The organism is Lamprocystis purpurea DSM 4197 (assembly GCF_000379525.1).
In the GTDB taxonomy this organism is placed as follows: Bacteria; Pseudomonadota; Gammaproteobacteria; order Chromatiales; family Chromatiaceae; genus Thiodictyon; species Thiodictyon purpureum.
In genome coordinates this window covers 1-57,671 of record NZ_KB902498.1, presented here as the reverse complement: position 1 = coordinate 57,671, position 57,671 = coordinate 1, and the positions used below count along the sequence as shown (strand labels likewise).

The following is a 57,671-nucleotide window of genomic DNA, read 5'->3' as shown; positions in this document are numbered from 1 at the left end:
TCACCCGCTAACTACCGTACGGCGGAAATGTTCAGGGAAAACTTTCCACCACCCCGGCGCTCCGACCCACTAAACTACTAACCTTTGTGCCGGACCCGCCCGGACCGGCCGCGCCACCCGTCGACCGATCCACCGACCAAATACAGCGAGCAAGACCATGAGTGACCAGACAACAATGGTCCCGCGCCGACCGGTGATCCTGATCATCCTGGACGGCTTCGGACTCAATCCAAGCAAGGCCAATAACGCCATCGCCATCGCCGACACACCGAAGTTCGACGACTATTTCGCCCACTATCCCCACTGTGCCTTGCAGGCATCGGGTCTGGCGGTCGGTCTGCCGGACGGGCAGATGGGCAACTCGGAGGTGGGGCACATGTCCCTGGGCTCCGGCTGTGTGGTCAAACAGGATTTGGTGCTGATCGACGCCGCCATCGCCGACGGCAGCTTCTACGAGAACCCGGTGCTGACCGCCGCCGCGCGCGCCGCCGCGACCCAGGGCCGGCCGGTGCACCTGATGGGGCTGGTCTCGGACGGTGGCGTGCACAGTCATGTGAACCAGCTCGTCGCCCTCATCGAACTGTGTCGGCGCGAAGGCGCGCGGCCCATGGTCCATGTGTTCACCGACGGACGCGACACCCCGCCGCGCTCGGCCAAAGCCTTCCTCCCGCCGGTGGAAGAAGCCCTGGCGGCGGCCGGCGGGCAGATCGCCACCGTTATCGGGCGCTATTACGCCATGGATCGGGATCAGCGCTGGGAGCGCACCGAGATCGCCTGGCGCGGTCTGGTCGACGGCGAGGGTCGACATGCCGCCACCGCCGCCGCCGGCATCGACCTGGCCTATGCCGGGGGCGAGGACGACGAGTTCATCCGCCCCACCATCATCGCCGGTGCCGAATTGATCAAGGACGGCGATCATGTCATCCATTTCAATTTCCGCAAGGACCGCCCGCGGCAGATGGTCGAGGCTTTCTTCCAGCCGGACTTCAAGCCCTTCCATCGCCACGGCGTCACCGGTGTGCAGGTCACCTGCATCATGGAGTACGACGACACCTACGGCCTGCCCTTCGCCTTCGACCACGACATCCCGCACGTCACGCTGGGCCAGATATTGAGTGACGCCGGGATCCCGCAGTTCCACTGTGCCGAAACCGAGAAATTCGCCCACGTGACCTTTTTCTTCAACGGCGGGCGCGGCGACCCCTTCCCCGGCGAGGAGCGGGTGCTGATCCCCTCGCCCAAGGTCGCCACCTATGACCTGCAGCCCGAGATGAGCGCAAGTGCGGTGGCCGACGCCGTCATCACGGCACTCGACAGCCGCGCCTTCCCCTTCATCGTGGTCAACTTCGCCAATGGCGACATGGTCGGCCACACCGCCGTGCGCGAGTCGGTCATCGAGGCGGTCCGCACACTCGACCGCGAGGCCGGTCGCGTCATGGACGCCGCCAAGGCGCAGGGTTACTCGATCATCCTCACCGCCGACCACGGCAACTGCGATGAAATGATCGACCCGGCCAGCGGCGAGCCGCACACCCAGCACACCGTCTACCCGGTGCCCTGTCTGGTCGCCGACGAAATCCAGTGGCGGCTGTCCACCGGCGGCGGCCTGGCGGATATTGCGCCGACGGTCCTGCAGCTCATGGGGCTGCCGAAACCCAAGCAGATGCAGGGGCGCTCGCTGCTGCTGGGGCCGGCGACGGTGTAGGATGCGGTGAGGCGCGAACTGCACCAAGCGTCGGCAGTGGTCGGCAGTGCGGTTCGTTCCTCGCCGCACCTTACAAGGTGATCTCCGGATCAGACGCTATCAAGAATCAACCGCGGTAGGAGCCCGCTTGCGGGCGACGTGACCTGCCGGAATCGCGTCATTGTGCCCCCACCCGTCGCCCGCAAGCGGGCTCCTACGGGTCGGTTCTTTCGCGGACATCACCCGAGAGATCCGGTGGTCGGGAGGATGATCAAGGCCATCGAGAAGAACATCTTTTTTCAACACGCCCAGCCTCAAGGTCTCCCTGGATTTGTGTCTGACCTTCCTTCGTGGTTAGCTTGGCGGCTGCTTGAACCCGTGCGGAAGAACCGATGCGCCACTATTTGGATTTGCTGCAGGACGTGATCGACCACGGCAGCGACAAGCCCGACCGGACCGGGGTTGGCACGCGCTCGGTGTTCGGCCGCCAGGTGCGTTTCGATCTCAGTCAGGGCTTCCCGCTGCTCACGACCAAACGCATTCATCTCAAGAGCGTCATTCACGAACTCCTGTGGTTCCTGTCCGGCTCCACCGACAACCGTGACCTCCAGGCCCGCGGGGTCAGTATCTGGGACGAGTGGGCGGCGCCCTCCGGCGACCTGGGGCCGATCTACGGCGCCCAGTGGCGCAGTTGGGCCTGCCCGGACGGGCGTACCATCGATCAACTCGGCGAACTGATCGCGACCATCCGCACCCGCCCGGATTCGCGCCGCCTGGTGGTCTCGGCCTGGAATCCGGCCGACCTGCCGGACGAGACCCAGCCCCCTCAGGCCAATGCGGCGGCCGGGCGCATGGCGCTCGCCCCTTGTCATTGTCTGTTTCAGTTCTATGTCGCGGATGGACGGCTGTCCTGCCAACTCTATCAGCGCAGTGCCGATCTCTTTCTCGGCGTTCCCTTCAATATCGCGGCTTATGCGCTGCTCACTCACCTGGTGGCACAGCAGTGCGATCTGGGAGTCGGCGACTTCGTGCACAGCTTCGGTGATCTTCACCTCTACCGGAACCACCTGACCGATGACATCGTGTTCGCCCAACTCGCCCGCGCGCCCCGCGCGCTGCCGCGGCTGCAGCTCGCGCGGCGCCCGCCCAGTCTGTTCGACTACACCTTCGAGGACATCCAGATCCTGGACTATGACCCCCATCCGGCCATCCGCGCGCCCATCGCGGTCTGAACGCGGCACCGCGGGAGGCACGCGATGATTGACCTGCTGCTTCAGTACGGCCTGTTCCTGGCTAAGACGCTGACGGTCGTGGTGGCCATTGCGCTGCTGATGATGGCCGCCGTGCGCGCCCGCCGGGGGATGGGCGGCAGCGACGACGGCGACCGTCTGGAGATTCTGGACCTGAACGAGCGCTATAAGAGCCTGGAGCAGGCGCTCAAGGAGTCCTGCCTGTCCAAGAAGGCGTACCGCGCCTATGTCAAGGCCGAGCGCAAACGCCGCAAGGCCCGCGACAAAGCCCAGACCGAGGAGCGCCAACGGCTGTTCGTGATCGACTTCAATGGCGACCTGCGGGCCACCGAGGTCGCCGCCCTGCGGGTGCTGGTCACCACCATCCTGCTCGACCGGCGAGACGGCGATCAGGTGCTGGTGCGGATCGAAAACGCCGGCGGGACAGTCCACGAGCACGGGCTGGCCGCCTCACAGCTCGCCCGGCTGCGCGCCAAAGGCATTCACCTGACGGTCGCGGTGGACAAGGTCGCGGCCAGCGGGGGCTATCTGATGGCGTGCGTGGCGGACCGCATTGTCGCCGCCCCCTTCGCGGTCATCGGCTCCATCGGTGTCCTGGCGGAACTGCCCAACTTCCATCGGTTGCTGGAGCGCCACGGGGTGGACTTCGAGCTGCATACCGCCGGTGAGTACAAACGCACCCTGACCCTGTTCGGTGAGAACACCGACGCGGCGCGGGAGAAGCTCAAAGGGCAGTTGGAAGACACCCACGGCCTGTTCAAGGATTTCATCCGCGAATACCGCCCGGCCCTGGACCTGGAGCGGGTCGCCACCGGCGAGTATTGGCACGGCAGCCAGGCGGTCGCCTTGGGTCTGATCGACGCCATCCAGACCAGTGACGACCTGCTGCTCACCGCGAGCGAGACCACTGACCTGCTGCAACTCAAATACAGCGCGCACAAGAAGCCGATCGAACGGCTGCTGGCGAGTCTGCAAAGTGCGGTGGCGGGGCGACTGGCGGCCTGGGTGGGGCGCTGACGATAGCATTCGGACGTGATAACCGGACGTAGGGGCGGGTTTAAAACCCGCCCCTACACCAAGGGTCTGTCTGGATATCAGGTACAAAGGCTATAAAAAGGGCCTTGGTCATCGTTCCGGCGACTGGAGGTCGAGGCTTTACCGTGAAAGTCGCGCAGCGACCCCGTGGGAGCGGCGTCCCGCCGCGATGGGGCCGGGCAGCGTTCGCAGTCGCCGCGGGACCGCATCGCGGCGGGACGCCGCTCCCACGGGGAACTTTCATCTTCCGGGGTGGCTGCTGTTCCTTCCATGGCCGTTAGCCGGTCCAGCGCGCAGGCACCACTGCTTTTATTTGAGATCTCGGGAATCGCCACCGGCTAAAGCCTCGGCCTCCAGTTGCGGACAGGCCGACGCCGGCCGAAACGATGATCAAGGCCCGAATCATTGCTGTCGGAGGTCATCCAATGTCCGAGCTTCTTGTCGAGCTTTCCCAGCGCGCCACCGATCTCTCCCCCGAGGAGCGTGCGCAGTTTGCCGAACGACTGTTGGAGTCCCTTGAAGGGGATTCTCTGCCTGAAATCGAGGCTGCTTGGGCGGCGGAAGTCCAGGCGCGAATCGCCGCCATCGAGCGCGGTGAGGCGCGGACCATTGCCGCGGAGGACGTATTTGCCGAAGCCGGACGTCTGTGTCAGTGAGATCGGCCCGCTTTCTCGCCGAGGCGCGTCGGGAGTTTCTCGCCCAAGTCGTCTATTACGAGGAAATCGAGCAAGGACTGGGTAAACGGTTTCGTTCCTCGGTTGAAGCAGCGGTCGCACTCGCCGTCAGGTTTCCACTGGCGGGTTCGTCCTGGAAGTTCGGTACCCGCCGGGTCTTTCCGCAGCGGTTTCCGTTTTCTGTCGTGTACAGAGTGGAACCTGAGAACATCACGATCGTTGCGGTCGCTCATTTCCGCCGGAAGCCCGCTTATTGGCGCGGTCGCCGAGATGAGGGTTAGCTGCTTATCGACTGGAGGAGGGGATCGGCCTGAATACGGTTAGCAAAAATCCCGCGACCGGATCACCAGCCCGCCGAGCAGGGCTGAATGATCCACCAGCCGCCGGGCGATCAGGTGCGTGACTCCGGCCTCACGCTGAATCTCGCCATAGACCCCCAGCAGCCGTGCGCCTAGGAGCACCGCGCGCTGACGCTCGGCGACGTGCTTCCAGACCACCAGATTGACCTGACCGGTCTCGTCCTCCAGGGTCACGAAGGTCACGTCATGGGCCGAACCCGGACGCTGGCGGTTGATCACCAAACCGGCGGTCGCGACCCGCGCGCCCGGCGGCACCACCGCCACCGCGTCCGCGGTCAGCAGGTGCCGCTCGGCTAACTGCGGACGCAGCAGGGCCAGGGGATGACGGCGCAGACTCAGCCCCAGGCTCCCGTAATCGGCGACGATCTCCGCCCCCTCGGTGGGCGGGGCGAGCACGGCGAGATCGACGGGGTCCGCGGGCGGCGGCGGGAGGGCCAAGGCCGCCTGGACCGCCGCACCGCGATCGGTGCCCAGTGCGGCACTCAGACCGGAGACCGACCAGGCCGCCCGGTGGCGATGCCCCGCCAGCGGCTGCAGTGCATCCGCCTGGGCCAGCGCCTTCAGATCCCCCCGATCGAGCGCGGCGCGGGTGATCAGGTCGGTGAGATCCAACCAGGGCGCGACATCCCGCGCCTGGATCAGCCGCCCGGCGCCCGCCCGCGACAGACCCTTGACCAACCGCAAGCCCAAGCGCAGGGCCGGCTGTTCAGATCCGACCCCGCCCCGCTCGCCATTGGCGAACGCGGCGCCTTGGCCCGCTGATCCGCCACCGGCAGGCTCCAGCGTACAGTCCCAGGCACTCGCGGTGACCGCGACCGGCCGCACCTCCACCCCCTGCCGACGCGCCTCCCGAATCAACTGGGCCGGCGCATAAAAGCCCATCGGCTGACTGTTGATCAGGGCCGCGAAGAAGGCGGCCGGCGCATGGTGCTTGAGCCAGGCGGAGACATAGACCAACAGCGCGAAACTGGCCGCGTGCGACTCGGGGAAACCGTACTCACCAAAACCCAGAATCTGCTGATAAATCTGCTCGGCGAAGGCGCGCTCATAGCCGCGCTCCAACATGCCGCCGATCAGCCGCCCCTTGAGCGACTCCAGCCCGCCGCGGCGACGCCAGGCGGCCATGGAACGGCGCACCTGATCGGCCTCGCCGGGCGAGAAGCCCGCCGCCACCGTCGCGACCTTGATCACCTGCTCCTGAAAGATCGGCACCCCCAGGGTGCGTCCCAGCACCTCCTTGACCGCCGCCGACGGATAGCTCACCGGCTCCAATCCTTGTCGACGACGCAGATAGGGATGCACCATGTCACCCTGGATGGGACCCGGCCGGACGATGGCGACCTCGATCACCAGATCATAAAAACAGGCCGGCTTGAGCCGCGGCAGCATGGCCATCTGCGCCCGTGACTCGATCTGGAAGACCCCGGTAGTCTCGCCGCGCTGGATCATTTGGTAGACCGCCGGGTCTTCCGGCGGGATGTCGGCCAGCGTCAGCCGGCTCCCGCGACAGCCATTGATCAGGTCCAGGGCGCGGCGGATGGCGGAGAGCATCCCCAGCGCCAGGCAGTCCACCTTGAGCAGCCCCAGTGTATCGAGGTCATCCTTGTCCCACTGAATCACGGTGCGCCCGTCCATGGCCGCGTTCTCCACCGGCACCAGCCGGGACAGTTCACCGCGGGAGATCACGAAACCGCCGACATGCTGGGACAGATGGCGCGGACAGCCCAGGATCTCATGCACCAGGCGCATGACCTTCAATACCAGCGGGTTGTAGGGATCGAGCCCGACCTCCAGCAGGCGCTCCGGAAGCACCGCCTGCCCGTCCCACCAGTTGAGGTTGCGGGCCAGGCGGTCCACCTGATCCGGGTCCATCCCCAGCGCCTTGCCGACATCGCGCACCGCGCTCTTGGGCCGGTAGCTGATCACCGTCGCGGCCAGGGCGGCGCGCTCCCGACCGTACTTGGCATAAATGTACTGGATCACCTCTTCGCGGCGCTGGTGCTCGAAGTCCACGTCGATGTCCGGCGGCTCGCCGCGCTCCCGCGAGATGAAGCGCTCGAACAACATCTCCATGCGCGCCGGGTCCACTTCCGTGATCCCCAAACAAAAGCAGACTGCCGAGTTGGCGGCGGACCCGCGGCCCTGACACAGGATGCCGCGGGAGCGGGCGAAGCGCACGATATCGTGAACGGTGAGGAAATAGGGTTCGTACTTCAGTTCGGCGATCAGGGCCAGTTCGTGCTCGATCTGGCCGCGCACCCGCGGCGGCATCCCGTCCGGCCAGCGCACCACAGCGCCCGCCTCCGTCAGCCGGCGCAAATGAGCCGCCGCCGTGGTACCGACCGGCACCAGCTCATCCGGGTATTCATAGCGCAGCTCATCCAACGAAAAGCGGCAGGCCGCGGCCAGCACCAGCGTCTGCACCAACAGATCGGGCGGATAAAAGCGCGCCAGTTCGGCCCGATCGCGCAGATGGTGCTCCCGATTCTGGGCCAGCGCGGCACCCAGTTGATCGACCCGCACCCCGAGCCGAATAGCCGTGAGTGTATCCAGCAGCGGACGCCGATTCGCGACATGCATGGCCGCCGCCCCGCAGGCGGTGAGCGGCAGCCCCAAATCCGCACCCAGCCCGCGCAGCCGTGCCAGCCAGGCCAGATCGCCGCCGCGCCGGTGCGCCACCACGCCGATCCACAGCCGTCCGGCACCCAACCGCCGCAGCCAGTCGCCCTGCTCCCGCAGCTGCGCCGCGCTGTCCTGCGCGCCCGGCAGCCAGATCAGCAGACAGCCCGGCAACCCATCGGCCAAGTCCTCCGCCGTCACGCGCGCCTCCCCCTTAGGTGCGCGCCGCCGCGCCCGCGTGATCAGGTGCGCGAGATTGCCGTAACCCGCCCGATCCATCGCCAGGGCCGCCAGGCGCGGACCGGCCTCCACCGTCAACTCGGCACCGATGATCAGGTGCAGCCCCAGGGTACGCGCCTCCCCATGCGCCCGCACCACCCCGGCCAGCGAGCAGAGGTCGGTCAGGGCGAGCGCCGCATAGCCCAGTTCATGGGCGCGCCGGACCAGTTCCTCCGGGTGCGAAGCCCCTTGGAGAAAGCTGAAATTGGAACGGCATAGCAGTTCGGCATAGGCCGGAATCGAGGCATGGAGCACGGTTATCGGCACCTGGCGGGAGACTGTATAAATATACAGTATCTGCCGGATTGCGGCTCGCTGCCTCATCGCAAAAATGAAATTCTCCCGTGGGAGCGGCTTCCGGCCGCGACGGGATGCCGCGGTGAATGCTGCTATCCCGCGAGGCCCCGTCGCAGCCGGAGGCCCAGCAGAGGCCGATGGTGGATGCGCTGCGCTTATCCACCCTACGAAACCGGCTCCGTTGTAGGGTGGATAAGGCGCGCCGCTCGGTGTCAGGGACTTGGCACGGCGGTCGCGGGCGCCGCATCCACCAGAGGTCGCGCGGTGCCGCCCAAATTTGGAATTGCAGCCGGAGGCCGCTCCCACGGGTCGCCGGGGGATTTTCACGGTAACATCTGCGCCTTGCGAGGCTGACGGATGATCAGGACCCAAGGCCGCTCAAGACTCCACCGACACAGGCAACTCCACATGACGGCGAATCAAACAACGGCAGCGCCCATGACCCGACCCGGTCGAACCCGGTTGGGGCCTGAGCGTGACGCGGGGCAACCATGAGCGCCGCCACGGGCGACCGGGCCGACGACCCGCGATCCCAGCCGGAATCCTCCCCGCCAAGCGGCGATACGCAGTGGTCGGTACAGCAAGCGAACGTCATCGAACAGCGGGTGTTGCGGCGCTCGATCTGGGGCGTGGTCGCGGTCGGGCTCGGGAGCGTCGCCTACGGTCTGTTTCTGGAATCCGAAGTCGTCATCCTCAACGGGATCTTCTCCGTGCTCAGCCTGGTCGCCGGGGGCTTGAGCCTGCTGGCCGCCAAGTTGATCGTCAAACCGGCGGACAAGCGCTTTCCCTATGGCTATTCCCATGTGGAACCGCTGGTTCAGTCGGTCAAAGGATTCCTCGTCCTGGTGATCTGCATCTATTCGTTCATCAACGGCATCAATGGCATCCGCGAGGGCGGCACCACGGTCGATGCGGCGGGTGTCATCTGGTTCAGCTTGGTCAGCGCCGTGCTCTGTCTGGGCTTCTGGATCTACCTGTCGATTCTGGCACGGCGCCTCGACTCCCAACTCGTCGCCACCGACGCCAAGGAATGGGGCATGGACTTTGCGTTCAGCATGGTGATTTTGATCGGCTTTGCGATCCTGCCCGCGCTCGCGGAACCCTACCGCACCGCCTGGGCGAGCTATGCCGACCCGGCCCTGGTCGCGACCATGTCGCTGCTGCTGCTACCCGTGCCGCTGGGGATCCTCAATCGCAATCTGCGCGAGGTCCTGCTGATGGTGGACGTGAACGATGCGCTGATCGGGCGCCTCGATGCCATTATGAAAACGCTCAGCGCCGAGCACGCGATCGAGAAGTATGTCCATCATGTGGTCAAGACCGGCAGAACCTATTTCATCGAGATCGACATCGTCGTCGGACCGGAATTCGCCCTGCAAACCATCGCACAGCAGGATCAACTGCGGGAACTGATCTGGACCGCCATGGACGTCTCGGTCGATGAAGCCTGGCTGTCGATCTGCCTGACGGGCGATCCACGGTGGGTCTAAACCGCGCCCAGTGTGGTATGCGATGTTTTTGGATGGGATCGGGGCTTTGATCATCGTTTCCGCCATGCCCGTGCGTCGCGCAACGGAGGCTTCAGCCGGTGGCGTACGAACTGCGATGGGAGGGCCACGGCGAACTGCATCCGGCTGATCGTGCCCTGAACCGCCATCCGGCGGTCGCTCGCGCAACCTTGATCTGTTCTTCTTCTGTTCTTCTTCTGTTCTTCTTCGTGTCCTTGGTGTCTTTGTGTGAGCAATTGCCGGATTCAGTTACCATGCCTGATCGACCATGCGTGGCGCTCCCAGCCCGATCGGGAGCGCACCGATCCGGTCCAAGCAGTGACCGACACGCGCGCAACCGGCTCCACCCAATCCCAGCAACACGACGGAGTTGAGATTCCCATGCACGCAAACCTGATCAATGCAGCCCTGCTCTGCCTGCTCCTGACCGGCAGCGCCTGGGGCGAGTCATCCGCCTTGCCGCTGTCGGCTGCGGATGCCGCCAGGCAGGGTTCCCCAGCAGCCGAAGAAGCAGGCGCGGCAGAGCGTCGGATCGAAACCATCGGCATCATCGGCGGCGTGAGCTGGGTCTCATCGCTCGAATACTACCGGCTGATGAATGAGCAGGTGCGGGATCGCCTGGGCGGACGTCAGCGTCCCGGTCTTCGACACGACCGCCATCCATGCCGAGGCGGCAGTGGACTATGCGTTGACCAGCCCCTAACTATTGCGGACCACCGGATCAGGTGAAACAGACTTTACAATCACTCGGCGCAATACGCTACGCTATTGCGCCGACGCGCATTTTATAATAGGTGATACCGATGCTTGAAGACATACGAGTCGAGTGTCCCTACTGCGGCGAGGACTTCGATACCGCCGTGGACTGTTCCGCCGGCAGCCAGCGCTACATCGAGGACTGCGCCGTCTGCTGCCGGCCCATCGAATTCCAAGCCGAAGTCGACGACGCGGGGAATCTGATCAGCGTGACAGCCCACCGCGACGACGATTGATCGCCAGCCGATCGACCGCATCAACGTCTGCGACCTCCACCATCCAGAAACCAAACGCCTTGCCGGACGGTTCTCGCCTTGACCGGCGAGCCCGTCCGGTGCAACCCTTATAACGGAGCACAAGATGCTGTTCAGACAACTGTTCGAGCCCGTTTCCAGCACCTACACCTACCTGCTCGGCTGCGAAGAGACCGGCGAGGCGATCCTGATCGACCCGGTTCTGCCCACCTGGCAGCGCGATCTGGCCGAGGTCGCGACGCTCGGACTGAAGCTCGTCGTGACACTCGATACGCACGTCCACGCCGATCACATCACCTCGGCACTCAGGCTCAAACACGAAGCCGGCAGCCGGATCGCCCATCCCGCCGTCGATGGACTCGCCTGCGTCGACCTGCCAATCGCCGAAGGCACGCCGCTGCTGGTCGGCAGTCTTCGCATCGACCCGCTCTTCACGCCGGGCCACACCGACGGTCATCACGCCTACCGTATCGGCAACCAGGTCCTGACCGGCGATGCACTGCTGATCGACGCCTGCGGTCGCACCGATTTCCAAAGCGGCGACCCGACGGCTTTGTATCGCAGCGTGGCCGGCAAACTCTTCGCGCTGCCCGACGAAACGCTGGTTTACCCTGGTCACGACTACGAGGGACGCTGGGTATCGAGCATCGCGCAGGAGAAAACACGCAACCCGCGGCTCGGCGGCAACCGCTCACTCGAATCCTTTGTCGCGTTGATGAACGGACTGAATCTCGCCTACCCGAAGTTCATCGATTATGCCGTGCCCGGCAACCGGGAATGCGGCGTCTGTCCTGCCGGCGTTCCCGACAACCTCAGCCAATATTGCGACCAGATCGGGGAGAGCCGACAGGGTTGAGAATCACTCGCCTGATTCAAAGATCGGCATAGGCCCGCTCGTCCGCCGCTGAATACCACTCACTGAACGTACGGTCTGGTAATCAGCATTGCCGCCGGAAATGTAGTCCGACAGCTTCTTGCCGGTGAAACTCCCGTTGCGCATTCCGTACGACATGATGGCATAGGCGGTGCCGGGATCTAAAGCGCCGGAGGGATACAGGTGCAGGCTCGCGTCTCCGATCAGATTCAGCGCCCAGCTGGTCGGTTCAGTCGGCCTGCGGGCCGAGACCTATGCCTCGGCGCAGGCCTATCTCGACCGCTGCGAACCGGAGCGCCCTGGCGTTGGACATGCGCATGGCGCGCATTGCAGCCGGCTGCTGGAGAAGCTGGAGGTCCGCTGTATGGTCGAGCTGACCCACCTCGTCGGCACGCGGCGCGATTGAGGGGCTCAGCGGCGGATCGGGCGCCACTTCGCCCGGGGCTCGCCCGCACCGACGGACCTTACCGGGGCAGCGGCGCACCAGGTGGCGCGCGGCGAGAGCCGCTGAACGAATACCAATGCAGATTTCGGTCACCGACGCCAAAGCGCAATTGACCGAGCTGGTACGCGGTGCCGAGCTTGGCGACGAGGTGATATTGACCCGCTGCGGTCATGCCAGGGTTCGTCTGGTTCCCATCGCGGCAATGCCGGACAGCAAGGCCCAGCGGACGCTGCTGGAAACGCTCCGGGCGTCCGCATGTGCCTCCGCCGGGCCGAACGCCGCGCGTAGCCAGGATGTTCTCTACGGCGACGATGGCCTCCCCGGATGATCGTGGTCGATACTTCGGCTCGAATGGCTATTCTGCCAAACGAGCCGGAAGCGGATGCCTGTATCGCGGTGCTCACAACCGCCGATCGGCCGGAACCGATATCGAAAGCGTGCTGTGAGTCGATCATGAGAGCCAATCGCCGGCCTGCCCCGCCGGCAACGGCCGTGCGAAGTGATAGCCCTGACCGTAAGGGCAACCCATGGACAACAGCAGTGCCGCCTGGGCCTCGGTCTCGACGCCCTCCGCAACCACCTGCAATCCCATGGATTGGGCCAGCGCCAGGATGGTCCGCACCAGGACTTGCGACTCTTGGCGCGCCTCGATCCCGGTGACGAAGGAGCGGTCGATCTTGAGCACGTCGAAGGGCAACTCATTCAAGTAGCTCAACGACGAATAGCCGGTTCCGAAGTCGTCCATGCACAGCGGTATGCGCCGCTCGCGCAGGGCGGGCAGTACATCGCAGGCCGCGCCGATGTTGGCGATCACTGCCGTTTCGGTCAGTTCCAGTCGCAACTCCCCCGGAGACAGGCCGCCACGCAGGATCACGGCATCCAAATGCCCGATCAGTGCGTCGTCCAGCAACTGATTTCCGGACAGGTTGACGCTCACATAAAAGCCCGGACGCCAGCGGCCCGCCAGCTTCCATTCCTGAATCTGCACGGCCGTGCGCCACAGGACCCAGGCGCCGATCTGGACAATGAGCCCGGTCTCCTCCGCCACCGGGATGAAGTCCGCCGGCGATAGCCATCCCTGCCGCGGTTGATGCCAGCGGATCAGTGCCTCCATCCCCACCGCCCGCTGATCGGCGAGGGCGACAATCGGCTGGTAGAAGACCTGGAACTCGTCGCCGCTTAGCGCCTCCACCAGGTCCTGCTCCAAGCGGAAGCGCTTGAGCGCGGGCGCCCGCATGACGGGCTGAAAGTCGACGGAACGGTTACCACCACCGACCTTGGCCAGGTTCAGGGCGCTGTCAGCATCGCGCAGGATGTCGAGGATCCTACAGTCCGCGGCAGCATCGCGGACCACACCCATGCTGGCGCGCACATGCACCGAGCCGCCCTTCAGCGCGATGGGCTTGCGCAGACGGTCGACGATCCGCATGGCGACCGCTTGCGCATCGCTCGCAGCATCATCGCGGTGCAACAGGATGGCGAACACGTCCGCACCCAAGTGGATCACCCTGGCCGTGGGCGGAACGATATCCCCCAGCAATCGCGCCACCGCGATCAAGAGGCCATCACCGGCGGCATAGCCCAAGTTATCGTTTATAGCCTTGAAGCGGTCCAGATCGATCAATACCAAGCCGCGGCAGCCCGCGGCGGCGGCCCCGGTGTTCATCCAGGCGGTGAGGTAGGCGCGATTGGGCAGCCCGGTCAGGCGGTCATGGGTTGCATCGTGGAGCAGGCGCGCCTGGTCCTTGGCACGCTCAGCGTTGAACCGCACAAACAGCGAGATCAGCCAACAGGCCGAGTCGACCAAATTGGCTGGTATGTAGACAAAGCTACCCAGTGTGCCCAAGCCCGCCCCGTTGAAGACAACAGTGGCCATCTGCGCGCCGCCCCCGATGAACATCACCACCATTCCAACGGCGAACCAGCGTACCCAAGGCTCATTGGTCCGCAGCCCGAGGACCAGCAGCACGGTCCCCGGAATCGCCATCAACATTACGATCAGGGCGCCAATCCGGTAGGCCGGGGGGTACCACCCGGAGGTGAGGAAGGCGCCCGTACCGAGCGTCATGCCGCCGATGATAATTAGGCGCAGCGTCCCCTTGGGGCGCAAGAAGGCAATAGTGGTCGCGGCAATGCTGGCCATGACCGCGGCCGCCGTGGCGCCCTGCATGACGGCAAAGTTGTCCCCCTGGGGCCAGCCGGGGATCCAGGCGGGTCCAATGCCCAGGGCCTGGAGCTGATACACCATGAGGGCGATGATGTAGACGCAATAGGCGTTCGCGAGCATGCCCGGATGGGCGCGCCGCAGACCCAACCCGATGATGAGCAGCACCGCGAACGCGCCGGTATAGGCGCCAAGCAAGACCCACAGCCGCCTACTGTCGCGGTCGAAGGTCTCAACCGCGGCGACGCGCAGCCAGGGGCGCAGCGTCTTGCCGTCCTGGATCACGACCGTCACTTCTTGAGCGGGGGCATCCAGCGGCAAGCGCAGGTTTGCCAGTGGGCTTAGCAGCGAGCGTTCGCCGAATGGCAAGGACCGACCCGTGACGGCGCCCCAGGGACAACCGCGCCCATCGCGGGCGATCATCACCAGGCGATTGACGACTGAGTCTTTGGAGTACACCACCGGCCGGGCCGGCGAGACCGGGACACGGAATGCCATGGATGGGAGACTCGGGTCCAAGGTCGGCACCGCGGCGGCAGGGCACTTGGCCTTGGCGGCAGACAACTCCCCTTCCAGATCGGCGAGCCAGCGGGCGGCAGCAGTGGATGCCTTGATACCCTGCGCGGCCTCCAAGACCAGGACGGGGCCGGGCGGGGTCGCGGTGTCGGCTGCCCAGGCCGCGGGCACCCAAACCAACCACAGGAGTGCGCCGGCCAAGTAGCGGCCAAGCCACCGGACAACCCCGGCAATGGGATCGGCCTCGTCGCTGCTGACGCTTGTCCGCTCGAACATGGCCTTGCCTCTCATCCCACGCAGCACGTGGTAGCAGCCTCCAAAAGGATCGTACCTGTCGATAATAATGAGAAATTAGGAGAGGTACGACGATTTCTACGTAGGACCACTCAGCTCGGTGCCGGAGCAGAAACAAGTACAGACTGCGGTGCCAGAACCAGATCTCGTCACCGTTGGTGAGGAAGACGAAGGGGTCGATGCCGTACTTGAGCTTCACGCGGTCCGCGTAACCCGCCGATTGGCACTCACCCTCCAGCGCCTCGCGCAAGTTGCGCTTGACCTCGTCGATGGCAATGGGGCACCCATCCGGAAGGACCAGGGCGTTATCGATGAACGCGTCCTTGACCGCTGCTCCGTCATCCGCCCGCACGGCCCTGTCTCCGGAAAGGAAGAATTCATCCACCACGCGGCGCGACGAGCGGGTTCAGCCAGCCTTGGCAAGCTGGCGGTCAACGCGTTGCGCGCGGGTGATGGACTCCAGTTCGGGGCTCATGGTCCTCTTGACCGTCAAATCGGCACTTGGCGGAATAGTTTTCGCGCCTGTCCTGGTGGCGTTTTTCTTACGGTCAGATCATGCCACAGGTTGCGGCTCTTGCGTGGCCGATATCCGCAACATGGGTAGCCGGGCAGTGTCGACTCGCATGTGCCCGCGAGGGAACTACGCCGGAGTGTGATCCTTGAGCCAATCCTTCAGCGCTTCGTTCATGCGCGTCTGCCAGCCGCGCCCGGTGGCGCGGAAGGCGGCGAGTACCTCCGGGCTATAGCGGATCGCCACCTGCTCCTTGGTCGGTCGGCGGTTTGGCCCCCGAGTCTTGACCTGACCCACCACGACACCATCCTGCTTGAGTACGGCGCCCTCCCAATCGGCGGCCGTGGTGCGGGGGCTGTCGGCGTCGTGGGAAATGTCGGCGTCAGTCATGGCGCGGACGCGTGGCCAGTCGGTGCGGTCGAGCGGGGATGCTGTTCCAGTAGATGCGTTCTTCATGTTTCGTCATAGGTCAGCATAATCAAATTGTAGATGCGCGCTTTCGGCAAGTCGAGCAAGATGTCGATGCGCTTGGCAGGGTGCGAAATTGGAGCTTGCGGAGGCGGGTTACGATGTGGAGCTTTGTAATCAGAGATCTACTGGCTGCCCACCGGCCTCGGGGCGCGAAGCGCCCAACAGATGCGTGACATGCCGGAGAGATTGGGCAAGTATTCGCCGCAGCAGCCAATCCGCCGCCGCAAGGCGGCGAGTGGGACCGCCGACAGCCTGTCGGCCCCGGCGCGAAGCGCCGGGTGCTTTGTCATTTTTACAGTAACTTATCAGGCTTTTATCGGTTCCGAACGCCGCCTGACGGCGGCGGGCCGGCAGGCTGCCGGCGCTCCCAGTCGCGGCTTCGCCGCGGTATTGGCGAAGACTTTCACAGTCTCCGGAGCGGAGTCACGAGGGGCCGAGGGACGGGGCGCGACCTACGATGCAGCGTTTCGTCACCAGAAGTCAATCCGAGCATTCTGGGGACATAAAAAAGGGGCCATTCGGCCCCTTCCTCCGGCGCGGCCGGCCACGATTGGCCGGACCTGTCCGATCGGCGAATTACTCGCCGAGCTCGACCGCCTTCATGCTCAGCCGAATCCGCCCTTGCTTGTCGACTTCCAGGACCTTGACCCGGACCTGATCACCTTCCTTGAGCTTGTCGCTGACCGACTGCACGCGCTCCTCGCAGATCTGGGAGATGTGCACCAGGCCGTCGCGGCCGGGGAGGATGGTGACGAAGGCGCCGAAGTCCATGATGCGGGCGACCTTGCCCTCGTAGACCTTGCCCACTTCGACATCGGCGGTGATGAGCCGGATGCGCCGCTTGGCTTCTTCACCGGCGGCCTTCTCGACCGAGAAGATTTTGACGATGCCGTCGTCGGTGATGTCGATGGTGGCGCCGGTCTCTTCGGTGATGGCGCGGATGACCGAGCCGCCCTTGCCGATGACGTCGCGAATCTTCTCCGGGTGGATCTTGAGTTCGATGATGCGCGGGGCATGCTCGGACATCTCGGCGCGGTGCACGTCGATGACCTTGTTCATCTCGCCCAGGATGTGGAGCCGGCCGACCTTCGCCTGGGCCAGGGCGATTTCCATGATCTCCTTGGTGATCCCTTCGATCTTGATGTCCATCTGCAGGGCGTTGATGCCCTCGACGGTACCGGCGACCTTGAAGTCCATGTCGCCCAGATGGTCTTCGTCACCCATGATGTCGGTGAGGACGGCGAACTTCTCGCCTTCCTTGATCAGGCCCATGGCCACGCCAGCCACCGCGCCCTTGATCGGCACACCGGCATCCATCAGCGACAGGCTGGTGCCGCAGACGCTGGCCATGGAGCTGGAGCCGTTGGATTCGGTGATCTCGGAGACGACGCGCACCGAATAGGGGAAGGCCTCGATGCCGGGCATGACGGCCAGCACACCGCGCTTGGCGAGCCGTCCGTGACCGATCTCGCGGCGCTTGGGGCTGCCGACGCGGCCGATCTCGCCGACGCAGAAGGGCGGGAAGTTGTAGTGGAGCATGAAGTGCTCGCGCCGCTCGCCGTCCAGTGCGTCGATGATCTGGCTGTCGCGCTCGGTGCCCAGGGTGGTGATGACCAGCGCCTGGGTCTCGCCGCGGGTGAAGAGCGCGGAGCCGTGGGTGCGCGGCAGGACGCCGGTGCGGATGGTGATGGGGCGCACCGTCTTGGTGTCGCGCCCGTCGATGCGCGGCCGACCCTCGATGATGTGACCGCGCACGATCGCGCTCTCGAGCCGCTCGATGGCGCCCTGGATCTGCTGGGCGTTCCAGACGCACCCTTCGAGCGCTGTAACCCGATCGTGAATGTCCGCCCGGATCTCGTCCAGGACGGCATAGCGAGCCATCTTCTCCTTGATGGTATAGCCCTCGGCGATCTGGCCGGCGCCGGCGTGAGCCACTGCCTCGGCCAGTTGCGGGTCAGGGAGCACGGGCTTGAAGGGGATTTGCGCCTTGTGGACCTGAGCCGCCAGCTCGCGGATGGCGGTAATGACGACCTGCATCTGGTCATGGCCGAACAGGACGGCGCCCAGCATCACTTCTTCGGACAGGCCGCGCGCCTCGGACTCGACCATCAACACGGCCTTGTCGGTGCCGGCCACGATCAGGTCCAAGTCGCTGTCCGGACCCAGGCCGATGACGGCGGGGTTCAGGATGTACTCGCCGTTCTTGTAGCCGACCCGCGCCGCGCCGATGGGGCCGTTGAACGGCACGCCGGCCACGGCCAGGGCCGCGGAGGTGCCGATCAGCGCCGGCACCTCGGGGTTCACGGCCGGGTTCAGCGACTTGACCGTCGCGATGATCTGGACTTCGTTGGTGAAACCATCGGCGAACAGGGGCCGGATCGGCCGGTCGATCAGCCGCGAGGTCAGGATCTCGCCTTCGCTCGGACGGCCCTCGCGACGGAAGAAGCCGCCGGGGATGCGGCCGGCGGCATAGGTCTTTTCCTGATAGTCGACGGTCAACGGCAGGAAATCGCGCTCCGGACTGGGCTTCTTGCTCACCACCACGGTGACCAGCACCACGGTGTCGCCCATACTGACGAGCACCGCGCCATCGGCCTGGCGAGCGATCTCGCCGGTCTCCAGGGTGACGGTCTGATCGCCGAATTGAAACTGCTTACGAATGGGGGTGGGAATCACGGGTCAGTCCTCTGGTCTCGGCCTCGGGTTTGCAAAGAGTCGCCTGCGCCACAGGCTCCAGGTGCGTAGGGGACCGCGGGTGGCCTGCGGGCAGGCGCCCGAGGCCTGGGAGTTTGGCCCCGGCGGCCGACAACCAGCCGCCGCGGGGCGGGCGGACTCAGGGCCATGGCCGTGGGTCCGCCAGTGCAGCGTCTAGCGACGCAGACCGAGTCGCGCAATCAGCTCGCGATAGCGATCGAGATCCTTGCCCTTCAGGTAGTCGAGCAGCTTGCGTCTGGAATTGACCATGCGCACCAGACCGCGACGCGAGTGGTGGTCGTGCTTGTGGATGCTGAAGTGTCCGGTCAGTTGCTGGATGCGTGCCGTCAACAGGGCAACCTGCACCTCAGGGGAACCGGTATCGTTCTCCCCCCGGGCGTAGGCGGTGACGATCTCTTTCTTCTCTGCGGCATTCATAGTCATTGAGGGTCTCCTTAAAATAATGGGGACATGAAAAGTCCTGTACCGACGGCACCTGCCGCCGCTGATCACCCCGACAATGACATCAGGGGATCGGACCGATTGATAGACCGCGAAATTCTACCGGCTCGCTGGACCGGCTCCAAACCATGGTGCGTTTGAAGACATGCGTTGCCGCGCCGACCGCCGAGGATCGGCAAGTCGACACGCGTTGGACCTCGCGTCGGCCGCTCAGACCAACCGCTTGGGCTGCACCTTACCGTCATCCTGGATCTCGCCGACACCCAGAAAGTGCTCGGAGACATCGTACAGCCGCACCAACCCCTCGGTCGGCGCCCGCGGAACCAGTACCGCCTGACCCTGCTGGAGGTAAAAAGCCGCATCGGCCGACAGGCGCAACGCGGGCCAGTGACCCAGGGCGGAGTCGAGCGGCAGCAGCAGCGCGTCGAGTTGCGGCGCCGCGCCCTCCTGGTCCGCCAGGTCACGCACCTGATCCAGGGTGACGAAGGGCACCAGGGTGTCCAGGTAGGGACCGACCCCAGTGCGGCGCAACTGACTCACATGCCCCCCGCAGCCGAGTTCCCGACCGATATCTTCGGCCAGGGTGCGGACATAGGTGCCCTTGGAACAGTGCACTTCGAGTTCGATCTCAGGCAGTTCGCAGCTCAGCAGATCCATTGAGAAGATCTGGATCCGGCGCGGTGTGCGTTCGACTTCCAGTCCCTGACGCGCCAGCTTGTAGAGTCGCTGGCCGGCATGCTTGACCGCCGAATACATGGGCGGCAACTGATCGATCGGCCCCAGAAAACCGGCCAGCACGTCGCGCACACGTGCCGCATCCACCCCCACCACGGGTTTGGTCTCGACCACCTCACCCTCCGCATCGGCGGTAGTGGTGGTGACCCCGAGCAGCACCTTGACCCGGTAGCGCTTGTCGGCGTCCAGCAGGAAGGCCGAAAACTTAGTGGCAGCCCCCAGGCACACCGGCAGCAGGCCGGTGGCGAGCGGGTCCAGACTGCCGGTATGGCCGGCCTTGGCGGCACGATACAGGCGCTTGATCCGTTGCAAGGCGTCGTTGGAGGTGAGCCCCAGGGGCTTATCCAACAACAGAATCCCGGTGACGTTACGCCCCGGGCTGCGGCGTCTCCCTGACATCATTGGGGTTGCTCCTGGGCGTCGGTGCTCGACGCGGGTGAGGACGCATCAGCCGCGTCGGCGCCGTCAACGCTGTTGGCGGTTTCGGCCGGCGCGTCGTCGGTCGGCGCGCCACTGCCCTGCACCGCCACGTCGATCAGGTGCGACAAGTGTTCACCGGCGAGGATGGACGCGTCATAGACGAAATGGAGTTGAGGCATGATCCGCAGCCGCACCCGTTGCGCCAGCGCATGACGCACGAACCCGGACAGGCGGCCGTTCAGCAGCCGCGCCTGCTCCTCCGCGTCTTCCTCCCCTCCGAAGCAGGTAAAGAAAACCTTGGCGTGCGACAGGTCGCGGACCACCCGCACCTCCTGCACCGTGATGTTCCCCAACCGCGGGTCCCGAACCTCATCGCGCAGCACCTGATAGAGCTCGCGCTTGAGTTCGGAACCGATCCGCTCGGTACGATCGAATTCCTTCATGCCTGATCCGCTGCCGCCACGCTCATATGATCCGCGCCCGCTCGGTGCGCTCGAACACCTCGATGTGGTCACCGACCTGAACATCGTTGTAGTTCTTCACCCCGATGCCGCAATCGGTGCCGGCCCTGACTTCGGCCACGTCGTCCTTGAAGCGGCGCAGCGACTCCAGCGTCCCCTCATAGATCACCACGTTGTTGCGCAAAACGCGAATGGGGTTATTGCGCTTGATCAGCCCGTCCACCACCATGCAGCCGGCGATGGCGCCGAACTTGGAGGAACGGAAGACATCGCGCACTTCCACCATCCCGATGATCTCCTCGGTCACGATGGGCTTGAGCAGGCCGGAGATGGCCTTCTTCACGTCATCGATCAGCTCGTAGATGATGCTGTAGTAACGCAGATCGATGCCCTTCTCCTCCACCACCCGGCGCGCCGCCGCGTCGGCCCGGACATTGAAGCCCAGGATGATGGCATTGGAGGTCACCGCCAGATTGGCGTCGGACTCGGTGATGCCGCCTACCCCGGTGGCCACCAGGATCACCTTCACCTCGTCGTTGGTGAGCTTGAGCAAGCTCTCGCGCAGGGCTTCCAGACTGCCCTGGACGTCGGCCTTGACGATCAGGTTGACCGACTTGAGCTCCCCGTCCTTGAGCTGGGAGAAAATCTGATCCAGGCTCACGCCGCGGTTCTCGTCCAGCTTGGAGCGGCGCACCCGCGTGGAGCGCAATTCCGCCACTTCGCGGGCCCGGCGCTCGTCAGCCACCGCCAGCACGTCATCCCCGGCGTTGGGGGTGGCGGAGAGGCCCAGGACCTGCACCGGGATCGACGGACCAGCCGCCTCGATCGGGTTCCCCGCCTCATCAAACATGGCGCGCACCCGGCCGTACTCCCCGCCGCTGACGATCATGTCGCCGCGGCGCAGGGTTCCGGACTGCACCAGAATGGTGGCCACCGGACCCCGGCCCTTGTCCAGACTGGATTCCACGATGGTCCCGCGGGCCGGCCCGTCCACCGGCGCCTTGAGCTCCAGCACCTCGGCCTGCAGCAGAATGGCGTCCAGCAGGTCGTCGATCCCAACGCCGGTCTTGGCCGAAACCTTGACCAGCATGGTGTCGCCGCCCCATTCCTCGGTCAGCACGTCGTGCTGGGACAGCTCCTGCATCACCCGATCCGGATTGGCATCGGGTTTGTCCATCTTGTTGACGGCAACCACGATCGGCACCTTGGAGGCCCGCGCATGGTGAATCGCCTCGATGGTCTGGGGCATCACGCCATCGTCCGCCGCGACCACCAGGACCACGATGTCGGTGACCTTGGCACCGCGGGCACGCATCGCCGAGAAGGCGGCATGGCCGGGGGTGTCCAGGAAGGAGATGACCCCCCGATTGGTCTCCACATGGTAGGCGCCGATGTGCTGCGTGATGCCGCCGGCCTCGCCGGAGGCCACCCGGGTCCGCCGGATATAGTCCAGCAGCGACGTCTTGCCATGGTCGACGTGACCCATGATGGTCACGACCGGCGCGCGCGGCTGGGCCTCGGCCTGGCCGGACTGCTCGTCGGCCTCTTCGATCAGGGTGTCCTCGGCGGTACGCTCATCGGCTATAACCGCTTTATGACCCATGTCCTCGACCAGCAGGGTCGCCGTATCACGGTCCAGGGCCTGGTTGATCGTGACCATCATGCCCTGTTTGAAGAGCTCTTTGATCAGATCGCCGACCTTGATCGACATCCGGTTGGCCAATTCACCGACTGAGATGGTCTCGGGCAGCTCCACCTCGCGCACCACCGGCGCGGTCGGCCGCTGGAACAGGTGCTTGTCCTGAAGCTGCGGCTTGGCGCCCTTGCGCTTGCGACGCGGACGCCCGCCGCCAGCCTCGCCATCGACTTCCTCGTATTCGGCGCGGGGTGCCTCCTGATCACGGGCCCGCAGCGTATCTTTGCGTCCGGCCTTCTTGACCGATTTTTCCTTCTCCGACAGTTCGGGGACTTTCTTGGCCGCAGCCGCCACCGCAGGCCGCTTGGCTGGTTTGGCGGCCTCGGGGCGGCGGCGCGCGACCGCGGCCTCGGGCCGCTCGTCTTCCTGACGCTCGCCGACCACCGACGGCGCGGCCGCCGGCACGGTTTCCTCGGGCGCCGCTGCGGCGGCGGCCGCCGCGGCGGCAGCGGCAACAACCGAACGTTCGACCGCCGCCCGCGACTCTTCTTCAGCCAGACGCCGGGCCTCGACCTCGGCCGCCCGGCGCGCCTCGTCAGCCTCGCGACGGCGCTCCTCGTCTTCCCGCGCCCGCCGCTCCTGGTCCTCCAGGTCGGCCAACCGCCGCGCTTCCTGTTCCGCCCGCAAGGCTTCGAGCTCGGTACGGCGGCGACCACCGTCATGGGGGATACTACGCAACGTCTGCCGATCGCGGGGCGGCGGCCGCGGGGAATCGGCCGGCCGCCGCAGCGGCGGTGTCGGCCGGGTTGGCGCGGCGGCAACCGGGGGCGGGGATGGCGCCGCCGGGGCGGGCGGGGTCGTCGGGGCCGTCGGGGTGAGCTGCGCCTCGGCGACCGGGGTGACCTCAGCCTCGGTTTCGACCTCGGTTTCGACCTCGGTTTCGGCTTCGACTTCCGCCAGCCGCTCGACCACTGTCGCCGCAATGGCCGCGGCTACGGGCTCGACGACCATCTCGACCGAAACCTCCTCAGGCACCTCGGCCGGCGTCGGCTCATCGCCGCGCTTGACGTAAGTCCGCTTGCGGCGCACCTCCACGCTCACCGTCTTGGCACGCACGGTTGGGGTCGGCCGCGAACCGCCGGCACCGCCGCTACCACCGCCGGGAGCACGCGGGGTCACCGCCGGCTGGCGCAACTCGCTCATCGACTTGCGCTTGAGTGTGACCTGACTGGGGTCAGCCCCACCTTCGCCCCCCCCCTTGCCATGACTGCGCCGCAGATAGCCCAGGAGTTGCAGCTTTTCCTGCTCGGTCAGGGTGGAATCCGCGCCGCTGGCACGGATACCGGCCTCGCTGAGCTGGGTCAGGAGGCGTTCGACCGGAATGCCGACCGTAGAGGCGAGTTGTTTGACTGTGACTTCACTCATGAACGAACCTCCTGGCGGGATTCCTCACCCGCATCGGCAAACCAGGGCTCACGCGCTTTCATGATCAAGCGCGCCGCCCGCTCTTCGTCCATGCCCTCGACTTCCATCAACTCATCGACCGACTGTTCGGCGAGATCCTCCATGGTCGTCACCCCGCGCGCCGCCAGCGCGAAGGCAAGGCTCTCGTCGACCCCTTCCATGCCGAGCAGGTCCGCCGCGGGTTCAGTTCCCAACACCTCCTCCGACGCGATGGCGCGGGTGAGCAACACGTCCTTGGCGCGTTGCCGCAGCTCGGTGATCGTGGCCTCATCCAGATCGTCGATCGCCTGCATCTCCGCAAGCGGCACATAGGCCACCTCATCAACGCTGGTAAAGCCCTCATCCACCAGGATGGCCGCGAGGTTCTCATCCACGCCGAGTTGATCCATGAAACTCTGGACCGAACGGCGCGCCTCCTGCTCGCTCTTGGCGGCAGCCTCCTCTTCATTCATGACATTGAGTTCCCAGCCGGTGAGTTGGCTGGCGAGCCGCACATTTTGCCCGCCGCGCCCGATGGCCTGGGAGAGATTCTCCTCCTTGACCGCCACGTCCATGCTGCGCGACTCCTCATCGATGACGATGGAGACCACATCCGCCGGAGACATAGCGTTGATCACGTATTGAGCCGGGTTATCGTCGTAGAGGATGATGTCGACACGCTCGCCGTTGAGTTCGTTGGAAACCGCCTGCACCCGCGAACCGCGCATACCGACGCAGGCGCCCACCGGGTCGATCCGCGCATCTTTGGTGCGCACCGCGATCTTGGCGCGCGCGCCGGGGTCACGGGCAGCGCCCAGGATTTGGATCAGCCCCTCGCCAACCTCCGGCACCTCGAGTTTGAACAACTCGATGAGCAGTTCCGGGGCAGTGCGGCTGACGAACAATTGTGGCCCCTTGGCCTCGGCGCGCACGTCGAACAGATAACCGCGCAGGCGGTCGCCGGTGCGTACCGATTCGCGGGGGATGACGTGCTCACGGGGGACCAGTGCCTCGGCGTTGTTACCCAGGTCGAGCAGGATGGTGCCCCGATCCGCCTTCTTCACGATGCCGGTCACCAGTTCGCCCTTGCGGCTCGTGTAGGCATCGACGATCTTGGTACGCTCTGCTTCCCGCACCTTTTGAACGATGACCTGTTTGGCGGTCTGCGCGGCAATGCGCCCGAACAGCTCCGAGTCGATCTCCTCTTCCATGAAGTCTCCGGCCTGGAGCCCGGGCTCCAGCATCTCGGCAGCGGACAGGGTGATCTGGCGTTCGGGGGCCTCCAGGACGCCCGCCGCCGGGTCCTCGATCACCTCCCAGCGACGGAAGGTCCGGTAGTCGCCGGTCTTGCGGTCGATCACCACCCGCGCCTCGATCTCGCCACCGTGCTTCTTGCGGGTCGCCGAGGCAAGCGCCGCCTCGATGGCCTCGAAGATCACATCCTCGGGCACATCTTTTTCGTTGGATACGGCCTCAACGACCAGCAGGATCTCTTTACTCATACGTTCTTTTACTCAGCACTGTGCGACCGGCGACCAGCGTTACCGGTGCGCGGCGTCTCCGAAATCAGGTACCAAACGAGCGGACTCCAGGACTGCCAACGGAATTTCCCAGACCCGGCCCTCGGCCTCCAGCCGGATGATCACGGGCGGGGCGCCCGCGGCCTCATCCAGGGCCCCCAACCCAAGCAGCACACCCTCCAACTTGCGCCGACCTTCGATCTTCTCGGCCAGCCGGACCTTGATCCGGTGACCGGCGAATCGCGTGAAGTGCTCCGGAAACACCAGGGGCCGATCCAGGCCGGGCGAGGACACCTCCAGATCGTAATGACCCGGCAAGGGGTCCTCCACGTCCAGGACGCCGCTCAACTGGTGGCTCACGGCAGCACAGTCGTCCACTGTGACGCCCTGTGCCTGGTCGATGTAGACCCGCAGCGTCCCGGCCCCGCCGCCGTGCTGAAAAAACTCGACGGCAACCAGTTCATACCCCATGGACTCCACCACGCGGAGTGCCAACTGCGTCAGGGTGCTGTCAACCGGCTGCATTGCAAAAAACCTTGAAGGAAAACGCGTCCCAAAAATGAAAAATGGGCCAATGGCCCACTTCTGATGTCGACCGGCCCCACGGACCACCGTGGACGGGGCGACCCACCTCGCGAAGTACAAAAAAACCCCGGAAGACGGGGTTCATGACGGAAAATTCGGGGGCAATGCCCGTTCGAGGAAAACTCTGACCGTCAAGCACGCTAGCCTTCGGATTCTAGGTCTTCTGCGTCCTGCGCGCAAGACGCTTGATCCGGTATTGGAGAACTTCCGGAATTGGCGCGGTGGTGCGACCATGGGCGCATGCCAACCACCAGTCACCACGGCACCGCGGACGAGCAGGCGCTACAGCACACCGTCAGGGAGCGGACCCATCACCTGCTGACCACGGCCGGGGCTTGGCTGCGCATCGCGATTCCTGAGCCGCAGATTCGTTTCGACCTGCGGGGACGGGCTGCCGGCCAGGCCCGCCTCGCGCTGCGTGGCCCCTGCATCATCCGTTTCAACCCGGTCCTGCTGCGCGCCAACCGCGCGTCATTTCTGGCCGACACGGTTCCTCATGAGGTGGCGCATCTCGCGGCCTTCGCCCGCTACGGCATGCGCATCCGTCCGCACGGACCGGAGTGGCAAGCGATCATGCGCTACTTCGGAGTCGAACCGGAACGCTGCCATCGCTACGACCTGTCCGCCACCAGCGGACGCACCCTGCGCGAGTTCGATTACCACTGCGACTGCCGGGAACATCGGCTGAGCAGTATTCGTCACAACCGCATCTTAGCGGGCGGGACCTATATTTGCCGCCACTGCGCGACCCCGCTGCGGCCGGGTCCGCGGCCTGGCCTGGCCGGCATCTGTTGAGTGACAGACCTTCGTGTAGGGGCGGGTTTGAAACCCGCCCCTACGCCGGTTATCACGTCCGAAAGCTATAAACACGAACACAACCGTTTCGTTGTCGTTGTCGTTGTCGTAATCGGAGGTTGCGATGCTAACCAAGCGCGGACAGCGAACCCCCAAGAGGCGAGAGAATCCGGGGCGCTACGATATCCTCGATTACGACAACGACAACAACCGAGACGCCGACGGCGTTCCCTACATGAACTTGTTTAGCCTATTAGTGAACGGTTCCCTAGCCCAACGCAACCCGACTCCGGGCCAGCCCTTTCGGAGTGACCTGCTGGTCAACGCGGCGCGTAGGGCGTGGGCCCATAGCCGGGTGGATATCCCGGATAGCCATAGGGCGGTGCCGGCGGGCCCCAGTAACCCCAAGGTGTCGGCACCGCCATCGGCGGCGCCTGAGGTCCGCGCGTGGGAACCGCGGACGGGCGCGGACGAGACGCCACGGCCGGTTCCGGGACAGGCCCGGACGGTGCTTGCACGGCAGGCGCGGGAACAAGCACCGGCGCGGCGGTCGCCGGGGGCGCCGCGGAGACGACCCCGGAAACCGAGGGGACCGGCACGGCGGCAGGCATGACCTGAGGCTCCGCGATCTGAGGCTCCGCAACCTCGGGCTCCGCGATCTGGGGCGCCGCGATCTGGGGCTCCGCGACCTGAGGTTCCACGATCTGGGGCTCTACGACCTGAGGTAAGACCTGAGACCCTGACGCTTGGAGCTTATCCGCGGCAGACGCTGATTCCGCTTCCGGCCGATGCGGTAAGGGCACATCGACCGCTGTCATTGCATTGATGTCGGCATCGGCCGGCACCTGCGGCTCCGGAATAGAACGGCCGCTCATCAAGGTATTGGCGAAGGCCGCCGATTCCGCCGCCGCCACCGGTGCCGGTGCCGGTGCCGGTGCCGCGACCGGCGCTTGCACCACGGTCGGCGACGGGACCGGCAGGGCGCCGGACGCGGAGCCCGCGGTCGGCGCCGCGGGCTCGACCGCGCGGTCACCGGCGACCTGGGGCGCGGTCGGCACCACCGCCGACGGGGCCGTCGCTTCCGGGGTCGCCGGTGTCGTGCGCGGATGCAGGGCCCCGACCGCGGTCTCAGGACGCTTGATCGACCCCAGGTAGAGCACGCCGAACACCAGCACCAACAACCACAGCATCAGCCTGGCCCACCAGCCAAGACCCACAACCGCGGCAGACTTCGTCATAATTCGGTGCCTATAAGAAGAAATGATAACAACATTGAAGACGGGAGAGCGTTTACGGGACGCGGCACGGGCGCGGTCTCAGGGCGCGCCGGAACCGGCCGCCAGGGCCGCCAGGATCGGCCCCGACTGCCCGGCACAGAATCCAAGATGCGCTTCGATCGCGGTCATGGTGATTGCTCCCTCGCCTTTTCCAGCGGCCCAGTTAACCACGAACGCGAGACTCGCGTAACACAGACCCAGTTCGCGGGCCAGGGCGGCCTCCGGCAGACCGGTCATACCCACCAGATCACAGCCGTCGCGTTCCATCCGCGCGATCTCGGCCGCCGTCTCCAGCCGCGGCCCCTGGGTCACGCCGTAGGTCGCAGGCGCGGCCGCGACTACCCCGGCGGCCGCGCAAGCGCGCAACAGGTCCATGCGTAACTCCGGGCAGTAGGGCTCGGTGAAATCCACGTGAGCCACCGCACCCGCGTCGCCATCATGAAAACTCTGGTCACGGCCATGGGTGTAGTCGATCAGTTGATCGGGAACCGCAAAGACCCGCGGACCGAAGCGCGCGGTGATGCCGCCGACGGCCGCCAGACCGAGCACGCGCTGCGCACCGCAAGCGTGCAGCGCCCACAGGTTGGCCCGATAGTTGACTCGATGCGGCGGCAACCGATGACCTTCACCGTGCCGGGGCAGGAACAAGATCGGATGACCGGCAAGGCAGCCGTGCACGAGGGGCGCCGAGGGGGCGCCGAAAGGGGTGTCGAGCGGTTTCGCCTCGATAACCTGAAAACCGGGCAGGCGCTGAAAACCCGAACCCCCGATGATCGCGAGCAGACCCATCGCATCCTCTGAAGAGTCACCTGAACATGAAGGTGTGAGTCTACCTCAGAGACCGCGGAAGCCAAAAAAAAACCGGCGCCGCCACGCGCGTGGGGGCGTCGGTACGGTTGAACTGGCGCTGCCGTCGGTCGAACTGCGCGTGGGCAGTCCGGGCGGTCTAGATCCGCGTCTCCTGGAACATCCCGATCTCGACCAGCTTGGGAAAGAGCACCCGCTCCTCACGCTCGATACGCTGCCCAACCATATCGAAAACCTCATGGGTCTCGGTCAGGAAGTCTTCGCTGAACGTGAAGTCGCAGTTCTTCAGCCAGTGCTTGTGGTAGTCGTCGAAGGTCTTACGCAACGGCCGCTCACCGCTGATGAACCCCCAAGCGATCGACTTGACCTTGGGATCCTCATGGATCAGCAGACTGGGGTAGAGCCCGCGATCTTCTTCGGCCAGGTGTCTGCGCACCTTTTCGCCGAGATCACAGAGCAACTCAAACGCGGTCTTGGCATTCGGGCGGATCCGCAGTTGATCCTTAGTCAGGATCGAACGGAGATCATCGATCATCTGCCGGAGTTCAGCATGCGTGCTGCGATAACCGTCTAGTGTATACATGAGCCATCCTCCTCGTTATTACCTCGCGAGCGTAAGGGGAAGGCAAAAAGCTTCCGCGACACCCACGACTCGGCACGTTTTCGATGCGGTGCCGATCGTAAGGTCGGTGCACGCGCGAACGTGTTGACTAAGAGATACCGCAAAATCGCCCTGGAGTCAAAAAGTCCCTATTTATATCAGAGTTTTATCGAATACCAATCAACAGTCCCCGATGGCCACGGCGAAGACGCCAGGAACGTTTCGAAAGTAGCTCTTATAGTCCAAACCGTAGCCGAAGAGGTAGCGGTCGGGGACCTGGACACCCACGAAATCGGCCTCGCAGACATGGGGCCGCCGTTTCTCCACCAGAACCGCCGCGTGTACCCCTGCCGCTCCGTCTTCGCGGCAGGCCCGCACGATGGCGTCCAGGGTCACGCCCTCGTCCAGGATATCGTCCACGATCAGTACCTGTTCCCCGCGGATGGCTTCCGTCGGGCGGTAGTGCCAGACCAACTCGCCGCCGCTGGTCGTTCCCTGGTAGCGACCGACATGGACATGACCCAGCCGCAACTGAAAGTTGAGTCGGGGCAGCAGCAGGCCGGTGGCGATGACCCCCCCGCTCATGACACAGAGCACCAGCGGGTCGGTCCCGGCCAAGCGCTCGCTGATGGCCTCGGCCATGCGGTCGATCGCCTGCTCCATCGCGTCCTGGGTGACCAGGCACTCGGCACGGTCGGCGACCGCCGTGTAAGTCTCGGGGGAAAGCTTCATAGGGTGATTCACGTCGGTGATGGGTGGCGGGTGGGATCGTCGAGCGCCAGGTCGAGGGTCGCCAGGTCTTCCAACAGGGCGACCTGGCGCACACCCGCCTGCCAGCGCGGCGCTTCGTGCAGTCGCGCGGGTTCGGGGTCACCGCGTCCGTGCATCCTCAACAGGCGTAACTGGCCGGCAGGATCATGGTTTTCACGAAAGGCCTGGACGATCGCGACCGCGGCCGGACGATTGTTGCAGATCAGCAGCATGTCACAGCCGGCGCGCGCGGCCGCCTGAGCGCGCTCCACATAGCCGCCGCCGGCATCGGCCGCGGCCATATTGAGGTCATCGCTGAAGATGACGCCCGCAAAACCGAGACGTCCGCGCAACAGGTCGCGCAACCAGACCGCGGAGAATCCGGCGGGCTCCGCCGCAACACGGGGATAGATGACGTGAGCCGGCATCACCGCCTCCAACCCGTGTTCGATCAGTCGTGCGAAGGGGATCAGGTCAGCGGCCAGGAGGTCAGCCAGGTCGCGTTCGTCAATCGGCAGCGCCGTATGGGAGTCGGCCGCCACCCCGCCGTGCCCAGGGAAGTGTTTACCCACTGCCGCCATCCCGGCCTGGCGGACCCCGGAGGTCCAAGCCGTAGCCAAGTCCACGACTTGGGTCACCCGCGCACCGAAGCCGCGGTCACCGATAACCTGACTGATGCCCCGATCCAGATCCAGGACCGGAGCGAAGCTGAAGTCCACCCCCGCCGCCCGCAACTCGGCCGCCATCAACCAGGCCACGTCGGCGCAAGCGGCACAGGCACGCCGCGGGTCGGCGGCATAGAGTGCGCCAAAACGCCCGGCCGCCGGCAGCCGGGTGAAACCGTCGCGAAAGCGCTGGACCCGCCCGCCCTCTTGATCCACACCGATCAGCAAGCGCGGTTCCCGCAGAGCATGGATCGCCGCGGTCAACCCCGCCAACTGCTCAGGCGACGCGTAGTTGCGGGAAAATAGGATGACACCGCCCACGGCCGGGTGACGCAGCAACTCGCGATCCTCGGCGGTCAACTCCGGACCGGCCAAGTCCACCATGATCGGACCCAGTGACATGGCTTAAGCCTCCCGGCTCTCGGTTGTCCGGCCCATCGCTCGCGGGGTCTTGATCAGGGCTGGTGTACTGGGTTCCGGCATGGATTTGCTCGCGACGCTGGGGCCGGGCAAGAACACCCGGCGCAAGATGGCGTTTGTAGCACAGGGCGCGGGTCCGGACCACCGAATCAACCGCGCCGCGTCACGGCAACGGCTCGGCCCGCGTCATGTCGAGCCGGATACCCAGGGGTCCGCGAGGGACCCACACCTCGACGATCCCGCGGCCGCGCCGCACCCGCACCGGCACCAGTTCTCCGGACTCACCCTGGGTGGTGCCGTCGCGCAATGCGTCGGCGGCGTACATCCGCTCGCCGGCATAGGATTCGATAAGGTCTCCCGCCTGGAGTCCGACCGCCTCGGCCGCCGAACCCGGAAGTACCGCGGCGACCGCGACCCGGTTGTCCTCACCCGTCAGATAGAGATAGCGGTCATAGGCCAGGTCGCCGATCTCGTCCCGCAACGGTCGCGCCTCCCCGCCGAGCTGACCCGCTTCCTCACGATAGCGGTCAGTGCCGATCCAGCCTTCGCGCACCGCCCGATCGCGCAGGGTCAGCCGATCCAGCTCCAACCGCGCTTCCTGCCAGATGATGTCATCCGCAAGCCCGGCGTCGACCCCGGCCGCAACCAGCGTGGTCCGTCGCTCATCGGGGGTTCGCGGCGCGGTTGGACGGTCCAGGCTCGTATCGCCTGCCGCGATCCGGCCCGCCAGGGTCTGCTCGACCTGGACCAACCGCGCCTGGAGGTCGGCCAGACGCGCCTCGGCGTCGCGCCAGGCGGCAAGTAACGTCGCGACGCGCGGATCGGCCGTCGGCTCCGGCGCCGCGGCCACAACCGGCGCCGACGGCACGACCGGCGCAGTCGCGGCCGTGACTTTGGCAACCGGTGCAGACGCGGGCGGTACAGACGCGGGCGGCGCCGACAACGCGGGGGCATCGGCAGCCGCGGTTGTCCCTGATGGCACGGCAGGCACCTCGGCGGAGGCGAACAACTGGGCGTAACCCAAGGCACCGACGAGAGTCCCGGTGACAAGTCCCAAGGCGGTAAGAGTCCAGGTGGGTTTCATTAGATTCTACTTTAGGTCAGTATTGCGGTTCTGAGACGGTGCTTCGCCAGTCTGAAAGTGTGTCCGCGAGCCTTCGGACAACAGGGTGCCGGCGGACGTTCCATCCTGGGCTGTCGGGTCCTTGCGGACCGGACTATCGCCCAGGCGATCGGTTGGGTTTCGCCGCGTTGCCCCGATGTAGACCGCAACGCAACTGCAACACGCTTACAACAAAACGGCGCCGCAATTCAGCGCACCGAGTGAGGATCGAGACAGGACATGAATGCGAAAAACTTCAACATTTTGCTCTGGGTCGGCGTATCCCTGTGGTTAGTGATGATGTTCAATGGAATGAGCGCGCCAAGCCAGATCGAGGCACGGAACCTGAGCTACAGTCAGTTCCTGAGCGAGGTGTCCGACGGTGCCATAGAAGAGGTGCGCATCCAGGATCAAACCATCAAGGGCACCCGCACCGATGGCTCGCGCTTCGAGACCTTCAACCCCGATGATCCCGGCCTGGTCGCCGATCTCCTGAAAAACGGCGTGGTGATTCATGCCGAGCCCCCGGCGCAACCCAGTGTGATGGTCCAGATGCTGGTCGCCTGGCTGCCCTTCCTGTTGCTGGTCGGCGTCTGGATTTGGTTCATGCGCCGCAACTCCGGCGGCGGCGGTCCCGGCGGGATCTTCAGCTTCGGCAAGAGTCGCGCCCGTCAGCACGCGGAGGGTGACGTCAAGGTGACCTTACGCGATGTCGCCGGGGTCGAGGAGGCCAAAGAGGAAGTCGGCGAACTGGTCGACTTCCTGCGTAACCCGCAAAAATTCTCGAGTCTTGGCGGGCACATCCCGCGCGGCGTGCTGATGGTCGGCCCCCCCGGTACCGGTAAGACCCTGCTGGCGCGCGCTATTGCAGGCGAAGCCAAGGTGCCGTTCTTCAGCATTTCCGGCTCGGACTTTGTTGAAATGTTCGTCGGCGTCGGCGCCTCGCGCGTCCGCGACCTGTTCGAGCAGGCCAAGAAAAGCGCCCCCTGCATCATCTTCATTGATGAAATCGACGCGGTCGGCCGCCGCCGCGGTGCCGGTCTGGGCGGCGGGCACGACGAGCGCGAGCAGACCTTGAACCAACTGCTGGTGGAGATGGACGGCTTCGCCGGTAATGAGGGCATCATCGTGATCGCCGCCACCAACCGGGCCGACGTGCTCGATCCGGCGCTGCTGCGGCCCGGTCGTTTCGACCGTCAGGTGGTGGTCGGACTGCCGGATCTGGCCGGTCGCACCGCCATCTTGGAGGTGCACATGCGCAAGGTGCCTCTGGCCGAGGACGTGGTCGCCCGCACCATCGCCCGCGGTACCCCCGGCTTCTCCGGCGCCGACCTGGCCAATCTGGTCAATGAGGCCGCCCTGTTCGCCGCGCGCGCCGGTCTCACCGCCGTGAACATGCAGATGTTCGAGAAGGCCAAGGACAAGATCATGATGGGCGCTGAACGGCGCAGCATGGTGATGTCCGAGACCGAGAAGAAGCTGACCGCCTATCACGAGGCCGGTCATGCCATCGTCGGCCGCCTGGTCCCCGAGCATGACCCGGTGCACAAGGTCAGCATCATCCCGCGCGGTCGGGCGCTGGGTGTCACCCTCTTCCTGCCGGAGCGCGACCGCTACAGCATGAGCAAGCGCCAGCTGGAAAGCCAAATCTCCAGCCTGTTCGGCGGGCGCCTGGCGGAGGAGCTGATCTTTGGGCCCGAGCATGTCACCACCGGTGCGTCCAACGACATTGAACGCGCCACCGCGATTGCCCGCAAAATGGTGACCCGTTTCGGGCTCTCCGACAACCTGGGGCCCTTGGCCTATGCGGACGAGGAGGGCGAGGTCTTCCTCGGCCATTCGGTGACTCAGCAGCGCCAGATCTCCGCGGACACGGCGCAGTCCATCGACCAGGAGGTGCGGATCATCATCGACCGCAACTACCGGCGTGCGCAGGACCTGCTCAACGAGAACATGGACAAACTCCACGCCATGGCCGATGCCCTGCTGCGCTTTGAGACCATCGACCGGGATCAGATTGACGACATCATGTCCGGCCGGCCGGCCCGCGAACCGGTCGAGGACACCGGACCCACGCTCCCGCCCCGCGGCAGCAACCCGGCAACCGGCGGTAAGCCGCTGCAAGACCCGCCGATCGCCGGACCGAGCGTACGGGGGATCTGACCACAGACCGCCGGGGTGCGATCACCCCGGCTCGACCGCGCAGCAACCATCGGGGCCGCTCATGCGGCCCTTTTTTCTGTGGCTCGAACCCATCACAATCGCCCACCGACCTCGGGACAACGCCGCACCCGAAGCAGGCTCCCACGACGCCCGCCCTGGCCGCACGGCAGATCGCGTCAGCCATCCACATCCACGGACAGACCGCCGGCCCAGGCCGGCACGCGCGACAGTACCCCATTACCCGATACAATGAGGGTTCACGCCCGGCAGGCGACCGCCGCTGAGCCTCCTAGGCCCTAAGCGCAGCACGCACATAAGAAACATGACCGCAGTCCCTACGCGTCGATCCTGGTCCGCGCCCGCCCTGGTCCGCGCGGCCATCGTCCTCGCCTGTGCCTGGTGGGTCTGGCTGCCCGGACCGGTGCGCGGGGAGGTCACGACAGCCGCCGACCGCGCCATCGCCGCGGCGCCGCCCGCCACCGGGACACCGGCACCGCGCATGGCGGGCGAACGCACCGCCGCTTATGAACGCGCGGCCGCACCGCGGCCCCGGTCGATGTTCGCGGCCGCGCTCGCGGCCAACCTGATCCTGACGGCCATCATCCTGACCGGCTATCAGCGCCACCTGCGTCACACCCGTGACAACCTGCTGGCCGCCACGGCCGGCGCCATGGCGCTGGAACGGCAACTGCGGCAGGGACTGGAGTCTCTGGGTGAGGCCCAAGAGACCTTCTGGCGTCTGACCGATGCGACCCAGGGCGCGATCATCGTCACCGACGGCGAGGGACGCGTCACCTACTGGAATACGACTGCCGAACGACTCTTCGGGTACAGCGCCGCCGAGGCCCTGGGCAGCGTGATCCACGACCGGCTCGCCCCCCGCAAACCCCGCCCCGACGCGACGGCCGACGGCACTCACTTTTTCTCTCACGAGGACAGCCCGAGCGGCGACCGGTCCCACGAGATCGAGGCCCTGCACCGGGACGGCCGGCGCATTCCGGTCGAGATTTCTTCCGTTGCGTCCATCACGCACGACGGCCGCTGGGGAGCGATCAGCATCCTGCGTGACTGTTCCGCGCGACGCCTGGCACAAAACCAGATGCAGCGCATGCAGTCGAGCTTCAGCAACGTAGTGCTCAAGAACCACAGCGGCATCCTGGTGGTCGACCGCCAGGGACTGATCCGCTTCTCCAACCCGGCGGCCCAGAAATCGCTGGGGCGCAACGCTGCGCAACTGGACGGCCTGCCGTTCGGCCTGCCCAGCATCGGCAGTCAAACGGAACTCGACATCCTGCGTCCGGACGGCAGCTATGGAGTCGCGGAGGTCACCGCGACCGAGACCGAATGGGAAGGCCTCCCAGCCTCCCTGATCATGCTGCACGACATCACGGATCGCAAGCGGGCCGAGGACCAGGTCCAGCACCAGGCTACCCACGACCCACTCACCGGTCTACCCAACCGAACACTGTTCCTCAACTGTCTGGAGCAGGCGCTGATGGACGGGCGCCGCCACCGCCAGCCGCTGGCGGTCCTGTTCCTCGATCTCGACCGTTTCAAAGAGGTCAACGACACCCTGGGTCACCGGGTCGGCGACGCCCTGCTCGAAGCGGTCGCCGAGCGGCTCAAGCGCATCCTGTGCAACACGGACCTGGTCGCGCGCCTGGGTGGTGACGAGTTCACGGTGCTCGCGCGACGCGTCGGCTCCGCCAGCGGCGCCGGGGAACTGGCGGCGCGGATCAGCACCGCCTTCAGCACCCCACTGGACGCGGCCGGCCATCGGCTCTACTCCCGTCCCAGTATCGGTATCGCCCTGTTCCCGGCCCATGGGAACACGGCAGAGACCCTGATGCGCAATGCCGATACCGCCATGTATGAGGCCAAACGGCGTCCCGGCATCGAAGGCTTCGCCTTCTATCAGCCGGAGCAAACCCAGCGCTCACGCGAGCGCCTGGATCTGGAAACACGATTGCGCACCATCCTGGCCACGGGCGGCCTGCGGCTGCGCTATCAGGCCCAGGCCGATCTGCGCACCGGGCGCCTGTGCGCTGCCGAAACCCTGCTGCGCTGCGTCGATGCCCAGGGACGGATACTCCTGCCGGGGCAGTTCATACCGGTGATGGAGCAGACCGGCTTGATCCGCGAGGCCGGTGATTGGGCGCTCGACGCCGCCTGCATGCAAATTCGCGCCTGGCTGGACCAGCAGTCAACCGACGCGGACGCGCCCGTCTGCACCCCGCCGCCCCTGGCTATCAATCTATCCGCCGTCCAACTTGATGATGCGCATCTCCCCGACCGAATCACGGAACTCCTTGACCGTTACCGGCTGGCGCCCGATCGACTCGCCCTGGAAGTCACCGAGACCGCCCTGATGGACAAGGCCGATCGGGCCCGCACCATCCTCGAACGCCTGACGACACTGGGCGTCAGCTTGCATCTGGACGATTTCGGTACCGGTTATTCGTCACTGGCCCTGCTCGGCGAACTGCCCTTCAGCGTGATCAAAATCGACCGCAGCTTCGTCCTCCAGGTACCCGGGTCCGAAAAGCACGTCGGGCTGATCGCGGCCATGATCGCCATGGCCCACCGCCTGCAACTGCGGGTGGTCGCCGAAGGCGTCGAGACCCCGGATCAGTGGGCGCTGCTGCGTCAACTGGGATGCGATATGGCGCAAGGCTACCTGATCAGCCGGCCGCTGCCCCCAGCGGCGTTCGCACGGATCTGCATGGGGCATCGCGACATCCCGGTGAAGCACGGCTAAACCGCGTCCAGGGCAACATGCGTCAATCGCATACCGCGCTGGGCGCGGATTAGGTGATTTCCGAGAAATGATCTACCGACGTGTAGGGGCGACTTTAGTCGCCCTGATCCGCGCGCCGTCCCCTGCAGCGAAGGGCCTTGAGCGGAATCCCGGCCAGCGGTATGCGTAGTCAGGGCTTCCAGCCCTGACGGTGTCAGGCCAGGATGGCCTGACGACGCACCCGGCGAGCCCAAGTGGCCGGAATCTTGATCAAGGCCCAGCGAAGCACGTGCCACCGACCCGCCGAGCACCTTGACATGCGTGCGTTCGCGCGTAGAATACCATCCATACAGATGGTCAGCAGATGTTATATGGATGGCGCATGACAAAGATGAGCGTACACGATATTCGCCCTAAACTCAGCGACACCGAGAAGATCACGATCAATCTCGGACCGGTCGATCTCGGCCAGATCGACCTCCTGGTGCAGGAGGGCTTTTACTCCAATCGCACCGATCTGATTCGTACCGCGATCCGTAACCAATTGGCCAAGCACGCCGACTCGGTTCACCAGACGATCGCCCGCAAGAGTCTGGTGCTCGGGATGCAGCATTATTCGCGCGCCGATCTGGAGGCGGTGCAGCGGGCGGGAGAGCAACTGCAAATCCAGGTCCTGGGTCTGGCCAGCATCGGTGCCGATGTGTCGCCGGAACTGGCGCTCGCCACGATCGAATCGGTTGTGGTCCTGGGCGCCCTGCACGCGAGCCCCGCCGTCAAGAGCGCGCTCGCCGGGCGGATCAAATGACTAAAAGAACAGGAAACTCTCTATGAAGATCAATGAAAAAATGCTCGCCGGAATGCGCGAGGCGATGGCCCGCCTGCACCGGGACGGTCCGGCCGCCGCGACGACCAGCATTCAGCAGACACTCGCTGGCCTGATGCCGCGCGGCGCACCGGGTGCACGCGATGCAGCGCCACCGGGCACCGGCGACGCAGTTGGTACGGCCGGCGGATTCGTCCCGGACCTGCTCGCCCGCCTCGGCATCACCACGCCGCCGGATGGGTCGCGCTTCCAACTCCCCGCCTTCGCACCGCAACCCGTTGCGCCGGCGCAGGGCGCCACGCCTACACCGGGCGAGTTTCGCGCCGGCACCTTTGTCAATCACGCCGGGACCCGTGACTACAAGCTCTACATCCCAAGCACCTACACGGGTCAGACATTACCGCTGGTGGTGATGCTGCACGGCTGCACCCAGAGTCCGGACGACTTCGCCGTCGGCACCCGCTGGAATGCGATTGCCGAGGAGTGGCCCTGCCTGGTCCTGTATCCGGCGCAATCGTCCGCGGCCAACCCGACGCGGTGCTGGAACTGGTTCAATGTGGATCATCAGCAGCGCGGCGCCGGTGAGCCTTCGCTGATCGCCGGGATGACGCGTGAAGTGATCGCGAACTATCACGCCGATCCGGCGCGGATCTACATCGCCGGCCTGTCCGCCGGGGGCGCCATGGCCGTCGCGATGGGCACCCTCTATCCGGAACTCTATGCCGCGGTCGGCGCGCACTCCGGCATCCCCTATGCGGCAGCCAATGACTTGCCGTCGGCCTTGGGTGTCATGCAAAGCGCGGGCGCATCGACCGACGCCGCCCCGGGCGCGGGAACACCGACCATCGTGTTCCACGGCGACCGCGACCAGACCGTCCATCCGCGCAATAGCGATCACATCGTGAGCCAGTGCGTGCCGCCGCGAACGCAAGCGCAGATGCAGACACGGCAGGCCGAGGGGACTGAGCGCACCTATACACAGACGACTCACCAGGGACCCGACGGCACGGTGGTCGCGGAGCACTGGCTGGTACACGGCGCTGGTCATGCCTGGTTCGGCGGCGACCGGCGCGGCAGTTTCACCGATGGCACGGGACCCGATGCGTCACGCGAAATGATGCGGTTCTTCGCGGCCCATGCGCATCCCACGGCAGCGCTTGCCGCGGCCGGGATCGAACGCGAACAGGCTTAGGAACCGTTCACCACCATATCGGGAACGCCTGTCGCGTCTCGTCGTTGTCGTTGTTTCATTTATCGGAATCCCCCATGAATCAACCCCTGGTACTCGCGTCAACCTCACCCTTCCGGCGCGCCCTGCTGACGCGGCTGGGCCTGCCCTTCACGACCGACTCACCGCAGGTCGACGAAACCCGTCGGCCCGACGAGCCGCCGCAGGTCATGGTCTTGCGCCTGGCGGAGGCCAAGGCGAACGCCGCCGCCGAGCGCCACCCGGACGCCATCATCATCGGCGCCGATCAGGTCGCCTGTATCGACGATCTGGTGCTCGGCAAGCCGGGCAACCGCGAGCAGGCGATCGCCCAACTGGAACGGGCCTCCGGACGCACCCTGGTCTTCCAGACCGGGCTCTGTCTGCTCAACGCCATCACCGGGCGCACCCAGACCCTGGTAGAACCCTTCCATGTCCACTTCCGCCCACTCACGCGCCGCCGCATCGAGGCCTACCTCGACCGCGAGCAGCCCTACGACTGCGCCGGGAGCTTCAAATCCGAGGGATTGGGCATCGCGCTCTTCGCCCGCCTGGAGGGCGACGACCCCAGTGCACTCATCGGCCTGCCCTTGATCCGCCTGGTCACCCTGCTGGAGTCCGAGGGGCTGGACCCCCTGGGTCGTCAGGTAGGGGCGCCTTAAGTCGCCCCTGCATGTCGGTAGACCCTTTCCCGAAAATCACGGTAGGCACAAACACGCTCGTTGTCGTTGTCGTTGTCGAGTTTATCGTAACGCCCCCGAACGCTCTCGCACCGCGTGGCTTCGCTGTCCGCGTCCGGTTTCGACCGACAAGACCCGCGCTCCCCGAAGTGGTCTCATGGATTGCTTCCAAGACGCTGATCAGCGAAGATTTCACCCTGCGCTATTCCGGCGCACGATCAGTGATCTAAGGCTCGGGGGGAGTACGGACCATGGCTGCGGCTTCATCGAATACCATCTCGCCACGCGCAAGGCGTTGGCACTGGGTCACTTATGCGGTTGGGGGCCTGATGCTGACCGCCATTCTGGCCTTGGGGGGCTGCGGCGGAGGCGAGAATCAGCGCGACGACACCGGCGGATATGAGCCCCCGGCTAGCGGTTACCGCACCTCGGGTGAATTTCCGGTCCCTTCGGAGATCGAGCCCAACGTGGACTTCTGGCGTCATGTTTACGGCATCTGGAGCCGCAATCAGGTCGCCTTCCACGACGACGAGCACCTGGGCGTGATCTACGAGGTGGTGCGTCTGCCGGACGCGGGCAGTGACGGCTACACCGAATCGCAAAAGGGCTTTGTCCGCTCACGCCAGCAATACCATGAGGACCGGGTGCGCGAGCTGGAGCGGCGGGTGACCACGAATCAGCCGCTGAGCACCCAGGATAAGGAACTCCTGGCCAAATTCGAACGGGCCGGCGGCACCCGGGCACTTTACGGAGCCGCTGATCGGGTACGCAGCCAACGCGGCCTGCGGGAACGTTTCCGCCGCGGCATGGAGATCAGCGGACGCTACGAAAAGTCCTTCCGCGAGGTCATGCGCTCCGCCGGGCTGCCGGAGGACTTGGCCTACCTGCCCCATGTCGAGTCGTCCTACCAGACCAACGCCCGTTCCAGCGCGGGTGCCGCCGGGGTCTGGCAGTTCATGCCGGCAACCGGACGTATTTACATGAAGGTCAATAACGTGGTAGATGACCGCTACGACCCGATCATCTCCGCCCAAGGGGCCGCGCGCTACCTCTCCGAGGCCCACAACCGCCTGGGCAGTTGGCCGCTGGCGATCACCAGCTACAACCACGGTCAAGGCGGCATGGCGAATGCGAAGGCCCAGTACGGCCACAATTTCGGGCACGTCGTTCGCAACTACAAGGGCAAGTATTTCAAATTCGCCTCCCGGAACTACTATGCCGAGTTCCTGGCAGCCCGCGAAGTGGCCGGCAACCCGAGCCGCTACTTCCCCGAGGGTGTGGCCTACGAAAAGCCCTGGTCCAGCGACCGTCTGGTGTTGCGCGACAGCATGCCGGCGGACCATGTGGCACGCCATTACGGTGTCTCCACCGCCAGCCTCGCCGGCCTGAATCTGCATTGGCGGGAGCCCGCCCGTGACGGACGCGCCAACCTGCCCGCGGGCACCACGGTGTGGCTGCCCGGCGGCAGCATGAGTCGGGTCGCCAGCCAGCCGCCGTCCTACTCCGGATCGGCGTTGGCGTCACGCACCGCGCCGCCGCCGACCAGGACCGCGGCGACCGCCATGGCCTTCCAGGCGGTAAACGCCAAGCCGATCGCGACGGTCGCGTTCCGCAAGAGTGCACGAATCGAATCCGAGGACGAACCGCGAATCGCCAAGGCCGAACCCGAAACGGCACCGATGGCGCCGCCGGCTCCCAGGGCCAAAACCAAGGTCGCCAAGACCGCGCCTAAGTCCGTACCGGTCGAGGAACTCCAGACCAGCCCGCCGCGCAAGGCCGCGAAGGCGGAGACCAAGACCGCGAAAGCCGATGGAAACAAGGCAAAAACCGCGACCAAGACGGCCAAGGCAGAGGCGAAGCCGACGAAGGTCGAGCCCAAGGTCGCCAAGGCGGAGGCCAAGACCGCCAAAGAGGCGAAAGCTTCCAAGTCCGCGGACAAAGCTGCCAAGGCGGAGCCGAAGACCGCGCAGGCAGACAAGTCAGCCAAGACCAAGGTGCACGTCGTCAAACCTCAGGAGACCCTGTTCCGGGTTGCCAGCGGCAACGGCCTCTCGGTCGCAGAACTGCGTAAACTGAACAAGATGGGACCCAACGACAATAGCATCCGTCCGGGGCAGAAGCTCAAGGTCGGCAGTTGATCCATACCCCCGGCGGCCGGAACGGCCGCTGACCCGCCCCTCACCGCGCACGCGCGCGGTGCGCTCGCGTCAAACAGCGAGGCAGTCCCAAGTCGGACGCAACTGCGGCGACCGTCCCGGGACTAGAACGCCAAGATGACTGGCGGCTGGGCCGCAACCGCCATGGCGTTGAGCAGTGGTTCGCAGCCTTCAATCCAGTTTTTCCTCCCACCGACACCGACCAAGGATTACCCCCATGAAGCCCCTGCCGCTGCAACTGCGCAAAGACCAGGAACGCCGTCTACTCGCCGGACATTGCTGGATCTACAGCAACGAGGTGGACACCGCGGCCACCCCCTTGAAGGATCTGGCGCCCGGTCAGGCGGTGGAGGTCCGCAGCGACCATGAGCGCTGGATCGGCCACGGCTATGTCAATCCACACTCGCTGATCTGCGCCCGGCTGGTCAGCCGGGACCATGCGCGCCCCCTGAGCCCGGCGCTCTGGGTCGCGCGGATCCACGACGCCCTGGCGCTGCGCGAACGGCTCTACCGGCGCCCGTTCTATCGCCTGGTCTTCGGCGAAAGTGACGGCCTGCCGGGGTTGATCGTCGACCGCTACGGTGACCTGCTCTGTGTCCAACTCACCACGGCCGGGATGGAGCGGGTCCGCGGCGAGATCCTCGCCGCCCTGGAACAAGTGCTGCGACCCAGCACCATTCTGCTGCGCAACGACACGCCGATGCGCGAACTGGAGGGGCTGATCCAGGGGGTCGAGGCCGTTCTGGGCGATCCGGCGGACGATCTGATCCTCACCGAACAGGAACTCGATTTCCAGGTCGCCCCGCGGAGCGGCCAAAAGACGGGCTGGTTCTTCGATCAGGCGGAGAATCGCGCCCGCCTGGCCAGGTTCGGCGTGGGCTCGCGGGTACTGGATGTCTGCAGTTATACCGGGGCCTGGGGTCTGCGCGCGGCGGCCCTGGGTGCGGACGAGGTCACCTGCGTCGACAGCTCACTGAACGCCCTGGAGCGGGTCGCGGCCAACGCCGAGCGCAACCGTCTGGGCGCGCGCGTTCACCCCGTGCAGGGCGACGCCTTCGAGGTCCTGCGCGGACTGCGCGACGACGGCCGCCTGTTCGACACGGTCATGCTGGATCCCCCGGCCTTCATCAAGCGCCGTAAGGACGAGAAAGAAGGCCTTCAGGCCTATGCCCGGCTCAACCGGCTGGGCATCGAACTCCTGGCGCCGGGCGGGCTTCTGGTCACCTCCTCCTGCTCCTTCCATATGGACCGCGACACCTTCCTGCGCACCGTCGGGCAAGCGGGTCGGCGGGCCGGGCGTTTCCTGCAACTGCTGGAGACCGGTCAGCAAGGACCCGATCACCCGGTGCATCCGGCGATCCCGGAGACCGCCTATCTCAAGACACTGTTCCTGCGCGTTCTGCCGGGTATCTAGCTGCGCAGGACTGAGGGCCAAGTCGATAACCTGACATTGTTTCTAACCAGCCGGTTAGCTAGAATTCCGTTAGTCGTTTCTAGCTCAGGTGTGCCCCGACACACCCTTCAGGACCAGAACCATGCCCGGTCGATCAGCTCCTATTGCTCGTTTAGCATCCGCGGGCCGCGCCGCGCCGATCGGCAGCCGCGGGCCTTGCCGAATCGGCCGCGCGCTCGCCGCGGCCCTTGTACTGAGCGTTGCCCTGTCGTTCGTGGGTTGCGGCGGGGAGAAAACGACCCAGGCCAACTATGCCGATCGCGTGGTGGTCAAGAAGTCCGAACGTAAGATGCAATTACTCAATCGCGGGAAGGTGCTGCGTGAATACCGCATCGCCCTCGGCGACAACCCGCGGGGCCACAAGATGCGTGAAGGCGACGAAAGCACGCCGGTCGGCGATTACCTGCTGGATTGGCGCAACCCGCGGAGCAATTACTACAAATCGATCCATGTGTCTTACCCCAACGAGCAGGATCGCGCACTTGCAAAGCTGCTCGGCGTGGACCCGGGCGGCATGATCATGGTGCACGGAATGCCCAATCACATCCGCTCCGAAACGGTCAGGGCAGATTACCGCAGACGCGACTGGACCGATGGCTGCATTGCCGTTCAGGACCACGAGATGGACGAGATCTGGCGGCTGGTACGCGATGGCACGCCGATCCGTATCCAGGAATAGGAAACAGCTCACTTCTGTTCGTGTTTAACTTGTTCTTGACGCGTGACCTGCTCGCTTGAGTGCCGACCGATCAGGGCCGGCCCGGATCGATGGTCAAGGCCATACCCGCGGGGATACTCCCGCCCCGCGGCGCCAACCCGAAGGCATTCAGGACCCGGACACACAACTCCTCCGGGGTCCGGGCGATGACGTCGGCCGGAATCCCGTGCCGCGCGGTCAGCCGATCGAAATCCTCGAAGCCATAGGACACCATGAAGGGATACATGCCGGCACCCACGGCGGCCAGGTAATCCTTGGCCTCGTCGCCGCACGCATAGGCTCGGGCAGGATTGACGGCAAAGCGCGTGCGCAGGTCCCGAAACGCGGTGAGCTTCTCCTCGCTCAGCGGCAGATGCACAATAAAGTCGAAACGGCCCGGATCGAACCCCTGACGGATGAACAGGCGCTCCAGGGTCAGCACGGGCTCGCGGGTGATGTTACGGGTGACGATCCCGATGCGCAGGTCCGGCTGCTCCGTGAGCTGTTGCATCAGATCCCTGATCCCGGCATAGAGCGCGGCCTGCTCGCGGTAGACGTCGGTCAGGGTGTCGATCAGCCGGGAGCGCTTGCGGCCAGCGATCTGTTTGCGCAGATTGCGCGGAAACTCCTTGAGCCCCCCCAAATACTTGAACATGTTACGGCGCTTCTGAAAACGGGCGAGCGGTCCGATATCCATGCCGTGGAGGGCAAAGGTCTGATCGATGGCAGTGAAGGCATCAATCGTGGTGCCGTCGGCGTCGAGGATCACCAGGCGGTCGTTGCTATACATACAGATCAGGTCCAAGGAGCAGAATATGCCGCCGCTATTCTCCACTTCTGCCCGTAATCTTGTCACCGTTGAGCCGAAAAAAGCTGTCGGCAGCGCGCTTTTGTCCGGACAGGCCNGNGGGGCGGGTTTGAAACCCGCCCCTACGTTCGGTTATCGACAGCGCTACGAATCGCCCCCAGCGGCAGCCACTGCCGCCAACGCCTGGCGGGCAATGGCCAGTTCCTCGTTGGTGGGGATGACCAGGACCCGCACCCGGCTGTCCGCCGCGCTGATGGTCCGCTCGCCCCGTGCGGACGACTGGTTGGCACCCTCGTCCAGCCGGATGCCCAGGTTCTCCAGCCCCGCGCAGGAACGGCGGCGGATGTTCGCATCGTTTTCGCCGATGCCGCCGGTGAAGACGATGGCGTCCACCCGACCCAACTCGGCGTAGTAGGCGCCGATGTATTTCTTGATGCGCTGCGCGGTGATGCCGATGGCCAACTCGGCAGCGTCGTCCCCATCGGCCGCCCGCCGTTGAATCTCGCGCATGTCGTTGACTCCGCACAGCCCGAGGAGTCCGCTCTGGCGGTTCAACAGGTCGTCCAGCGCCGGCTCGTTCAACCCCAGTTGGTCGGCCAGGTAGAACAGGATGGCGGGGTCGATATCCCCGCAGCGGGTGCCCATGACCAAACCCTCCAGCGGCGTCATCCCCATGGAGGTGTCGATGCTGCGCCCGGCACCAATGGCCGTGGCACTGGCCCCGTTACCCAGGTGCAGGGTGATCAGGTTGCACTGGTCGAAGGCCAACCCCAACAAGGCGGCGGCGCGCTCCCCGACATAGTGATGGGAGGTGCCGTGAAACCCATAGCGCCGCACCCGGTAGCGCGTATACAGATATTCCGGGATGGCGTAGCGATAGGCGGTGCGCGGCATGGTCTGGTGGAACGCGGTGTCGAAGACCGCCACCGAGGGTACCTGCGGAAAGAGCCGGCGCGCCACCAGGATCCCGTCGAGATTGGCGGGATTGTGCAGAGGCGCCAGCGCCGACATCTCGCGGATCGCCTCGACCACGGCGTCATCGACCAACGTCGGACGGTGAAAACGCTCGCCGCCATGCACCACCCGATGGCCGATCGCGGCCAACTCGGCCAGATCGGCCAGTACGCCGGCGGCCCGCAATCCGGCGATGATGTGGTCGATACCGTCCTGATGGCTGGGGATGGCGATCCCCTGCCTGCCGGTTTGCATAGGTCCATCAGGCACTTGCCAGGTGTATTCGACCTCGCCCTCGGCCTCACCGATCCGGGAGACGGCACCGGAGGCAATCACCTGCCAGCCCGTGCCCTCGAAGAGCTGAAATTTGATGGATGAGCTACCGGAGTTCAGAACCAGAACCTTCATGTCGATTACCCTAAGCAGCGAGTCAGAAATAAGTTAAACCACGAATACCATCGTTGTCGTTGTCGTAATCGGAGAAAGATGCAATCCGTGATCATCGTCCCAGCCGGCCGCAGACGGTCCGCACCGCAACCCCTAGGGTAACACCTTGATCTGTAGGGCCTGCTGTGCGGACCAACGGCCGCGTAGATCACGAGGTGGCCGGATTGATGACCAATGCCTCATAACCTCGATTACGATTACGATTACGACAACGACAGACGCAAAATGCGCTCCCTAGTGGACTCGTCGAGCGTATTCGTGAACGGTTCCTAGGGGCGCAGTTGGCGGCTTAAATCAGTTCGCCCTGCGATTGGGTTTTCACTTGCGCCAAGGCCTCCCTCTTCACGCGCGTCGCTGATCGAGACGCGTCGGTCTGGGCCTGAATGGCGGTGATGGCCACGGTGTTGACGATATCGGTCACGGTACAGCCGCGACTCAAGTCGTTGACCGGCTTCTTGAGGCCCTGCAGAATCGGGCCGATCGCGACAGCCCCGGAGCTGCGCTGAACCGCCTTGTAGGTATTGTTGCCGGTATTGAGATCCGGGAAGATCAGGACCGTGGCGTGCCCTGCCACCTTGCTCTCGGGCATCTTGGACGCGGCCACACCGGGATCCACCGCGGCGTCGTACTGGATCGGACCTTCGATCGCCAGCTCCGGGCGCGTCTCCCGAACGATGCGCACCGCCTCGCGCACGCGGTCCACATCTTCGCCCTTGCCGGAGGTTCCGCTTGAGTACGACAGCATGGCAACGCGCGGTTCAACGCCGAAGGCGGCGGCCGTCTCCGCGGACGACATGGCGATATTCGCGAGTTGCTCCGCGTTCGGATTCGGATTGATGGCGCAATCCCCGTATACCAGAACCCCGTTCGGCAGGCACATGAAGATGACGCTGGACACCAGTTTGGTGCCGGGCTTGGTCCGGATGGTCTCGAACGCGGGCCGGATGGTGTGCTGGGTGGTGTGGGTCGCCCCCGAGACCATGCCGTCCGCGTCACCCGCGTAGACCATCAGGGTGCCGAAGTAGCTCACGTCCACTAGGGCATCGTTGGCCATCTCCTCGGAAATGCCCTTGTTCTTGCGCAGCTCGTAATACATCTTGGCGTAGCGCTCACGATCCGGGGAGACGGATGGATCAATGATCTCGATCCCTTCGAGCTTGAGACCCAGATCGGCAATGCGCCGCCGAATCCGTTCCGGATTACCGAGCAGCGTCAGATCAACGACCGAGCGCAGGGTCAGGATCTCCGCGGCACGCAGGATGCGCTCGTCGCCCCCCTCCGGCAGCACGATGCGGCGCCGGTCGGCCTTGGCCCGACGGATCAACTGGTACTCGAACATCAATGGCGTAATCCGGCCGGACTGACTCCCGCTGATCCGTGCGCGCAGGTCGTCCACGCCCACATTCGACTCGAACGCCCCCAGGGCCGTGGCGATCTTACGCTCATCGCTGGGCAGGATGGTCGCCTGGATACGGTTGACGTCCAGCACCGTGTCGAAGATGTCGGTCGGTACGCTCAGGATCGACAGCTTGGTACGCTCCAGGCCGGAGATCACGCGCTCCAGACTGGGCGCCGGGCGCAGGCCGCCGGTCAGCAGCAGCCCCGCCACCCGCGGACAGGAGGTCGAGGCGTCGGCCGCCAGGCACGCCAGGATGATGTCGGCGCGGTCACCGGGGGTGATGATCAGACAGCCGTCCTCGACATTATCGAGGAAGCCCGCCACCTCCATCGCGCCGACCTTGAAGGTGGCGACCGCCTGATTCAGGCCTTCGCCCTCGCCGCGCAGACACTCCGCCCCCAGCGCCTGGGCCACCTCACCCATGGTCGGCATCCCCAGGGCCGGATCTTCCGGGATGATGTAGACATGCTCGTTGGCGAGCATCAGGGCGTGGATACCCGCCTGCACCTCAGCCACATGCTCCGGTGCAATCCCGTTGATGAAGCTGACGAGGAAGTCGCCGCCGCGGTTGCGCATCGACGTGTGGGCCTGCTGCAGCGCACGCAGGCACATATCCGGACTGCGCCGGAAGCCCTTGACCACCAGCACCAGGGCACAGCCCAGATTGTTCGCCAGATCGGCGTTGAAGTCGAACCCGAGCGAGGGCACCTGCTCGTTGAAGTCAGTCCCGGCGCACACCACCAGGTCGCACGACTCCTTGAGCAAGGTGAATTTGTTGAGGATCAACTCCAGGAGATCATCGTAGCGGCCGGCCGCGACCAGTTGGCCCGCGGTCTGGGCGGTGCAGCCGTAGAGCATCTCCGGTGGGAACGGCAGATTGTAACGGCCGCGGACCAGGTTGGTCAGGTTATCCTGCTCCACCCCCGCGGCGACCATCGGACGGAAAAACCCCAGGCGGAGATTCACCGTCGACAACATTTCCATGAATCCCAGCACCACTGACGACTTGCCGCTGCCAAAACTGGCACCGGCGATATAAACGCTTTGCATTGTTACACCTCAACAATAAGGAAGACGGCAAAGCGGGGCTGACGGACCCGCGCGATGCTGCACTGCAACAATTGTCGCACGCGGACCCACCGGGCGACGAGCACTGTTATAGCCTTCGGACCGGACAGCCGCACCGTCCCTGGATCGGGAATCCGGCGCAACCTCAGGGGAGATCCTCACCCTGCTGCCACAGCGCATGCTCGCTGAGATCGATATCGGCATTCCAAGACACGGCGTATCCGCCCTGCTCGACCGCGACCTTCCCAAAGAGCGCCTGATCTCTCAGTGGCGCGAACACCGCGTCATCAAGCAGGCGGTTGACGTCGTAGCGCTTGCGCCGACCATTGGTGAAGGTCACGATCAAGCAGTGGTTGGCCAGCGGCTCGGCACTGACGATACGCGGCATATTCATCACATTGGGAACTGCTTGCGCACCTGAGGCGGCCACGGGATCTTCCACGGCCTGCGTCAGGGTGGCCCATTCAACGACCAGATGCTTCGCCCGAACGGGTAGGTGGCCGGCGATCATTTCCAATGTCTCGACATCGAACAGGGCGTGGTCATCGCCGCAAATGACATGGAAATGGGGTGGCGAATGGTCGCCGGCGTACTGCTTGATGAGAATTCCGTAGGGTCTGGCGATCTCTGGCATGTGCTCAATCTCTCTTGTTACCGGGTCGGCGCGAGCCCTGTGGTGGTAGCCGCGACGCCGGCTCGGATCGCACAAAACGCTGAAGCGTCGGCGCTTACAGGGGGCGTCTCAGGATTGGGCCGGGCAGCGCGCGCGTCGCGCGGACCGCTCGCCGCACGGGTCATTCGAGGTCACGGGCGTCCGTGACCAGCCGGAAGCTGCTACCGCCCATCCGGTCCTCCGGCAGGCCATCGAGGCGGAAATCGGCGCGCGAGAACCCCATATTAACCCGCCAGGAGCCGCCGCGCAGAACCCGCGACTTGTTCGGATCCGCGGCGACGATGCTGGGCTTGTCATACCGATTGCGACACCATTCCCAGGTGTTGCCCGCCAGGTCGTAGACACCATGGGTGCTGCGGCCCGCGGGATACATGCCGACCGCGGTGGCACGGCCCACCGCGCCTTCATCGGTGTTGGCATGGCCCTCACGCCAATCCCGACCCCAGGGGTAAATGAACCCGGGGCGCGCGCTCTGCGCCGCCCATTGCCACTCCCACTCATCCGGCAGGCGGATCTCATAACCCATGCGGGCACTGAGCCAGCGGCAAAAGGCCGTGGCCTCGAACCAGCAGACATAGGTAGCCGGGTAGTTGCCGTGACGGCGCATGGCACCGCTCACCGGGGGGCTCTGACGCAGGTCCTCCCACCACCGGGGCGAGTCGAACCCGTCCGCGGCGTTCAGGAAGGTCTGGAACTGACATTGGGTCACCGGATAGGCCGCGATCCGAAACGGCGCGACCGGGAAGCGTCCGTGACCCTCGATCATGACCTCCCCCGCCGGAATCGGGCACCACTGAATGGACGGGACGCCTGCGGCCACCCCGACCCCGGGCCGCGGATCGCCGATCTGGGCGAGCCGCAAGCCGATTTCCTCGCGTTGCACCGGTTCCACCCGCGAGCACAACAGTTCACTGAGCAGCCACTCGGCCTCGGGGGTCAGGAACGCGGCAATATCGAGGTTGCGCTCCAGGTCATCGAGCAGACCGGTCTCGGCCAGCAACACCCGGGCGGACTCCAGGACCTCGTGGCGCCAGCGCAGGTCCGGCGGGTAGCCGATCGCGGCCCAGGTGCGCGCCTCCACGTCGATCAGCGCCTGGGTGGTCAGGGCCTCACGGCGGCGCTCGATCCAGTGGCGCAGGGCCGGCCACTCCTGCAACAGGGATTCGTGGACAAACTCGACCGTACCATGCTCACCTTCGCCAACCCGCACCAGTCGGGTGTCCGGCGCCGCCAGCGCCCGTACCAGGACCGCGAGCTGCGGACTCTCGGCGAGTTGCCGCCATTCACCGCGCCGCCGGGCCACGGTGCCATCCTCAGTCACCGTCAGCAGCCGTGCGAAGAGACCCGGCAAGGCGCTCTGGGCCGCGGCCCCGGCGCGCTCAAGCGCGCGCTCCGCCCGCCTGGCGATCACCCCCTTGAGTCCATCGAGGCGTTGTTCCTCATAGACGTCCAAGGCCATACGCCCGACCGACCGACCCTGGTCATACAGCTCCTTCAGCGTATCGGCCATCAGCGCCAAACCGCCCGACTGCATGGTCACATCTTGCAGGAGGCGGGTGACCAGCGCGGGCTCGATCTGCATCGGCGCACCCAGTTCGACTTCGGTCAGGGGCCCCAGGATCATCCGTTCCAGGGCAGGCCGGGTCGGCGGAGCCAGACAGTAAAGCCCGCCGGCATTGAGGATGCGCGTGATATCGGGCAGCGCGCAGCAGCGGTGCATCAGGTCCGCCCGCAGGGTACCGAGCACCCGCAGCCGCGGCAACTCGAGCGCATCGACCAGCATTTCGAGAAACTCCTCCGCCAGCTCGGGGTGAACCGTGGTGAAGAACTCTTCGAACTGGTCGATGATGAGCAGCCAGCAGGCCGCCACGGGACGATCGGCCAGACAGCGGTCCAGCAGGTCGGACAGAGCCTCGGCCCCGTACCCCTTGAGGGCCGCCGCCTCGGTCGGCGGATCGAAAGCGGGCGCCCCGGACTCGCGCGCCAGCCCATGCGTCAGCGCCAGGAAGGGATCGCCGCCTTTACCGGCCGGAAACATCATGCTGACCTGCCAGGACCCGGCCTGCGGCACCCGCGGCAGGTCCCCGGCGGCGAGCCGCGCCCGCACCCCGGCCCGCACCAGAGACGACTTACCGCAGCCGAGCACCCCGGAGACCAGCGTCAACCGCGGACCCGCGGGGGCCGTCAGGCGGCGCAACAGATCGCGGGTCTCGGCCCGGCGGCCAAAAAAAATCGGCGCCTGCCAGGCTTCCAGCGGCACCAGTCCCGGATAGGGTTCCCGCTCCCAGCGCGCGCGGTGGGCGCCGTCGCCGGCCGGCGCCGCGCGTTCGGCCGCGAGTTCAGCGGCAATCTCACCTAAGAGCCGCGACCCCGCCGCCCCGCCGGCCCCCAGCTCGCGCAGGTTCTCCACCAGTGCGTCGGCCCCCGCACCGCCGCCCGCGGCGAGGACCAGATCGATCAGCAGGTCCGCCGCCGCCTCCGGAGTCGGCGGCACGGACACCGGGTCCGCGGAGGTGAGATCCCAGATCAGATCGGCGAACCAGGCGTGACGGGCATCGGCACCACGCCAGCGCGGCAGGCCGACGAGCAACTCGCACAGGCTTTGGCGGATGTTGATGTGCATCGCAGCAGTTCCTTGGAACGGACAGGGCCGGAGATAGCGCAGTGGCGGATAAAGAGGCGCATCTTAGTCGTTTGCCGCCCTCGCTGTCCGCGCCGGGTGGACCAAGCGGACGAAAGTCCCGATGAACGTCGGCAAACACTTGTATCGTTTACGGGAGTCGCGCTATCTTTCGCAGCTTCGCCTTTCTGTCAAGGCGGTTTCCGCGACCAGGAACCGCCTTTTCGTTTTTCAGGACACCGCCCGCCGGGTGTCCCAGCGCCGATGAGGCAGGGCCTGCGCCATGAGCGAACCCTTGATGATGACCTACCAACGCCTGCCGGTGACCTTCGATCACGGCGCCGGCGTCTGGCTGTGGGATGAGAACGGTAAGCGTTACCTGGACGCCTTGGCCGGCGTCGCCGTGTGCGGACTCGGCCACGCCCATCCGGCGGTGCGCGACGCGCTCTGTGAACAGGCCGGGCGGCTGATCCACACCTCCAATCTCTATCGCATCGCGGAGCAGGAGCGCCTGGGCGCAATGCTCACCGCCTTGTCCGGGATGGATCGGGTGTTCTTCGGCAACTCCGGTGCCGAGGCCAACGAGGCGGCGATCAAGTTGGCGCGCCTGCATGCGCATCACCGCGGGATCGAGAATCCCGCCATCCTGGTGATGGAGAACAGCTTCCACGGCCGCACCCTGGCGACCCTGAGCGCGACCGGCAACCGCAAGGTGCAAGCCGGCTTCGAACCGCTGGTGCAAGGGTTCGTGCGCGTGCCTTACAACGATCTGGCGGCAGTGGAAACCGCCGCCGCCAACCGCAAGAACATCGTCGCCGTCCTGGTGGAACCGATCCAGGGTGAGGGCGGCATCAACATCCCCGCGGACGGCTATCTGCCGGGCCTGCGCGCCATCTGTGACCGCGAGGGCTGGCTCCTGATCTGCGACGAGATCCAGACCGGGATCGGCCGCACCGGCCGGATGTTCGGTTTTCAGCACACCGGCATCAGCCCGGACGTCATCACCCTAGCCAAAGGCCTCGGCAACGGGATGCCGATCGGCGCCTGTGTCGCCCGCGGCGCGGCGGCTGAGGTCTTCGCGCCCGGCTCCCATGGCTCCACCTTCGGCGGTAACCCGCTGGCCTGCCGGGCCGCCAGGGCGGTCCTGGAGACCATCGCCGCCGAGGATCTGGTGGCCCATGCCGCCGCGCGCGGCGCCGCGCTGCTCAGCGCATTGCGTGAAACACTGGCCGGGACCCAGGGCGTCGTCGCCCTGCGCGGACGCGGACTCATGCTCGGAATCGAACTCGACCGGCCCTGCGGCGCACTGGTCGGTCTGGCCCTGGAAGAGGGCCTGCTGATCAACGTCACCGCGGAACGGGTGGTCCGACTCCTGCCTCCCTTGATTCTCGAAGCACCGGAGGCCGACCACTTGGTCGCGGGCTTGAGTGCCCTGATCAAACGCTTTCTTGGGGCCCACTAGGGGCTCGAACCGGTGTCGCACACCCGTGGCGCACACCCGATCCCATGCGGAGAATGGATCACCGATGCCAGCTACCCCGACCGCCTGTCGGCACCTCCTGTCCCTGTTCGACCTGAGCCCCGAGGAAGCGCGCACCCTGCTCGCCCGCGGCACCGAATTGAAGGCCATGCGGTGCCGTGGCGAGGACTATCGCCCGCTACGACACTGCACGCTCGCGATGATCTTCGAAAAATCGTCGACCCGCACCCGCGTCTCGTTCGAGGCGGGCATGGCTCAATTCGGCGGCCATGCCATCTTCCTCTCGCCGCGCGACACCCAACTCGGCCGCGGGGAACCCATCGAGGACGCCGCGCGGGTCATCTCACGCATGGTCGATGTGGTCATGATCCGCACCTTCGACCAGGAAACAGTCGAGTGTTTCGCGGCCCATTCACGGGTACCGGTCATCAACGGCCTGACCAATCGCCTGCACCCCTGCCAGTTGCTCGCCGACATGCAGACCTACTTCGAGCACCGCGGCGATATCCGCGGGCGCCGGGTGGCCTGGATCGGCGACGGCAACAACATGTGCCAGTCGTACATGGAAGCGGCACGGCTCTTGGATTTCTCCTTGCGCATCGGCTGCCCCGCGGGTTTCGAACCGGATGCCCAGTTGCTGAGCGCGGGCGCCGGCCGCTTCACGGTGGTGCACGACCCGCTGGAGGCCGCCCGGGATGCCGACCTGATCGCCACCGACGTCTGGGCCAGCATGCATCAGGAGGGCGAACTGGAGAACCGGCTGGACCTGTTCTCCCCCTTCCAGGTCACCGACGCGGTGATGGCGGCCGCGGCGCCGGACGCGCTCTTCATGCACTGTCTGCCCGCTCACCGGGGCGAAGAGGTGGCCGCATCGGTCATCGACGGACCCCAGTCCGTAGTTTGGGACGAGGCCGAAAACCGGCTGCACGTGCAGAAGGCGCTGCTGGAGTTCCTACTCGTGCCGGGGCCTTGAGTCGAATCGGATCGAACCGGATCGAACCGGATTCAACCCGCGAATTCACGAGGACGCCCAGTGAGACCACCCGCGCCATTCGTGCTGTGCCTGTGCGCCGCACTCCTGACCCCGCACCTGGCCCGGGCTGAGACCCGTTATGTCACGGACCAGATCGAAAGCACGCTGCGCGCCGGTGAGAGCACCCGCTTCAAGATCCTGAAGATGCTGCCGAGCGGCACGCGCGTCGAGGTGCTGGACATCAACCAGACCACCAAATACGCACGGGTCCGCACCGCTGACGGCGCCGTGGGTTTCGTGCCGGAGGCGCAACTGCAGAGCGAACCCGCCGCGCGCAACCGCCTGGCGGAACTGGAGACCCGCCTGGCGGAACTGCAACAGGAGCCGGACGCACTCGCCGCCCGACTTGCCAAGGTCCAGAACGAACATAGCGATCTGAAATCCGGCTATCAGACACTGGAGCGGGAAAAGCAGTTATTGGAACAGCAATTGGCGACCATCCGCCACGCCTCCGCCAACGTCATGGATATCACAAACGATCGGGAGCGCCTGCGCCTCCAGGTCGCCAGCCTCACGCGCGCCCGTGCCGACCTGGAACAAGAAAACCGCGATCTCAAGAACCAGACCAACCTGCGCTGGTTCCTGATTGGCGCCGGGGTGCTGATCGGCGGCATCCTGCTCGGGCTGATCCTGCCTCATTTGCGGCTGGGACGGCGGAAGAGCAACTGGGGGTCGTTGTGAGGAGGGTCTGTCAGGATCGCCGTTTTGGCTAGGTGACCGCCCGGATTTTATCCACAGATGTTACAGATGTCACAGATGAAGAAAAACATGACGCAATATCGCCTCATAACGCACGAACGGTGCAGCGAGGAACGGCGCGCAAGGAATTGACAACCTAGATAAACCCTGATTCAATCCAAAACAGGCGATGCGTTATGGGGGTAGTTCATCCGCCGAAATCGAGTTAGCTGCGTAAACCAGCGCACAGGTACCCATTGAACCATAACTGCTACGGTCTACATAGAGTCGTCGGTCATCAGCTACTTGGCTTCAAGGCCAAGTCGCGATTTAGTTATCGCTGCTCGCCAAGCAATTACCGCCGAGTGGTGGGACGCGCGTCGCCATCAGTACGACGTCTTCATCTCCACGCTTGTCGAAGATGAAATATCCAAAGGAGACCCCGACACAGCGCAGACGCGGCTTGCTCTTGTTGATGAAATCCCCGCGTTGGATATCACAGATCAAGACAACGCCCTGGCTAAGGACTTGATCGCGCTCGGCGCGGTGCCGAAGAACAGCGAGGATGACGCGTTTCATAGCGGTTGGGGTCGCTTTAGACAGAACGTTAGCCTAAGCCGGTGCAAAGGCCAGGCTGCATCGAAAAGAGGGGTTCGTTATCTGAATCGAAAGTCCGTCCCAATCCTATAATAACCCGTCTTGTGTCACGAAGCTTTCGTTCAAGTCAAGCAGGAGGTCTCATTTCACCATGTTCAAGAACGCTTTCACCGTAACTGCGGTCCTTTCCGCCGTAATGCTATCCGCATGTGCGGTTCTCGTCTCTGAGGCGACGAAGTTTTCGGACATCCCGTTGGAACAGGTCGATCAGGACACGAAAGTTGGCTACCGAGCGACCCCTAGCGGCTTCGACATTGAGGTTCTGTATCAGAAATATCAATACGCGCCAGAAACTGCTGCGGTTGGGACCGCATGCAAGAGCCAGTTGACATCCCTAGCTTATGACTACGCAGACCAGAAGAGACGCAAGATCACACCAATACCCGAACAGCGCATCAAAATCTCGTTCGGTAGAAACGGAAACAACGGGATGACATCGTGCCGGGCTTTTGCTCCCGTCCGGTGGCAATAATTCCGGGGGAATAGGGTTAAGGAATAGGGAAATAGGGTCAGATCCTGAGGTATCCCCACGAACTTTACCTCCTTTTGCAGGTGGATGGGGTCACAGGTGAATGGGGTCAGGGTCACAGGTGAATGGGGTCAGGTCTTTCCTTTGGAGGTGGATGGGGTCAGGTCTTTCCTTTTACCTCGTGTCAGGCGGCCTTGATCATAAATCCGCCCAAGACCGTTCGCTCAATGTCGGTTTATGTGCGCAAGCCAATGTTCCACAGGGGACCGGTGGCATCGGAACTGACCGAGGTGGGCGGAATTATAGGTAAAGGGGCCAGGCTCGAATGGCGCAAAGATAAGCCGAGAGCATATTTAAATCAGTTGGTTACCGTTGCGATTCAGGACCAAAAATCGGCGTTTTCAGCGCTGTTTCTTGGGGTGACCGTTCTGGCGGACCTCCTCCTGCGCGAGGCGCCGGGGCTTGGTCAACAGCGGATAGTTCTTGAGCCGACGCTTCAACGCCCGCGGTTCAATGCGCCCCCGCCGCAAACCNACCCGGGGTTCGGCGATCAACACCAAGAGGGCGCGGATCACCACCGCGTCGCGGGTCCCGCCGCCCCGCTGTTGCCAGGAAATCCAGATCTGCACCGTGTGTTTAAAGCTCAGTTGGCGCGGGATTTGGTCAGCCAGCAGGGCGGCTTGCGCCATCAGCAGACGGATCAGGTTGTAGGCCAGCAAGTAGACCCACAGTTCCTTGATCGCCATCTCCGGGGTCCGGCACCGCAGGTGTTCCATCCCGCGCGAAAAAGGCGCGAAAAAGGGGCCAGGCTCGAATGGCACTAATTTAGTCTAACAGACTGAAAATAATAGGGGCCAACCCGCAAGAGTGGTAGGCTGAAGGTTGCGACACCCAACCCATCNCCCTGCGAGCCAGCCCCCATGCATCCTAACCAACGCGCCGCGACGCAGCAACGTGTCCTTGAGGAGGCCGCGCGGATCGACACCGGCGGATTCTTTAATTTGTTGACCGGCCCGCAGCTGCTCGATCACGTCGCCGCGTTGGTGCCGGCCCATCGTGAGCGGGCCTTTCCCCCGACGAAGACCTTGGCGATGTTCATGACCCAG

General features: G+C 65.1%; 44 protein-coding genes and 1 pseudogene. 23 read left to right on the top strand and 22 right to left on the bottom strand.

The window, feature by feature from the left end; genetic code table 11:
* The first annotated feature begins 157 nt into the window (after positions 1-157).
* The 5 genes from gpmI to A39O_RS43565 all read left to right on the top strand — a co-directional run bounded on the left by gpmI (position 158) and on the right by A39O_RS43565 (position 4,924).
* Positions 158-1,705 (top strand): 2,3-bisphosphoglycerate-independent phosphoglycerate mutase, encoded by a 1,548-nt coding sequence (gene gpmI / locus A39O_RS0114570; protein ID WP_026199418.1) that lies wholly within the window; start codon positions 158-160, stop codon positions 1,703-1,705.
* A gap of 371 nt (positions 1,706-2,076) precedes the next feature.
* Complete coding sequence (locus A39O_RS0114565; RefSeq protein WP_020505396.1) at positions 2,077-2,916, top strand: thymidylate synthase; 840 nt, start codon at positions 2,077-2,079, stop codon at positions 2,914-2,916.
* A gap of 24 nt (positions 2,917-2,940) precedes the next feature.
* Positions 2,941-3,951, top strand: a complete 1,011-nt coding sequence (gene sohB / locus A39O_RS0114560) for a protease SohB (RefSeq protein ID WP_020505395.1) — start codon at positions 2,941-2,943, stop codon at positions 3,949-3,951.
* 443 nt (positions 3,952-4,394) lie between these two features.
* On the top strand, positions 4,395-4,625 hold the full coding sequence (locus A39O_RS0114555; RefSeq protein WP_020505394.1) for an addiction module protein: 231 nt from the start codon (positions 4,395-4,397) through the stop codon (positions 4,623-4,625).
* Entirely contained in the window at positions 4,616-4,924 is a 309-nt protein-coding gene (locus tag A39O_RS43565; RefSeq protein ID WP_407635639.1) for a type II toxin-antitoxin system RelE/ParE family toxin, read from the top strand. Before A39O_RS0114555 ends, A39O_RS43565 begins: the two co-directional genes overlap by 10 nt.
* A gap of 39 nt (positions 4,925-4,963) precedes the next feature.
* Here the strand turns inward: A39O_RS43565 and A39O_RS0114550 are convergent, their stop codons facing one another.
* On the bottom strand, positions 4,964-8,167 hold the full coding sequence (locus A39O_RS0114550) for an error-prone DNA polymerase (RefSeq protein WP_281170081.1): 3,204 nt from the start codon (positions 8,165-8,167) through the stop codon (positions 4,964-4,966).
* Between the two features lie 521 nt (positions 8,168-8,688).
* Here A39O_RS0114550 and A39O_RS0114545 point away from each other — a divergent pair.
* From A39O_RS0114545 to A39O_RS0114515, 5 genes are all read left to right on the top strand, one after another.
* On the top strand, positions 8,689-9,687 hold the full coding sequence (locus A39O_RS0114545; RefSeq protein WP_020505391.1) for a cation diffusion facilitator family transporter: 999 nt from the start codon (positions 8,689-8,691) through the stop codon (positions 9,685-9,687).
* Positions 9,688-10,086: 399 nt separating this feature from the next.
* The gene (locus A39O_RS42180; protein WP_211211595.1) at positions 10,087-10,434 is read left to right on the top strand and encodes a hypothetical protein; all 348 of its coding nucleotides are present in this window, start codon (positions 10,087-10,089) and stop codon (positions 10,432-10,434) included.
* 74 nt (positions 10,435-10,508) lie between these two features.
* A complete protein-coding gene (locus A39O_RS0114535) occupies positions 10,509-10,697 on the top strand; it encodes a CPXCG motif-containing cysteine-rich protein (RefSeq protein WP_020505389.1) in 189 nt (62 codons plus the stop codon).
* Between the two features lie 124 nt (positions 10,698-10,821).
* Positions 10,822-11,571 carry an MBL fold metallo-hydrolase gene (locus A39O_RS0114530; RefSeq protein WP_020505388.1) on the top strand — a complete coding sequence of 250 codons (750 nt, stop codon included), beginning with the start codon at positions 10,822-10,824 and terminating at the stop codon, positions 11,569-11,571.
* A 539-nt stretch (positions 11,572-12,110) separates the two neighbouring features.
* Positions 12,111-12,362, top strand: a complete 252-nt coding sequence (locus A39O_RS0114515) for a type II toxin-antitoxin system Phd/YefM family antitoxin (RefSeq protein WP_020505386.1) — start codon at positions 12,111-12,113, stop codon at positions 12,360-12,362.
* A 123-nt stretch (positions 12,363-12,485) separates the two neighbouring features.
* Here A39O_RS0114515 and A39O_RS36635 read toward each other — a convergent pair whose 3' ends face one another.
* The 9 genes from A39O_RS36635 to A39O_RS0114470 form a co-directional block, all read right to left on the bottom strand.
* Entirely contained in the window at positions 12,486-14,990 is a 2,505-nt protein-coding gene (locus A39O_RS36635; RefSeq protein WP_169338448.1) for a putative bifunctional diguanylate cyclase/phosphodiesterase, read from the bottom strand.
* A gap of 658 nt (positions 14,991-15,648) precedes the next feature.
* The gene (locus A39O_RS0114505) at positions 15,649-15,909 is read right to left on the bottom strand and encodes a BrnA antitoxin family protein (RefSeq protein WP_020505384.1); all 261 of its coding nucleotides are present in this window, start codon (positions 15,907-15,909) and stop codon (positions 15,649-15,651) included.
* 657 nt (positions 15,910-16,566) lie between these two features.
* A complete protein-coding gene (gene pnp / locus A39O_RS0114500; protein WP_020505383.1) occupies positions 16,567-18,666 on the bottom strand; it encodes a polyribonucleotide nucleotidyltransferase in 2,100 nt (699 codons plus the stop codon).
* A 192-nt stretch (positions 18,667-18,858) separates the two neighbouring features.
* Entirely contained in the window at positions 18,859-19,128 is a 270-nt protein-coding gene (rpsO, locus tag A39O_RS0114495; RefSeq protein WP_026199417.1) for a 30S ribosomal protein S15, read from the bottom strand.
* A gap of 228 nt (positions 19,129-19,356) precedes the next feature.
* Entirely contained in the window at positions 19,357-20,280 is a 924-nt protein-coding gene (truB, locus tag A39O_RS0114490) for a tRNA pseudouridine(55) synthase TruB (RefSeq protein ID WP_026199416.1), read from the bottom strand.
* Positions 20,280-20,744, bottom strand: a complete 465-nt coding sequence (gene rbfA / locus A39O_RS33575) for a 30S ribosome-binding factor RbfA (RefSeq protein ID WP_020505380.1) — start codon at positions 20,742-20,744, stop codon at positions 20,280-20,282. The genes truB and rbfA overlap by 1 nt, the downstream gene beginning before the upstream one ends.
* A 22-nt stretch (positions 20,745-20,766) precedes the next feature.
* On the bottom strand, positions 20,767-23,823 hold the full coding sequence (gene infB, locus A39O_RS0114480) for a translation initiation factor IF-2 (RefSeq protein WP_020505379.1): 3,057 nt from the start codon (positions 23,821-23,823) through the stop codon (positions 20,767-20,769).
* Positions 23,820-25,343, bottom strand: a complete 1,524-nt coding sequence (gene nusA, locus A39O_RS0114475; RefSeq protein ID WP_020505378.1) for a transcription termination factor NusA — start codon at positions 25,341-25,343, stop codon at positions 23,820-23,822. The genes infB and nusA overlap by 4 nt, the downstream gene beginning before the upstream one ends.
* Positions 25,344-25,382: 39 nt before the next feature.
* On the bottom strand, positions 25,383-25,886 hold the full coding sequence (locus A39O_RS0114470; RefSeq protein ID WP_020505377.1) for a ribosome maturation factor RimP: 504 nt from the start codon (positions 25,884-25,886) through the stop codon (positions 25,383-25,385).
* A gap of 300 nt (positions 25,887-26,186) precedes the next feature.
* Between A39O_RS0114470 and A39O_RS0114465 the strand changes: the two genes are divergently transcribed.
* Positions 26,187-26,741 carry a SprT family zinc-dependent metalloprotease gene (locus tag A39O_RS0114465; protein ID WP_020505376.1) on the top strand — a complete coding sequence of 185 codons (555 nt, stop codon included), beginning with the start codon at positions 26,187-26,189 and terminating at the stop codon, positions 26,739-26,741.
* 320 nt (positions 26,742-27,061) lie between these two features.
* Here A39O_RS0114465 and A39O_RS0114460 read toward each other — a convergent pair whose 3' ends face one another.
* The 6 genes from A39O_RS0114460 to A39O_RS33570 form a co-directional block, all read right to left on the bottom strand.
* The gene (locus tag A39O_RS0114460) at positions 27,062-27,979 is read right to left on the bottom strand and encodes a hypothetical protein (RefSeq protein ID WP_020505375.1); all 918 of its coding nucleotides are present in this window, start codon (positions 27,977-27,979) and stop codon (positions 27,062-27,064) included.
* A gap of 78 nt (positions 27,980-28,057) precedes the next feature.
* Positions 28,058-28,807, bottom strand: a complete 750-nt coding sequence (locus tag A39O_RS0114455; protein ID WP_020505374.1) for an S-methyl-5'-thioinosine phosphorylase — start codon at positions 28,805-28,807, stop codon at positions 28,058-28,060.
* A gap of 157 nt (positions 28,808-28,964) precedes the next feature.
* Positions 28,965-29,408, bottom strand: a complete 444-nt coding sequence (locus A39O_RS0114450) for a hemerythrin domain-containing protein (protein ID WP_026199415.1) — start codon at positions 29,406-29,408, stop codon at positions 28,965-28,967.
* Positions 29,409-29,606: 198 nt separating this feature from the next.
* Positions 29,607-30,158 carry a hypoxanthine-guanine phosphoribosyltransferase gene (locus A39O_RS0114445; protein ID WP_020505372.1) on the bottom strand — a complete coding sequence of 184 codons (552 nt, stop codon included), beginning with the start codon at positions 30,156-30,158 and terminating at the stop codon, positions 29,607-29,609.
* 8 nt (positions 30,159-30,166) lie between these two features.
* Entirely contained in the window at positions 30,167-31,243 is a 1,077-nt protein-coding gene (gene nagZ, locus A39O_RS0114440) for a beta-N-acetylhexosaminidase (protein ID WP_020505371.1), read from the bottom strand.
* Between the two features lie 181 nt (positions 31,244-31,424).
* Entirely contained in the window at positions 31,425-32,345 is a 921-nt protein-coding gene (locus A39O_RS33570) for a hypothetical protein (protein ID WP_020505370.1), read from the bottom strand.
* Between the two features lie 258 nt (positions 32,346-32,603).
* Here A39O_RS33570 and ftsH point away from each other — a divergent pair, with 258 nt between their 5' ends.
* The 8 genes from ftsH to A39O_RS0114380 all read left to right on the top strand — a co-directional run bounded on the left by ftsH (position 32,604) and on the right by A39O_RS0114380 (position 44,261).
* Positions 32,604-34,526, top strand: a complete 1,923-nt coding sequence (gene ftsH, locus A39O_RS0114430) for an ATP-dependent zinc metalloprotease FtsH (RefSeq protein WP_020505369.1) — start codon at positions 32,604-32,606, stop codon at positions 34,524-34,526.
* 322 nt (positions 34,527-34,848) lie between these two features.
* Positions 34,849-37,284: a putative bifunctional diguanylate cyclase/phosphodiesterase gene (locus tag A39O_RS36630; RefSeq protein ID WP_051088821.1), complete on the top strand. Its 2,436-nt coding sequence runs from the start codon at positions 34,849-34,851 to the stop codon at positions 37,282-37,284.
* A gap of 370 nt (positions 37,285-37,654) precedes the next feature.
* A complete protein-coding gene (locus A39O_RS0114420) occupies positions 37,655-38,068 on the top strand; it encodes a CopG family transcriptional regulator (RefSeq protein WP_026199414.1) in 414 nt (137 codons plus the stop codon).
* Between the two features lie 22 nt (positions 38,069-38,090).
* Positions 38,091-39,278: an extracellular catalytic domain type 1 short-chain-length polyhydroxyalkanoate depolymerase gene (locus tag A39O_RS33560; RefSeq protein ID WP_020505367.1), complete on the top strand. Its 1,188-nt coding sequence runs from the start codon at positions 38,091-38,093 to the stop codon at positions 39,276-39,278.
* 74 nt (positions 39,279-39,352) lie between these two features.
* The gene (locus tag A39O_RS0114395; RefSeq protein ID WP_020505366.1) at positions 39,353-39,955 is read left to right on the top strand and encodes a Maf family protein; all 603 of its coding nucleotides are present in this window, start codon (positions 39,353-39,355) and stop codon (positions 39,953-39,955) included.
* Between the two features lie 269 nt (positions 39,956-40,224).
* Positions 40,225-42,111 (top strand): transglycosylase SLT domain-containing protein, encoded by a 1,887-nt coding sequence (locus A39O_RS42690; RefSeq protein ID WP_245561901.1) that lies wholly within the window; start codon positions 40,225-40,227, stop codon positions 42,109-42,111.
* A gap of 235 nt (positions 42,112-42,346) precedes the next feature.
* Positions 42,347-43,543, top strand: a complete 1,197-nt coding sequence (locus tag A39O_RS0114385; RefSeq protein WP_020505364.1) for a class I SAM-dependent rRNA methyltransferase — start codon at positions 42,347-42,349, stop codon at positions 43,541-43,543.
* Positions 43,544-43,664: 121 nt separating this feature from the next.
* Positions 43,665-44,261, top strand: a complete 597-nt coding sequence (locus tag A39O_RS0114380; RefSeq protein ID WP_083924686.1) for a L,D-transpeptidase family protein — start codon at positions 43,665-43,667, stop codon at positions 44,259-44,261.
* A gap of 70 nt (positions 44,262-44,331) precedes the next feature.
* Here the strand turns inward: A39O_RS0114380 and A39O_RS33555 are convergent, their stop codons facing one another.
* The 5 genes from A39O_RS33555 to A39O_RS0114350 form a co-directional block, all read right to left on the bottom strand.
* The gene (locus A39O_RS33555) at positions 44,332-45,069 is read right to left on the bottom strand and encodes an HAD family hydrolase (RefSeq protein ID WP_020505362.1); all 738 of its coding nucleotides are present in this window, start codon (positions 45,067-45,069) and stop codon (positions 44,332-44,334) included.
* Between the two features lie 162 nt (positions 45,070-45,231).
* The gene (locus A39O_RS0114370) at positions 45,232-46,449 is read right to left on the bottom strand and encodes an acetate/propionate family kinase (protein WP_020505361.1); all 1,218 of its coding nucleotides are present in this window, start codon (positions 46,447-46,449) and stop codon (positions 45,232-45,234) included.
* A gap of 328 nt (positions 46,450-46,777) precedes the next feature.
* Positions 46,778-48,937, bottom strand: a complete 2,160-nt coding sequence (gene pta / locus A39O_RS0114365) for a phosphate acetyltransferase (RefSeq protein WP_020505360.1) — start codon at positions 48,935-48,937, stop codon at positions 46,778-46,780.
* A gap of 163 nt (positions 48,938-49,100) precedes the next feature.
* On the bottom strand, positions 49,101-49,589 hold the full coding sequence (locus A39O_RS42685) for a DUF2442 domain-containing protein (RefSeq protein WP_020505359.1): 489 nt from the start codon (positions 49,587-49,589) through the stop codon (positions 49,101-49,103).
* Positions 49,590-49,749: 160 nt separating this feature from the next.
* Complete coding sequence (locus A39O_RS0114350) at positions 49,750-52,251, bottom strand: nSTAND1 domain-containing NTPase (protein ID WP_026199412.1); 2,502 nt, start codon at positions 52,249-52,251, stop codon at positions 49,750-49,752.
* Positions 52,252-52,531: 280 nt separating this feature from the next.
* Between A39O_RS0114350 and A39O_RS0114345 the strand changes: the two genes are divergently transcribed.
* From A39O_RS0114345 to A39O_RS0114335, 3 genes are all read left to right on the top strand, one after another.
* Entirely contained in the window at positions 52,532-53,710 is a 1,179-nt protein-coding gene (locus tag A39O_RS0114345; RefSeq protein WP_020505358.1) for an aspartate aminotransferase family protein, read from the top strand.
* Between the two features lie 64 nt (positions 53,711-53,774).
* Positions 53,775-54,701, top strand: a complete 927-nt coding sequence (gene argF / locus A39O_RS0114340; RefSeq protein WP_020505357.1) for an ornithine carbamoyltransferase — start codon at positions 53,775-53,777, stop codon at positions 54,699-54,701.
* Positions 54,702-54,761: 60 nt separating this feature from the next.
* Entirely contained in the window at positions 54,762-55,442 is a 681-nt protein-coding gene (locus A39O_RS0114335; protein WP_157640107.1) for a TIGR04211 family SH3 domain-containing protein, read from the top strand.
* 327 nt (positions 55,443-55,769) lie between these two features.
* Here A39O_RS0114335 and A39O_RS0114330 read toward each other — a convergent pair whose 3' ends face one another.
* Entirely contained in the window at positions 55,770-56,018 is a 249-nt protein-coding gene (locus tag A39O_RS0114330) for a hypothetical protein (protein WP_020505355.1), read from the bottom strand.
* A 1,467-nt stretch (positions 56,019-57,485) separates the two neighbouring features.
* On the opposite strand from A39O_RS0114330, the pseudogene A39O_RS0114315 reads away from it, so the two are divergent.
* Positions 57,486-57,671, top strand: a pseudogene (locus A39O_RS0114315) (IS4 family transposase); the annotation flags it as partial.

What these genes read in the sequence shown, in the direction of transcription:
- A39O_RS0114445 (WP_020505372.1), bottom strand. Translation starts at nt 30,158, where the DNA reads ATGAAGCTTTCCCCCGAGACTTACACGGCGGTCGCCGACCGTGCCGAG.
- sohB (WP_020505395.1), top strand. Translation starts at nt 2,941, where the DNA reads ATGATTGACCTGCTGCTTCAGTACGGCCTGTTCCTGGCTAAGACGCTG.
- A39O_RS0114385 (WP_020505364.1), top strand. Translation starts at nt 42,347, where the DNA reads ATGAAGCCCCTGCCGCTGCAACTGCGCAAAGACCAGGAACGCCGTCTA.
- A39O_RS0114395 (WP_020505366.1), top strand. Translation starts at nt 39,353, where the DNA reads ATGAATCAACCCCTGGTACTCGCGTCAACCTCACCCTTCCGGCGCGCC.
- A39O_RS0114465 (WP_020505376.1), top strand. Translation starts at nt 26,187, where the DNA reads ATGCCAACCACCAGTCACCACGGCACCGCGGACGAGCAGGCGCTACAG.
- A39O_RS0114470 (WP_020505377.1), bottom strand. Translation starts at nt 25,886, where the DNA reads ATGCAGCCGGTTGACAGCACCCTGACGCAGTTGGCACTCCGCGTGGTG.
- gpmI (WP_026199418.1), top strand. Translation starts at nt 158, where the DNA reads ATGAGTGACCAGACAACAATGGTCCCGCGCCGACCGGTGATCCTGATC.
- A39O_RS33560 (WP_020505367.1), top strand. Translation starts at nt 38,091, where the DNA reads ATGAAGATCAATGAAAAAATGCTCGCCGGAATGCGCGAGGCGATGGCC.
- A39O_RS0114420 (WP_026199414.1), top strand. Translation starts at nt 37,655, where the DNA reads ATGAGCGTACACGATATTCGCCCTAAACTCAGCGACACCGAGAAGATC.
- A39O_RS0114455 (WP_020505374.1), bottom strand. Translation starts at nt 28,807, where the DNA reads ATGGGTCTGCTCGCGATCATCGGGGGTTCGGGTTTTCAGCGCCTGCCC.
- A39O_RS0114450 (WP_026199415.1), bottom strand. Translation starts at nt 29,408, where the DNA reads ATGTATACACTAGACGGTTATCGCAGCACGCATGCTGAACTCCGGCAG.
- A39O_RS0114565 (WP_020505396.1), top strand. Translation starts at nt 2,077, where the DNA reads ATGCGCCACTATTTGGATTTGCTGCAGGACGTGATCGACCACGGCAGC.
- A39O_RS36630 (WP_051088821.1), top strand. Translation starts at nt 34,849, where the DNA reads ATGACCGCAGTCCCTACGCGTCGATCCTGGTCCGCGCCCGCCCTGGTC.
- A39O_RS33555 (WP_020505362.1), bottom strand. Translation starts at nt 45,069, where the DNA reads ATGTATAGCAACGACCGCCTGGTGATCCTCGACGCCGACGGCACCACG.
- A39O_RS0114555 (WP_020505394.1), top strand. Translation starts at nt 4,395, where the DNA reads ATGTCCGAGCTTCTTGTCGAGCTTTCCCAGCGCGCCACCGATCTCTCC.
- A39O_RS42690 (WP_245561901.1), top strand. Translation starts at nt 40,225, where the DNA reads ATGGCTGCGGCTTCATCGAATACCATCTCGCCACGCGCAAGGCGTTGG.
- truB (WP_026199416.1), bottom strand. Translation starts at nt 20,280, where the DNA reads ATGTCAGGGAGACGCCGCAGCCCGGGGCGTAACGTCACCGGGATTCTG.
- infB (WP_020505379.1), bottom strand. Translation starts at nt 23,823, where the DNA reads ATGAGTGAAGTCACAGTCAAACAACTCGCCTCTACGGTCGGCATTCCG.
- A39O_RS0114505 (WP_020505384.1), bottom strand. Translation starts at nt 15,909, where the DNA reads ATGACTGACGCCGACATTTCCCACGACGCCGACAGCCCCCGCACCACG.
- A39O_RS0114545 (WP_020505391.1), top strand. Translation starts at nt 8,689, where the DNA reads ATGAGCGCCGCCACGGGCGACCGGGCCGACGACCCGCGATCCCAGCCG.
- A39O_RS42685 (WP_020505359.1), bottom strand. Translation starts at nt 49,589, where the DNA reads ATGCCAGAGATCGCCAGACCCTACGGAATTCTCATCAAGCAGTACGCC.
- A39O_RS33570 (WP_020505370.1), bottom strand. Translation starts at nt 32,345, where the DNA reads ATGAAACCCACCTGGACTCTTACCGCCTTGGGACTTGTCACCGGGACT.
- nusA (WP_020505378.1), bottom strand. Translation starts at nt 25,343, where the DNA reads ATGAGTAAAGAGATCCTGCTGGTCGTTGAGGCCGTATCCAACGAAAAA.
- A39O_RS0114350 (WP_026199412.1), bottom strand. Translation starts at nt 52,251, where the DNA reads ATGCACATCAACATCCGCCAAAGCCTGTGCGAGTTGCTCGTCGGCCTG.
- A39O_RS0114370 (WP_020505361.1), bottom strand. Translation starts at nt 46,449, where the DNA reads ATGAAGGTTCTGGTTCTGAACTCCGGTAGCTCATCCATCAAATTTCAG.
- A39O_RS0114460 (WP_020505375.1), bottom strand. Translation starts at nt 27,979, where the DNA reads ATGACGAAGTCTGCCGCGGTTGTGGGTCTTGGCTGGTGGGCCAGGCTG.
- rpsO (WP_026199417.1), bottom strand. Translation starts at nt 19,128, where the DNA reads ATGACTATGAATGCCGCAGAGAAGAAAGAGATCGTCACCGCCTACGCC.
- rbfA (WP_020505380.1), bottom strand. Translation starts at nt 20,744, where the DNA reads ATGAAGGAATTCGATCGTACCGAGCGGATCGGTTCCGAACTCAAGCGC.
- argF (WP_020505357.1), top strand. Translation starts at nt 53,775, where the DNA reads ATGCCAGCTACCCCGACCGCCTGTCGGCACCTCCTGTCCCTGTTCGAC.
- pta (WP_020505360.1), bottom strand. Translation starts at nt 48,937, where the DNA reads ATGCAAAGCGTTTATATCGCCGGTGCCAGTTTTGGCAGCGGCAAGTCG.
- A39O_RS36635 (WP_169338448.1), bottom strand. Translation starts at nt 14,990, where the DNA reads ATGTTCGAGCGGACAAGCGTCAGCAGCGACGAGGCCGATCCCATTGCC.
- A39O_RS0114345 (WP_020505358.1), top strand. Translation starts at nt 52,532, where the DNA reads ATGAGCGAACCCTTGATGATGACCTACCAACGCCTGCCGGTGACCTTC.
- A39O_RS0114330 (WP_020505355.1), bottom strand. Translation starts at nt 56,018, where the DNA reads ATGAAACGCGTCATCCTCGCTGTTCTTCGGCACCGCGCCGAGCGCGAT.
- A39O_RS0114380 (WP_083924686.1), top strand. Translation starts at nt 43,665, where the DNA reads ATGCCCGGTCGATCAGCTCCTATTGCTCGTTTAGCATCCGCGGGCCGC.
- ftsH (WP_020505369.1), top strand. Translation starts at nt 32,604, where the DNA reads ATGAATGCGAAAAACTTCAACATTTTGCTCTGGGTCGGCGTATCCCTG.
- A39O_RS0114515 (WP_020505386.1), top strand. Translation starts at nt 12,111, where the DNA reads ATGCAGATTTCGGTCACCGACGCCAAAGCGCAATTGACCGAGCTGGTA.
- nagZ (WP_020505371.1), bottom strand. Translation starts at nt 31,243, where the DNA reads ATGTCACTGGGTCCGATCATGGTGGACTTGGCCGGTCCGGAGTTGACC.
- A39O_RS0114530 (WP_020505388.1), top strand. Translation starts at nt 10,822, where the DNA reads ATGCTGTTCAGACAACTGTTCGAGCCCGTTTCCAGCACCTACACCTAC.
- A39O_RS42180 (WP_211211595.1), top strand. Translation starts at nt 10,087, where the DNA reads ATGCACGCAAACCTGATCAATGCAGCCCTGCTCTGCCTGCTCCTGACC.
- A39O_RS0114535 (WP_020505389.1), top strand. Translation starts at nt 10,509, where the DNA reads ATGCTTGAAGACATACGAGTCGAGTGTCCCTACTGCGGCGAGGACTTC.